The sequence below is a fragment of the Microbacterium sp. genome (assembly GCF_044340635.1).
GTDB lineage: Bacteria > Actinomycetota > Actinomycetes > Actinomycetales > Microbacteriaceae > Microbacterium.
Window position 1 is genome coordinate 1 of record NZ_JBIITF010000018.1, and the last position, 53,999, is coordinate 53,999.

General features: G+C 68.5%; 60 protein-coding genes and 1 pseudogene. 26 read left to right on the forward strand and 35 right to left on the reverse strand.

Annotation, left to right across the window (positions count from 1 at the left end; genetic code table 11):
* From ACIQ0W_RS13690 to ACIQ0W_RS13710, 5 genes are all read left to right on the forward strand, one after another.
* Positions 1 to 188 (forward strand): amino acid--tRNA ligase-related protein (locus tag ACIQ0W_RS13690; RefSeq protein WP_396643270.1); only part of this gene is annotated, 188 nt, incomplete at its 5' end.
* A gap of 153 nt (positions 189 to 341) precedes the next feature.
* Entirely contained in the window at positions 342 to 1,490 is a 1,149-nt protein-coding gene (locus tag ACIQ0W_RS13695; RefSeq protein WP_396643271.1) for an ABC transporter substrate-binding protein, read from the forward strand.
* On the forward strand, positions 1,487 to 2,434 hold the full coding sequence (locus ACIQ0W_RS13700; RefSeq protein WP_396643272.1) for an ABC transporter permease: 948 nt from the start codon (positions 1,487 to 1,489) through the stop codon (positions 2,432 to 2,434). Before ACIQ0W_RS13695 ends, ACIQ0W_RS13700 begins: the two co-directional genes overlap by 4 nt.
* Positions 2,431 to 3,243 (forward strand): ABC transporter permease, encoded by an 813-nt coding sequence (locus ACIQ0W_RS13705; RefSeq protein ID WP_396643273.1) that lies wholly within the window; start codon positions 2,431 to 2,433, stop codon positions 3,241 to 3,243. The genes ACIQ0W_RS13700 and ACIQ0W_RS13705 overlap by 4 nt, the downstream gene beginning before the upstream one ends.
* Complete coding sequence (locus ACIQ0W_RS13710; protein WP_396643274.1) at positions 3,240 to 4,346, forward strand: ABC transporter ATP-binding protein; 1,107 nt, start codon at positions 3,240 to 3,242, stop codon at positions 4,344 to 4,346. Before ACIQ0W_RS13705 ends, ACIQ0W_RS13710 begins: the two co-directional genes overlap by 4 nt.
* A 3-nt stretch (positions 4,347 to 4,349) precedes the next feature.
* Here the strand turns inward: ACIQ0W_RS13710 and ACIQ0W_RS13715 are convergent, their stop codons facing one another.
* The 5 genes from ACIQ0W_RS13715 to ACIQ0W_RS13735 form a co-directional block, all read right to left on the reverse strand.
* A complete protein-coding gene (locus ACIQ0W_RS13715) occupies positions 4,350 to 4,658 on the reverse strand; it encodes a glutaredoxin family protein (protein WP_396643275.1) in 309 nt (102 codons plus the stop codon).
* A gap of 90 nt (positions 4,659 to 4,748) precedes the next feature.
* On the reverse strand, positions 4,749 to 5,042 hold the full coding sequence (locus ACIQ0W_RS13720; protein WP_396643276.1) for a rhodanese-like domain-containing protein: 294 nt from the start codon (positions 5,040 to 5,042) through the stop codon (positions 4,749 to 4,751).
* Between the two features lie 112 nt (positions 5,043 to 5,154).
* Positions 5,155 to 5,253: a 30S ribosomal protein bS22 gene (locus ACIQ0W_RS13725; protein WP_003792170.1), complete on the reverse strand. Its 99-nt coding sequence runs from the start codon at positions 5,251 to 5,253 to the stop codon at positions 5,155 to 5,157.
* A 99-nt stretch (positions 5,254 to 5,352) separates the two neighbouring features.
* Entirely contained in the window at positions 5,353 to 5,562 is a 210-nt protein-coding gene (locus tag ACIQ0W_RS13730) for a helix-turn-helix domain-containing protein (RefSeq protein ID WP_396643277.1), read from the reverse strand.
* Positions 5,563 to 5,685: 123 nt separating this feature from the next.
* Positions 5,686 to 6,096 (reverse strand): ArsR/SmtB family transcription factor, encoded by a 411-nt coding sequence (locus ACIQ0W_RS13735; RefSeq protein WP_396643278.1) that lies wholly within the window; start codon positions 6,094 to 6,096, stop codon positions 5,686 to 5,688.
* Between the two features lie 172 nt (positions 6,097 to 6,268).
* Here ACIQ0W_RS13735 and ACIQ0W_RS13740 point away from each other — a divergent pair, with 172 nt between their 5' ends.
* On the forward strand, positions 6,269 to 7,663 hold the full coding sequence (locus ACIQ0W_RS13740) for a TrkH family potassium uptake protein (protein ID WP_396643279.1): 1,395 nt from the start codon (positions 6,269 to 6,271) through the stop codon (positions 7,661 to 7,663).
* A complete protein-coding gene (locus ACIQ0W_RS13745; protein WP_396643280.1) occupies positions 7,656 to 8,327 on the forward strand; it encodes a potassium channel family protein in 672 nt (223 codons plus the stop codon). Before ACIQ0W_RS13740 ends, ACIQ0W_RS13745 begins: the two co-directional genes overlap by 8 nt.
* A gap of 16 nt (positions 8,328 to 8,343) precedes the next feature.
* Here the strand turns inward: ACIQ0W_RS13745 and proC are convergent, their stop codons facing one another.
* The gene (gene proC / locus ACIQ0W_RS13750; RefSeq protein ID WP_396643281.1) at positions 8,344 to 9,201 is read right to left on the reverse strand and encodes a pyrroline-5-carboxylate reductase; all 858 of its coding nucleotides are present in this window, start codon (positions 9,199 to 9,201) and stop codon (positions 8,344 to 8,346) included.
* Between the two features lie 91 nt (positions 9,202 to 9,292).
* Between proC and ACIQ0W_RS13755 the strand changes: the two genes are divergently transcribed.
* Together ACIQ0W_RS13755 and ACIQ0W_RS13760 are read left to right on the forward strand one after the other, a co-directional pair.
* Positions 9,293 to 10,405, forward strand: coding sequence for an alpha/beta hydrolase (locus ACIQ0W_RS13755; RefSeq protein WP_396643282.1), 1,113 nt, complete (start codon positions 9,293 to 9,295; stop codon positions 10,403 to 10,405).
* A 6-nt stretch (positions 10,406 to 10,411) separates the two neighbouring features.
* Positions 10,412 to 11,392: a cation diffusion facilitator family transporter gene (locus tag ACIQ0W_RS13760; RefSeq protein ID WP_396643283.1), complete on the forward strand. Its 981-nt coding sequence runs from the start codon at positions 10,412 to 10,414 to the stop codon at positions 11,390 to 11,392.
* Here ACIQ0W_RS13760 and ACIQ0W_RS13765 read toward each other — a convergent pair.
* Positions 11,296 to 11,775 (reverse strand): nucleoside deaminase, encoded by a 480-nt coding sequence (locus ACIQ0W_RS13765; RefSeq protein WP_396643284.1) that lies wholly within the window; start codon positions 11,773 to 11,775, stop codon positions 11,296 to 11,298. The genes ACIQ0W_RS13760 and ACIQ0W_RS13765 overlap by 97 nt on opposite strands.
* A gap of 32 nt (positions 11,776 to 11,807) precedes the next feature.
* On the opposite strand from ACIQ0W_RS13765, the gene upp reads away from it, so the two are divergent.
* On the forward strand, positions 11,808 to 12,440 hold the full coding sequence (upp, locus tag ACIQ0W_RS13770) for a uracil phosphoribosyltransferase (protein ID WP_396643285.1): 633 nt from the start codon (positions 11,808 to 11,810) through the stop codon (positions 12,438 to 12,440).
* A gap of 13 nt (positions 12,441 to 12,453) precedes the next feature.
* Here the strand turns inward: upp and ACIQ0W_RS13775 are convergent, their stop codons facing one another.
* Complete coding sequence (locus tag ACIQ0W_RS13775; RefSeq protein ID WP_036297406.1) at positions 12,454 to 12,828, reverse strand: hypothetical protein; 375 nt, start codon at positions 12,826 to 12,828, stop codon at positions 12,454 to 12,456.
* Positions 12,829 to 12,921: 93 nt separating this feature from the next.
* Here ACIQ0W_RS13775 and ACIQ0W_RS13780 point away from each other — a divergent pair, with 93 nt between their 5' ends.
* The gene (locus ACIQ0W_RS13780; protein WP_396643286.1) at positions 12,922 to 13,482 is read left to right on the forward strand and encodes a gluconokinase; all 561 of its coding nucleotides are present in this window, start codon (positions 12,922 to 12,924) and stop codon (positions 13,480 to 13,482) included.
* Here ACIQ0W_RS13780 and ACIQ0W_RS13785 read toward each other — a convergent pair.
* Both ACIQ0W_RS13785 and ACIQ0W_RS13790 read right to left on the reverse strand, forming a co-directional pair.
* Positions 13,418 to 16,945: a TM0106 family RecB-like putative nuclease gene (locus tag ACIQ0W_RS13785; RefSeq protein WP_396643287.1), complete on the reverse strand. Its 3,528-nt coding sequence runs from the start codon at positions 16,943 to 16,945 to the stop codon at positions 13,418 to 13,420. The genes ACIQ0W_RS13780 and ACIQ0W_RS13785 overlap by 65 nt on opposite strands.
* A gap of 54 nt (positions 16,946 to 16,999) precedes the next feature.
* The gene (locus tag ACIQ0W_RS13790; protein ID WP_396643289.1) at positions 17,000 to 18,475 is read right to left on the reverse strand and encodes an MFS transporter; all 1,476 of its coding nucleotides are present in this window, start codon (positions 18,473 to 18,475) and stop codon (positions 17,000 to 17,002) included.
* 31 nt (positions 18,476 to 18,506) lie between these two features.
* Between ACIQ0W_RS13790 and ACIQ0W_RS13795 the strand changes: the two genes are divergently transcribed.
* Positions 18,507 to 20,597: an NAD(+) synthase gene (locus ACIQ0W_RS13795; protein WP_396643291.1), complete on the forward strand. Its 2,091-nt coding sequence runs from the start codon at positions 18,507 to 18,509 to the stop codon at positions 20,595 to 20,597.
* A 7-nt stretch (positions 20,598 to 20,604) separates the two neighbouring features.
* Here the strand turns inward: ACIQ0W_RS13795 and ACIQ0W_RS13800 are convergent, their stop codons facing one another.
* From ACIQ0W_RS13800 to ACIQ0W_RS13810, 3 genes are all read right to left on the reverse strand, one after another.
* Complete coding sequence (locus ACIQ0W_RS13800; protein WP_396643292.1) at positions 20,605 to 21,198, reverse strand: hypothetical protein; 594 nt, start codon at positions 21,196 to 21,198, stop codon at positions 20,605 to 20,607.
* Positions 21,199 to 21,319: 121 nt separating this feature from the next.
* Positions 21,320 to 21,736, reverse strand: coding sequence for a hypothetical protein (locus ACIQ0W_RS13805; RefSeq protein ID WP_396643294.1), 417 nt, complete (start codon positions 21,734 to 21,736; stop codon positions 21,320 to 21,322).
* Between the two features lie 102 nt (positions 21,737 to 21,838).
* Complete coding sequence (locus tag ACIQ0W_RS13810; protein ID WP_396643295.1) at positions 21,839 to 22,972, reverse strand: hypothetical protein; 1,134 nt, start codon at positions 22,970 to 22,972, stop codon at positions 21,839 to 21,841.
* An 89-nt stretch (positions 22,973 to 23,061) separates the two neighbouring features.
* Here ACIQ0W_RS13810 and ACIQ0W_RS13815 point away from each other — a divergent pair, with 89 nt between their 5' ends.
* Positions 23,062 to 24,588 carry a sensor histidine kinase gene (locus ACIQ0W_RS13815; RefSeq protein ID WP_396643296.1) on the forward strand — a complete coding sequence of 509 codons (1,527 nt, stop codon included), beginning with the start codon at positions 23,062 to 23,064 and terminating at the stop codon, positions 24,586 to 24,588.
* Positions 24,588 to 25,244, forward strand: a complete 657-nt coding sequence (locus tag ACIQ0W_RS13820; RefSeq protein ID WP_396643297.1) for a response regulator transcription factor — start codon at positions 24,588 to 24,590, stop codon at positions 25,242 to 25,244. The genes ACIQ0W_RS13815 and ACIQ0W_RS13820 overlap by 1 nt, the downstream gene beginning before the upstream one ends.
* 24 nt (positions 25,245 to 25,268) lie before the next feature.
* Here ACIQ0W_RS13820 and ACIQ0W_RS13825 read toward each other — a convergent pair whose 3' ends face one another.
* Both ACIQ0W_RS13825 and add read right to left on the reverse strand, forming a co-directional pair.
* On the reverse strand, positions 25,269 to 25,892 hold the full coding sequence (locus ACIQ0W_RS13825; RefSeq protein WP_396643298.1) for a nucleoside deaminase: 624 nt from the start codon (positions 25,890 to 25,892) through the stop codon (positions 25,269 to 25,271).
* A gap of 3 nt (positions 25,893 to 25,895) precedes the next feature.
* Positions 25,896 to 26,954, reverse strand: a complete 1,059-nt coding sequence (gene add, locus ACIQ0W_RS13830; RefSeq protein WP_396643299.1) for an adenosine deaminase — start codon at positions 26,952 to 26,954, stop codon at positions 25,896 to 25,898.
* A gap of 90 nt (positions 26,955 to 27,044) precedes the next feature.
* On the opposite strand from add, the gene ACIQ0W_RS13835 reads away from it, so the two are divergent.
* Positions 27,045 to 27,602: a nucleosidase gene (locus ACIQ0W_RS13835; protein ID WP_396643300.1), complete on the forward strand. Its 558-nt coding sequence runs from the start codon at positions 27,045 to 27,047 to the stop codon at positions 27,600 to 27,602.
* Between the two features lie 20 nt (positions 27,603 to 27,622).
* Here ACIQ0W_RS13835 and ACIQ0W_RS13840 read toward each other — a convergent pair whose 3' ends face one another.
* A complete protein-coding gene (locus tag ACIQ0W_RS13840; RefSeq protein ID WP_036299335.1) occupies positions 27,623 to 27,805 on the reverse strand; it encodes a hypothetical protein in 183 nt (60 codons plus the stop codon).
* Positions 27,806 to 27,869: 64 nt separating this feature from the next.
* On the opposite strand from ACIQ0W_RS13840, the gene ACIQ0W_RS13845 reads away from it, so the two are divergent.
* Positions 27,870 to 28,823 carry an aldo/keto reductase gene (locus tag ACIQ0W_RS13845; RefSeq protein ID WP_396643301.1) on the forward strand — a complete coding sequence of 318 codons (954 nt, stop codon included), beginning with the start codon at positions 27,870 to 27,872 and terminating at the stop codon, positions 28,821 to 28,823.
* Position 28,824: 1 nt separating this feature from the next.
* On the opposite strand, the gene ACIQ0W_RS13850 is transcribed toward ACIQ0W_RS13845, so the two are convergent.
* The 8 genes and pseudogenes from ACIQ0W_RS13850 to ACIQ0W_RS13885 form a co-directional block, all read right to left on the reverse strand.
* Entirely contained in the window at positions 28,825 to 31,827 is a 3,003-nt protein-coding gene (locus ACIQ0W_RS13850) for an AAA family ATPase (RefSeq protein WP_396643339.1), read from the reverse strand.
* A 2-nt stretch (positions 31,828 to 31,829) separates the two neighbouring features.
* Positions 31,830 to 33,032, reverse strand: a complete 1,203-nt coding sequence (locus tag ACIQ0W_RS13855) for an exonuclease SbcCD subunit D (protein ID WP_396643302.1) — start codon at positions 33,030 to 33,032, stop codon at positions 31,830 to 31,832.
* 61 nt (positions 33,033 to 33,093) lie between these two features.
* A complete protein-coding gene (locus tag ACIQ0W_RS13860; protein WP_396643303.1) occupies positions 33,094 to 33,387 on the reverse strand; it encodes a hypothetical protein in 294 nt (97 codons plus the stop codon).
* The gene (locus ACIQ0W_RS13865; RefSeq protein ID WP_396643304.1) at positions 33,384 to 33,605 is read right to left on the reverse strand and encodes a hypothetical protein; all 222 of its coding nucleotides are present in this window, start codon (positions 33,603 to 33,605) and stop codon (positions 33,384 to 33,386) included. The genes ACIQ0W_RS13860 and ACIQ0W_RS13865 overlap by 4 nt, the downstream gene beginning before the upstream one ends.
* A gap of 92 nt (positions 33,606 to 33,697) precedes the next feature.
* Positions 33,698 to 34,105 carry a DUF1622 domain-containing protein gene (locus ACIQ0W_RS13870; protein ID WP_396643340.1) on the reverse strand — a complete coding sequence of 136 codons (408 nt, stop codon included), beginning with the start codon at positions 34,103 to 34,105 and terminating at the stop codon, positions 33,698 to 33,700.
* Between the two features lie 42 nt (positions 34,106 to 34,147).
* Positions 34,148 to 34,447: a GNAT family N-acetyltransferase gene (locus tag ACIQ0W_RS13875; RefSeq protein WP_396643305.1), complete on the reverse strand. Its 300-nt coding sequence runs from the start codon at positions 34,445 to 34,447 to the stop codon at positions 34,148 to 34,150.
* A 63-nt stretch (positions 34,448 to 34,510) separates the two neighbouring features.
* Entirely contained in the window at positions 34,511 to 35,950 is a 1,440-nt protein-coding gene (locus ACIQ0W_RS13880) for a GH1 family beta-glucosidase (RefSeq protein WP_396643306.1), read from the reverse strand.
* Positions 35,947 to 36,483, reverse strand: a pseudogene (locus tag ACIQ0W_RS13885) (TIM-barrel domain-containing protein); the annotation flags it as partial. The pseudogene ACIQ0W_RS13885 and the gene ACIQ0W_RS13880, both read right to left, overlap by 4 nt.
* A gap of 153 nt (positions 36,484 to 36,636) precedes the next feature.
* Between ACIQ0W_RS13885 and ACIQ0W_RS13890 the strand changes: the two are divergent.
* The 4 genes from ACIQ0W_RS13890 (at position 36,637) to ACIQ0W_RS13905 (ending at position 39,973) form a co-directional block, all read left to right on the forward strand.
* The gene (locus tag ACIQ0W_RS13890) at positions 36,637 to 37,617 is read left to right on the forward strand and encodes an acetylxylan esterase (protein ID WP_396643307.1); all 981 of its coding nucleotides are present in this window, start codon (positions 36,637 to 36,639) and stop codon (positions 37,615 to 37,617) included.
* Between the two features lie 355 nt (positions 37,618 to 37,972).
* Positions 37,973 to 38,689 (forward strand): winged helix-turn-helix domain-containing protein, encoded by a 717-nt coding sequence (locus ACIQ0W_RS13895; RefSeq protein ID WP_396643308.1) that lies wholly within the window; start codon positions 37,973 to 37,975, stop codon positions 38,687 to 38,689.
* A 79-nt stretch (positions 38,690 to 38,768) separates the two neighbouring features.
* Positions 38,769 to 39,728 (forward strand): DNA-3-methyladenine glycosylase family protein, encoded by a 960-nt coding sequence (locus tag ACIQ0W_RS13900; RefSeq protein ID WP_396643341.1) that lies wholly within the window; start codon positions 38,769 to 38,771, stop codon positions 39,726 to 39,728.
* 26 nt (positions 39,729 to 39,754) lie between these two features.
* Positions 39,755 to 39,973, forward strand: a complete 219-nt coding sequence (locus ACIQ0W_RS13905; RefSeq protein WP_396643309.1) for a hypothetical protein — start codon at positions 39,755 to 39,757, stop codon at positions 39,971 to 39,973.
* 25 nt (positions 39,974 to 39,998) lie between these two features.
* Here the strand turns inward: ACIQ0W_RS13905 and ACIQ0W_RS13910 are convergent, their stop codons facing one another.
* A complete protein-coding gene (locus ACIQ0W_RS13910; protein WP_396643310.1) occupies positions 39,999 to 41,258 on the reverse strand; it encodes an FAD-binding protein in 1,260 nt (419 codons plus the stop codon).
* 96 nt (positions 41,259 to 41,354) lie between these two features.
* On the opposite strand from ACIQ0W_RS13910, the gene ACIQ0W_RS13915 reads away from it, so the two are divergent.
* On the forward strand, positions 41,355 to 41,762 hold the full coding sequence (locus tag ACIQ0W_RS13915) for a VOC family protein (RefSeq protein WP_396643312.1): 408 nt from the start codon (positions 41,355 to 41,357) through the stop codon (positions 41,760 to 41,762).
* A gap of 10 nt (positions 41,763 to 41,772) precedes the next feature.
* On the opposite strand, the gene ACIQ0W_RS13920 is transcribed toward ACIQ0W_RS13915, so the two are convergent.
* The gene (locus ACIQ0W_RS13920; protein ID WP_396643313.1) at positions 41,773 to 42,606 is read right to left on the reverse strand and encodes an aldo/keto reductase; all 834 of its coding nucleotides are present in this window, start codon (positions 42,604 to 42,606) and stop codon (positions 41,773 to 41,775) included.
* Between the two features lie 221 nt (positions 42,607 to 42,827).
* On the opposite strand from ACIQ0W_RS13920, the gene ACIQ0W_RS13925 reads away from it, so the two are divergent.
* Genes ACIQ0W_RS13925 through ACIQ0W_RS13935 form a run of 3 tightly spaced genes read left to right on the forward strand, consistent with a single transcriptional unit; the run spans position 42,828 to position 45,231 of the window.
* A complete protein-coding gene (locus ACIQ0W_RS13925) occupies positions 42,828 to 43,253 on the forward strand; it encodes a YciI family protein (RefSeq protein WP_396643314.1) in 426 nt (141 codons plus the stop codon).
* A gap of 29 nt (positions 43,254 to 43,282) precedes the next feature.
* Positions 43,283 to 44,542 (forward strand): RNA polymerase sigma factor, encoded by a 1,260-nt coding sequence (locus tag ACIQ0W_RS13930; RefSeq protein ID WP_396643315.1) that lies wholly within the window; start codon positions 43,283 to 43,285, stop codon positions 44,540 to 44,542.
* A gap of 53 nt (positions 44,543 to 44,595) precedes the next feature.
* Positions 44,596 to 45,231 carry an NADPH-dependent F420 reductase gene (locus tag ACIQ0W_RS13935; protein WP_396643316.1) on the forward strand — a complete coding sequence of 212 codons (636 nt, stop codon included), beginning with the start codon at positions 44,596 to 44,598 and terminating at the stop codon, positions 45,229 to 45,231.
* A 137-nt stretch (positions 45,232 to 45,368) separates the two neighbouring features.
* Here the strand turns inward: ACIQ0W_RS13935 and ACIQ0W_RS13940 are convergent, their stop codons facing one another.
* A complete protein-coding gene (locus tag ACIQ0W_RS13940; protein WP_396643317.1) occupies positions 45,369 to 45,986 on the reverse strand; it encodes a cyclodeaminase/cyclohydrolase family protein in 618 nt (205 codons plus the stop codon).
* Between the two features lie 106 nt (positions 45,987 to 46,092).
* Between ACIQ0W_RS13940 and ACIQ0W_RS13945 the strand changes: the two genes are divergently transcribed.
* On the forward strand, positions 46,093 to 46,644 hold the full coding sequence (locus ACIQ0W_RS13945) for a pyridoxamine 5'-phosphate oxidase family protein (RefSeq protein ID WP_396643318.1): 552 nt from the start codon (positions 46,093 to 46,095) through the stop codon (positions 46,642 to 46,644).
* 4 nt (positions 46,645 to 46,648) lie between these two features.
* Here ACIQ0W_RS13945 and ACIQ0W_RS13950 read toward each other — a convergent pair whose 3' ends face one another.
* From ACIQ0W_RS13950 to lgt, 7 genes are all read right to left on the reverse strand, one after another.
* Entirely contained in the window at positions 46,649 to 47,461 is an 813-nt protein-coding gene (locus tag ACIQ0W_RS13950) for a hypothetical protein (RefSeq protein WP_396643319.1), read from the reverse strand.
* Between the two features lie 33 nt (positions 47,462 to 47,494).
* Positions 47,495 to 48,205 (reverse strand): spermidine synthase, encoded by a 711-nt coding sequence (locus ACIQ0W_RS13955; RefSeq protein ID WP_396643320.1) that lies wholly within the window; start codon positions 48,203 to 48,205, stop codon positions 47,495 to 47,497.
* Between the two features lie 41 nt (positions 48,206 to 48,246).
* The gene (locus tag ACIQ0W_RS13960; protein WP_396643321.1) at positions 48,247 to 49,011 is read right to left on the reverse strand and encodes an ABC transporter permease; all 765 of its coding nucleotides are present in this window, start codon (positions 49,009 to 49,011) and stop codon (positions 48,247 to 48,249) included.
* Complete coding sequence (locus tag ACIQ0W_RS13965) at positions 49,008 to 49,802, reverse strand: ABC transporter ATP-binding protein (RefSeq protein ID WP_396643322.1); 795 nt, start codon at positions 49,800 to 49,802, stop codon at positions 49,008 to 49,010. The genes ACIQ0W_RS13960 and ACIQ0W_RS13965 overlap by 4 nt, the downstream gene beginning before the upstream one ends.
* Before the next feature lie 2 nt (positions 49,803 to 49,804).
* The gene (locus ACIQ0W_RS13970) at positions 49,805 to 50,164 is read right to left on the reverse strand and encodes a DUF1048 domain-containing protein (protein WP_396643323.1); all 360 of its coding nucleotides are present in this window, start codon (positions 50,162 to 50,164) and stop codon (positions 49,805 to 49,807) included.
* Position 50,165: 1 nt separating this feature from the next.
* Entirely contained in the window at positions 50,166 to 50,510 is a 345-nt protein-coding gene (locus ACIQ0W_RS13975) for a PadR family transcriptional regulator (protein WP_396643324.1), read from the reverse strand.
* Between the two features lie 97 nt (positions 50,511 to 50,607).
* Positions 50,608 to 51,510 carry a prolipoprotein diacylglyceryl transferase gene (gene lgt, locus ACIQ0W_RS13980; RefSeq protein WP_396643325.1) on the reverse strand — a complete coding sequence of 301 codons (903 nt, stop codon included), beginning with the start codon at positions 51,508 to 51,510 and terminating at the stop codon, positions 50,608 to 50,610.
* 116 nt (positions 51,511 to 51,626) lie between these two features.
* On the opposite strand from lgt, the gene ACIQ0W_RS13985 reads away from it, so the two are divergent.
* Positions 51,627 to 51,926 (forward strand): metal-sensitive transcriptional regulator, encoded by a 300-nt coding sequence (locus ACIQ0W_RS13985; RefSeq protein WP_396643326.1) that lies wholly within the window; start codon positions 51,627 to 51,629, stop codon positions 51,924 to 51,926.
* Between the two features lie 202 nt (positions 51,927 to 52,128).
* Here the strand turns inward: ACIQ0W_RS13985 and ACIQ0W_RS13990 are convergent, their stop codons facing one another.
* Complete coding sequence (locus ACIQ0W_RS13990; RefSeq protein ID WP_396643327.1) at positions 52,129 to 53,814, reverse strand: FAD-dependent oxidoreductase; 1,686 nt, start codon at positions 53,812 to 53,814, stop codon at positions 52,129 to 52,131.
* Positions 53,815 to 53,999 lie beyond the last annotated feature (185 nt).

The window sequence follows — 53,999 nt, forward strand, 5'->3', positions numbered from 1 at the left end:
AGCAGGCCAAGGAGAAGGGTCTCGACCCCGAGCACCTCGACTTCTACCTCGACTTCTTCCGCTTCGGCGCCCCGCCGCACGGCGGGTTCGGCATGGGCCTCGCGCGCGTGCTCATGCTGCTGCTCGGCGAGTCGTCGATCCGCGAGGTCACCTACCTCTTCCGCGGCCCGACGCGCCTCGCGCCGTAACCGACAGCGCTCGGCGCCGACCGGCCACATAATCCTCACCCGCCGTTCACCCGGGACCGCTCCCGTCGTAACCGGCTGTCCCTAGCGTTCCTCCGTCACCCCGATTCGGCGCCCTACCCGAGCGCCCGGGAACACCGAGAGGAACACACACGCATGTCATCAATCTCCCCGCGGCGCCTCCGCCGCGTGCTGATCGCAGGAACCGCTGCCCTGAGCGCCGCCCTGCTGCTGTCGTCCTGCGCCGGTGGCGCGGCCGAGGGCACGACCGACGGAGAAACCGGCGTCGACGCGGCCACGGCGACCAGTCTGTCCGACTTCGGCTCGATGGAAGAGCTCGAGGCGGCCGCCATCGCCGAGGGCCAGCTCAACGTCATCGCCCTCCCCCGCGACTGGGCGAACTACGGCGAGATCCTCGACCTGTTCGCCGAGAAGTACCCCGAGATCACGATCAACGAGCAGTCGCCGGATGTCTCGAGCGCCGAAGAGATCACGGCTGCCGAGACGAACAAGGGCCTCGACACCGCCCCCGACGTCTTCGACATCGGCCTGACCGTCGCGTTGCAGAACACCGACGTGTTCGCCCCGTACATGGTCGAGACGTGGGACGACATCCCCGACGCGCTCAAGGAGTCGACGGGCCTGTTCGTCGGCGACTACGGCGGGTACATGTCGGTCGGCTACGACTCCTCCAAGTTCGACGCTCCCGAAGAGATCGGCGACCTGCTGGGTGCCGACTACAAGGGCTCGGTCGCCATCAACGGCGACCCGACGCAAGCGGGCGCGGCCTTCGCCGCCGTGGGCCTCGCGACGGTGCAGAACGACGGCACGCTGGATGACTTCCAGCCGGGCATCGATTTCTTCTCCGAGCTGAACGCCGCGGGCAACATGCTCAAGCTCGACGTCACGACCGCGACGATCGCGAACGGCGAGACCCCGGTCGTGTTCGACTGGGACTACCTGAACGCCTCGCACGTGGCCGACAACCCCGCCTGGGAGGTCGTGATCTTCCCCGGAACGGGATACGCCGGGTACTACAACCAGGCGATCAACAAGGATGCCCCGAACCCGGCGGCCGCGCGCCTCTGGCAGGAGTTCCTCTACAGCGACGAGGTCCAGAACCTGTGGCTGAAGGGTGGCGCACGCCCCGTCCGGATGGAGGCCATGATCCAGGCCGGAACGATCGACCAGGAACTCGCCGATGCGCTGCCCGAGGCACCCGCCGACACGGTCGTTCCGACCGAAGAGCAGAGCACCAACGCGGGCACGCTGCTCGGCGAGAAGTGGGCTGCGGCGGTCCAGTGACCTCCCTCGAAGCGATCGCGAGCCCCGCGGGGCTTCCGGACGCCGAGCTGTCGAAGAACGCCGCCGGGTCGGAGCCTCACGCTCCGGCCCGGCGGCGGGTCGTCGGCAGCTGGGCCTGGCTCGGCCTCACGCCGTTCGCCGTCTACGTCCTGATCTTCCTCGCCCTGCCGACCGTGCTCGCGATCGGCTCGGGCCTCTTCGACTCGGACGGCGCCTTCACGTTCGACAACCTGGCCGCCCTCGGCGACCCCGTCATCCTGCAGACGTTCTGGAACTCGACCTGGCTGTCGCTGCTCACGGCCGTGGTCGGCGCCGTGCTCGGAGCACTCGTCTGCTACGCGATGCTCGGCCTCCACGAAACCAGCGGCGTCCGGACGACGGTGGATGCTGCATCCGGCGTCCTCGCCCAGTTCGGCGGCGTCATGCTCGCCTTCGCCTTCATCGCGACGATCGGCACGCAGGGCGTCATCACCCAGTTCGTGCTGAACGCGACCGGTGTCAATCTGGCGGACGGCGGATGGCTGTATGCCCTGCCCGGTCTGATCCTCCCCTACGTGTACTTCCAGGTGCCGCTCATGGTCATCACGTTCATGCCCGCCCTCTCGGCCCTGAAGCCGCAATGGGCCGAGGCGAACCTCACCCTCGGCGGTACGCGCCTGAGCTTCTGGACGACGATCGGCATCCCTGTCCTCGCCCCCTCGTTCCTCGCGAGCCTGCTGCTGCTGTTCGCCAACGCATTCTCGTCGTATGCGACGGCCGCGGCCCTCGCCAGCCAGGGTTCGCAGATCGTACCCCTCGGCATCCGTACCGCTCTCACCAGCGAGACCGTGCTGGGTCGCGAGAACCTCGCCGGAGCGTTGGCGCTCGGAATGATCGTGATCGTGGGAATCGTCATGTGGCTCTACTCGCTGGTGCAGGGTCGCGCGGCACGGTGGCAGTCATGAGCGGCACGATGAGCGGGATCGCCCCCTCACGCGTGACGCGCTGGGTCATCGGTGTCGTCGTCGGCATCGCCTTCGCCCTGCCGCTCGTCTCGACCTTCCTCTACACGCTGCGCGACAACTCGACCGGCGGGCTGTCGCTGACCAACTGGACAGCGCTCTTCGACCCCGAGAACGCGCGACTCTACGCGCCGATCTGGACGGGACTCGGCAACTCGCTGATTCTCGCGGTCGTCACGGTCCTCATCGTCCTGCTCCTTCTCGCCCCGACGATGATCCTCGTCTCCCTGCGCTTTCCGAAGCTGCGACCGGCATTCGAGTTCGGTGTGCTGCTGCCGATCTCGATCCCCGCGATCGTGCTCGTCGTCGGCCTGACCCCGATCTACCTGCAGATCGGACGAACCCTCGGCACGGGCGCCTGGACCCTCGCATTCGCCTACGGGATCACCGTGCTCCCGTTCGCGTATCGCTCGATCCAGGCCTCGATCGACGCCGTCGACATGAAGACCCTCGCCGAGGCGGCCCGCTCGCTCGGTGCCTCGTGGCCGACGGTCGTGCTGCGCGTGCTCGCGCCGAACCTTCGCCAGGGGTTGCTCGCCGCATCCCTCATCTCGGTCGCCGTCGTGCTGGGCGAATTCACCATCGCCTCGCTGCTGAACCGACAGGTGCTGCAGACCGCGCTCGTCGTCGTGAACCGCATCGATGCCTACGCGGCCTCGATCTTCACGCTCCTCGCGCTGCTGTTCGCCTTCCTCCTCCTGCTCCTCATCGGCCGCGCGGGTAAAGCCCGCACGGGAAGGACCTCATCGTGACCGACAACACCGCCCCGCGCCCCCTACCGCGCACATCCGACAACCAACTGCTCGCCGACGCCGGCGAGGGGACCCGCGTCGAATTCCGCGGGGTCGTGAAGGACTACGGCACCACCCGCGTGCTGCACGGCGTCGACCTCGACATCAAGCCCGGCGAGTTCGTTTCGCTTCTGGGCCCATCCGGCTGCGGCAAGACGACGGCCCTGCGCGTTCTGGCGGGACTCGAGAACGCGACCGAAGGCTCGGTTCTGCTCGGGGATCGGGACGTCTCGCGTGTGCCGACCAACAAGCGCGACATCGGCATGGTGTTCCAGGCCTACTCGCTCTTCCCGCACCTGCGGATCCGCGAGAACGTCGCGTTCGGGCTGCGCCGCCGCGGGGTCGCTCGTGTCCCCGCCGAGGCGCGCGCGATGGACGCACTCGATCTGGTCGGCCTCGGTCACCTCGGCGAGCGCTACACGCACCAGCTCTCCGGTGGTCAGCAGCAGCGCGTGGCACTCGCCCGCGCCCTCGTCACCGAACCCCGCGTTCTCCTGCTCGACGAGCCCCTGTCGGCGCTCGACGCGAAGGTGCGCGTGCAGTTGCGCGACGAGATCCGTCGCATCCAGCTGCGCCTCGGCACCACGACGGTTTTCGTCACGCACGATCAGGAAGAGGCCCTGGCCGTCTCCGACCGGATCGCCGTCATGAACGCCGGCCGGATCGAGCAGGTCGGTACCCCCGAAGACCTCTATCTGCGCCCCGCCACGCCCTATGTGGCGGCTTTCGTCGGGCTCTCGAGTACCGTTCGCGGAACCGTCAGCGGTACCGAGGTCGAACTGTGGGGCCAGCGTCTCCCCGTGCAGGGATCCGTCGTGGACGGAGCCGTCGACGTTTTCCTGCGGCCCGAGAACGTGCGACTCGCGGTCTCGGGCGATGCGGGCGCGTACGGCAACGTGCAGGAGAGTACCTTCCTCGGCAGTTTCCGTCGCACCCTCGTGCGGACGTCCGACGGCGAACTCGTCCGTGTTCAGCACTCGGCAGCCGACCGTCTCTCGTACGACGACGCGGTGCGCCTGACGGTCGCACCCGAGCCTGTCGTGGTGCGGCCGGTGGCCGACTGATCGCTAGAGGGTTACTTCCTCGGCATCCGCACGGGCGCCGGCGACTCTCTTGTCGTCGGCGTCCAGCAGAGCTTCGCGCAGGCGATCGGGCGCGACTCGCCAATGCGCGTGCAGCTCTCCGTCGATGAGGACCACGGGGATCTTCTCCCACCACTTCGCATAGAGATCGGGATCGTCCGCGATGGATGACTCGACCACCTCGATGCGGGATGCGACACGCTCGGGTAGATCGGCGAGAACGCGTTCGACGACCCCTTCTGCGACATCGCAGAGGTGGCAGTCGGGTTTGCCGATCACGGTGATTGTGGGCACGAAATCATCCTAAGCACGGATTCTCACGCCACGGCGCCGCTGTGGATAGCTTCGGATCAGCTTTTGATCAGGTCTCGCTCAACGCGATGATCACTTCTCGGTCGGGTATCCCGCCGCGATCCACTCGCCGGTGCCACCCTCGACGTTCGTCGCCTCGTACCCACGGGCCTCGAGCGCCTCGACGACGCGCGCCGAACGCCCGCCGGCCTGGCAGATGACGTCGAAGGGTTCTGCGGGCAGCTGGTCGAGCAGGTCGCCGAGCTTCGACATGGGAAGGTTCACGGCACCGGGAACGTGCCCCGCGGCGAATTCGTCTTCCTCGCGCACGTCGACCAGCGGGACATCGCCCCGCTCGTGCAGCTGCTGAACGGTTATCGACTTCATGAACGGGGCCCCTCGCCTCGAGATGGACGGATGACTGCTGCCGAGCACAAACACGAAGCGCCCGTCCAGGGGACAGGCGCTCGGCGTGTGGGGACCGAAGTCCCCGAGCCGCTTACTTCTTGTTGCGGCGCTGGTGGCGAGTCTTACGAAGCAGCTTGCGGTGCTTCTTCTTCGCCATGCGCTTGCGGCGCTTCTTGATGACAGAACCCACGGAAGGACCTCACTATGTCAGGGGTGGGCGCCGTCCGCGATGCGTGCGGAGGGCCCGGGAACAGGCCCTGCGAGCAGAGCCTTCGGAATAGCCTACCAGTCAGCCGGCGTCGGCGATGGGCCGGCCGGACTCGAGTGGACGGCTGAGGGCCTCGGTCACGGCCTGCTCGGGAACCCGATACGACCGGCCGAAGCGAACGGCGGGAAGCTCACCCGCGTGAACGAGACGGTAAACCGTCATCTTCGAGACGCGCATGATCTCGGCAACCTCGGCAACGGTCAAGAACCGCATGTCCGGCAATTCGGCCATGTGACCGCCCCACTCTCTCCCCAAACGCGAACGCTCAGCACACTCTAGGGGTGCGAGAGGCGCGTGTAAACCCGTGTGACTCGTGGGACGAGTGGGAACCGTGGTGCGTGCGCCCCGCGCGTCTCAGGGGCGGCGGCGGAACGCAGACGCCACGGCGTGCTTGGCGGACGCGGCAGCGCGCCCCACGAACTCGGCCGCCTGCGCGGCGGGCTCGGGCAGCGCGCTCGACCCGATCCGGACGATCGTCTCGCCGTCCGCCTCGTCGATGAAGAAGGGAACGAGCCAATCATCGACCGTCTCGAGGGGGGTGCTCTGCAGGCTGTAGTAGCGGTGCTGCCCCTCCTCGCGCACTGTCACGAGGTCCGCTTCGCGCAGCACCTTCAGATGCTTGGACACGGTCGGCTGACTCACACCGAGTTCGTTCACGATCTGCGAGACGCTCGTGCCGCCCTCCCCCGAAGAAGAACGAGAGAGCAGGATCTGCAGGATCTCCCGCCGTGTGCCGTCCGCGATCACGTCGAAGATGTCCGCCATCCCCATAGGTTAGCCGCGCGAGGGCCCGAGTACCATGATGGAGGTTCTGCACGAAGGGGGCGGCTGCATGGCGAGGATGCGGCCATTGTCGAGCAAACAGTCGAGCAAACAGTCGGGTAAACTGTCGAGCCGGCAGTCGAGCGGCTCGGCCACGAGACCCTCGGGCCGACAGGTGCTCGCCTCGATCGGGCAGTTGCTGCGCGATTTCACGACCTCGTCGCCCGCACGTTTCGCGATCCTCGTCTTCGCATCTCTGATCCTGATCTTCACGGCGCTCTTGTCACTTCCCGCCGCGTCTGCGAGCGGTCGACAGGCGCCTCTCGTCGACGCCCTGTTCACCGCCGTTTCGACGATCTGTGTGACCGGGCTGACGGTCGTGGATATCGCCACCTACTGGTCTCCGATCGGAAAGGCGATCATCTTCCTCGGGGTCAACATCGGCGGAATGGGCGTGCTCACGCTCGCCTCACTCCTCGGCCTCATCATCTCCAAGCGCCTCGGGCTCCGCGCCAAGCTGATCGCGGCGAGCGACACCAACCCGATGCGGGCGCACGGCGGTCCCGTGAACGAGGGCCAGACCGTCCGTCTCGGCGAGGTCGGGCAGCTGTTGATCACCGTCGCGATCTCGACGCTCGTCATCGAAGCCGTGATCGCCGCGCTGCTCTACCCCGCGCTGCTGCTCGCGAACGTCGCTCCCCTCGACGCCCTGTGGGAGGCGCCGTTCTATGCCGCAATGGCGTTCACGAACACGGGTTTCACCCCCAACCCAGGCGGGCTGACACCGTTCGCCGACGACTACCTCGTCCTGACCGTGCTGATGATGGGCGTCTTCCTCGGCAGCATCGGCTTCCCCGTCATCTATGCCCTCTCCAAGCACTTCTGGCATGTCAAGAAGTGGTCGCTGCACGTCAAACTCACGCTCATCACGACGATGCTGCTCTTCGTGGCGGGCGCGGTCGTCTTCCTGGGACTCGAGTACAACAACCCGGGCACCTTCGGCTCGATGGAAGCGGGCGACACCGTCTTCCAGGCCTTCTTCCTCTCGGCCATGACCCGATCGGGTGGGTTCTCGGTGGTCGACATCGGCGAGCTCAACGGCTCGTCTCTCGTGGTGGGCTCGATGCTCATGTTCGTCGGCGGCGGCTCCGCGTCCACCGCCGGTGGCATCAAGGTCACGACGCTCGCCGTGCTCGCCCTGGCCGTCTGGTCCGAGGCCAAGGGGCGCGTCTCGGTCGAGGCGTTCGGCCGACGCATCCCGAGCGACGTGCAGAGGGTCGCGCTGTCGGTCGTCGCGTGGGGGGCCACGATCGTGGCGCTCTCGACGATCACGATCGCGCAGATCACGAAGGCCCCGATCGCCGAGGTGCTGTTCGACGTGATCTCAGGTTTCGCGACCGTGGGCCTGTCGACGGGGTTGACGGAGAACCTCCCCGATCCTGCCGCCTACGTCATGGCCCTCACCATCTTCATGGGCCGCATTGGTACAGTGACTCTCGCCGCGGCCGTGGCCGCGACATCCCGCTCGCAGTTGTACTCGCTCCCCGTGGAAAGGCCCATCGTTGGTTGAGCAGATCCGCGGCGACGCGCCCGTCCTGGTGATCGGCCTCGGCCGGTTCGGAGCCGCCTGCGCGGGCGAGCTCGACCGCCTCGACCGTGAGGTGCTCGCGATCGACGCGAGCCTCGACCTCGTGCAGAAGTGGTCCGAGCGGGTCACCCATACGGTGCAGGCGGACGCCCGCAACATCGATGCGCTCACGCAGATCGGGGCGGCGGACTTCCAGGTCGCGGTCGTCGCGGTCGGATCGAGCATCGAGGCATCCGTGCTGATCACGGCGAACCTCGTCGACCTGAAGGTCCCGCAGATCTGGGCGAAGGCGGTCTCGCAGTCGCACGGCAAGATCCTCGCGCGCGTCGGCGCGAACCACGTCATCTACCCCGAGCGCGAGGCGGGCGAGCGTGTCGCGCACCTGGTGAGCGGACGGATGCTCGACTTCATCCGCTTCGACGACGACTTCGTGCTCGCCAAGATGTACCCACCCCGATTCATCCGCGGGGTGGGCCTGAACCAGTCGGGTGTGCGGACGAAATACAACGTGACGGTCGTGGGCGTGAAGAGCCCCGGCAAGCCGTTCCGCTACGCGGAGGCCAACACGGTCGTGACGAACCACGACCTGATCATCGTCTCGGGCACCAACAGCGACATCGAGCGCTTCGCGTCGCTCGACCGCTGAGCCGGGTTCTTTCGCCTCAGGCGCCCTCGGCCAGTTCGCGAGAGCGCGCGAGAGCCGCGCCGGTCGCTCGCGTGAAGACGGCACCGAGCTCGGCATCCTGCAGCACCGCGATCGCCCGCTCGGTCGTTCCGCCCGGGCTCGTCACCCGTCGCCGCAGCTCGGCCGGGTTCTCACCGGTCGCCGCCAGGAGCGCACCGGCGCCCACGAACGTCTGCTCGGCGAGCAGACGCGCCTCGCTCTCGCCGAAGCCGCGGGCGATGGCCGCGCGTGTGAATTCTTCGATGAGCAGGAATACATAGGCAGGACCCGACCCCGAGATCGTGCCGAGGGCGTCGATCTGGTCCTCGGGCACCTCGACGACGACACCCACCGTTTTGAACAGTCGCCGCACGGCGTCGACCTGGTCGGGCGTGACGGACGGGCCGGACGCGATACCGGTCACGGCCTGGCGAACCACGGCCGGGGTGTTGGGCATCGAGCGGATCACGGCGACGTTCTCGCCGAGCACCTCGGCGAAGGTCGCGAGCGTGACACCCGCAGCCAGGCTCACGACAACCGCACCCGCACGCAACGCCGGAGCGATCTGCGCGAGCAGCGCGGGCACCATCGCAGGCTTCACCCCGACCAGAACGATCTCGGCGTTCTGCACTGCACGCAGGTTTCCATCGGCGTCGTCCGCGAGGGCGATCGACGTCACGCCCTCCAGCTTCGCGAGAGCCCCGGCCTTCTCGCGCGACCTGTTCGTCACCGTGACGCCGCCCTCGATGAACGTACCGGAGGCGAGCAGTCCGGAGAGGATCGCACCGCCCATCGAACCGGCCCCGAGAATGGCGACGGACGGAAGCGAACGGGCGGATTCTTCGTGGTCGACCATCAGGTCATCCTACGAGGGGCGGACTAGGATCGGCGAGGTAGCGGCGCCCTTCGTCAGGGCTCTGCGTAAGGGCTCCGAGAAGAGGGACATCATGCCGATCCTGGACGGAATCACCGCACGTCAGATCGAGACCCCGAGACTCACGGTGAACGTTCTCGAGCGCGTGGGCGACGACGCGACCACCGTCGCCGAGCGCACCCTGGTTTTCGTACACGGACAGGTGTCGTCGAGCCTGATGTGGCAGGAGCTGATGCAGGACCTGCCGTCCGATCTGCGGATCATCGCGGTCGACCTGCGCGGATTCGGTGCGACCGAGAACGCCCCGGTCGACGCCACCCGCGGCGTGCGCGACTTCAGCGACGACCTGCACGCAACCCTCGAGCTCCTCGAGGCGACACCGGCGCACCTCGTCGGCTGGGCCCTCGGCGCCGCGGTCGTCATGCAGTACGCGCTCGATCATCCGGTGCTGAGCCTGACGCTCGAATCCCCCGTATCGCCCTTCGGCTTCGGGGGAACGCGGCGCGACGGCACCCGCTTGACGGAAGATGACGCCGGAGCGGGCGCGGGGGTTGCGAACCCCGATTTCGTCGAGCGATTGATCGCGGGCGACATGTCGACCGATGCCCCCACCTCGCCCCGGAGCGTTTTCCGCGCCGCATATGTCGCCCCGGGCTACACGACCGAGTACGAGGACACGTGGGTCGAGTCGATGCTCTCGACATCGACCGCAACGGGCAATTACCCCGGCGACACCGTCGCGTCCGAGAACTGGCCCGGCTTCGCTCCCGGAGCGATCGGTGTCATGAATGCCCTGGCACCGCGCTACTTCGACGTTTCGACCATCGTCGATCTGGATCGCAAGCCGCCGATCCTCTGGATCCACGGGGAGGACGACGCGGTCGTCTCCGACACCTCGTTCTTCGACGCGGGCTACCTGGGTGAGGCCGGCATCATCCCGGAGTGGCCGGGCGCCGAGGTCGCGCCGGCCCAGCCCATGGTTTCGCAGACGCGCGACGTCCTCTCCCGCTACGCCGACAACGGTGGCAGCGTCACCGAGATCGCCCTCGAGGGCGTAGGGCACACCCCCCACCTCGAACGCCCCGCCGAAGTGCGCCGCGCCCTGCTGCGCGTGATCGGCTACGTGGATCAACCGGCCAACCCCGCCCCGCCCACCGAGGCCATCATCCTGAAGTCCGCGGACTGAGCGGCGATGAGTGCATCCGGCGGAGGAAAGGCGATCATCGCCGCATTCCTCGCAAACCTGGGCATCGCCTTCGCGAAGTTCATCGCGTGGTTCTTCTCCGGCTCGGCGTCCATGCTCGCCGAGGGTATCCACTCCCTCGCGGACTCGGGCAATCAGATCCTGCTGTTGCTCGGCGGCCGGAAGGCGCGCAAGAAGGCCGACCAGGAGCATCCGTTCGGCTACGGGCGCGAGCGATACGTCTACGCGTTCGTCGTGTCGATCATCCTGTTCTCCGTCGGTGGCCTTTTCTCGATCTATGAGGGCGTCGAGAAGCTGACCCACCCACACGAGGTCACGAACGTCTGGATCCCGCTCGTGGTCCTGGTCGTCGCGATCGGGCTCGAGTCGTTCTCACTCCGCACCGCGGTTCGCGAGAGCAACCTGGTGCGCGCCAAGGGTGAGTCCTGGATCAGCTTCATCCGTCACGCGAAAGCGCCCGAGTTGCCCGTCGTGTTGCTCGAGGACGTCGCCGCGCTCATCGGCCTCGTGTTCGCGCTGCTGGGCGTGGGTCTGACCGCCATCACGGGCGACCCGCTGTTCGACGCACTCGGCACCCTGATGATCGGCACGCTGCTGATCGTCGTGGCCATCACCCTCGGGATCGAAACCAAGAGCCTGCTGGTCGGCGAAGGTGCTAACGAAGGCGACCACACCGCGATCGTGCGGGCTCTGGAGTCCGGCGAAGCGGCTGTCTCGGTGATCCACGTGAAGACCCTCTACCTCGGTCCCGACGAGTTGATGGTCGCCGCGAAACTCGCCTTTCCCGCCGATCAGTCGCTCGGTGAGGTCGCCGCGACGATCGACGCGATCGAAGCACGGGTGCGGGCCGCGGTTCCCGCCGCCCGCGTCGTCTACCTCGAGCCGGACATCCTGCGGGTTTCGAAGAACGCGCCGAGCAGCGCAGCGGATTCTTCGGCAGCCACTCCCCCGACGACCTCAGCACGGTAGGGCAACCGCCGATCGCGGACGACGTCATAGACCGAGCCCGCGGCGCCCGCCTTGTCGTCCCACGACCCGAACACGACGCGCGAGATCCGGGCCTGCAACAGCGCCCCCGCGCACATCAGACAGGGTTCGAGCGTCACGACGAGCGTGTGTCCCTCGAGGTTCCACGACCCCAGAACCTCGGCCGCACGACGAAGAGCCAGCACCTCGGCGTGTGCGGTGGGGTCACTCATCAACTCGCGTTCGTTGCGGCCCCCGGCGATGATGGCGCCCTCGGCATCCGTCACCACCGCTCCCACGGGGACATCGCCCGCGGCGCCCGCCTCGGCCGCGAGCGCGAGCGCGCGGGCCATCGCCGAGCGATCAGCGGTGGAGTGAGCGGTCACGCCCCGAGCATACGACTCGGTAGCCTGTGCTTATGCGTGTGCATGTCGCCGATCATCCCCTCATCACCCACAAGCTGACGGTGCTGCGTGACAAGCGCACCCCCTCGCCGGTGTTCCGCCAACTCACCTCCGAGCTGGTGACGCTGCTCGCCTACGAGGCGACGCGCGCCGTCCGGGTCGAAGAGGTCGAGATCCAGACCCCGGTCACGACGACCACGGGTGTGCGGATCGGTGACCCGCGTCCGCTCGTCGTTCCGATCCTGCGGGCCGGTCTCGGGATGCTCGAGGGCATGGTCACGTTGCTGCCGACGGCGGAGGTCGGCTTTCTGGGTATGGTCCGCAACGAAGAAACGCTCGAGCCCTCGACCTACGCCGAGCGCCTGCCCGACGATCTCAGCGACCGCCAGTGCTTCGTGCTCGACCCGATGCTCGCGACCGGCGGGTCGCTCGGCGCCGCCATCGAGTTCCTGTTCAATCGCGGCGCCCAGGACGTCACCGCTATCTGCCTGCTGGGCGCCCCGGAGGGCGTCGCGGCGATCGAGCGTCAAGTCGCCGGACGCGATGTGACCCTCGTACTGGGTGCGCTCGATGAGCGACTCAACGAAAAGGGCTACATCGTTCCGGGACTCGGCGACGCGGGCGATCGGCTCTACGGAACGGTCTGAACGCTCTTGCCTGCTACTCCGTGACGGTGACGGTGAACTCGACCGGCTGAATGCCGCCCTGTTCGTTCGTGAGCGTGACCTCGGTCTCGCCGACCGCCTCGCCGATGAGCCCCGGGTTGAAGGTCGCGCCATCGCGCTCGCCACCCTTCGAGAAGCTCACGATCGACGAGTCCGCGATCTCGGCCGAGTAGCTGTCTTCCGCCAGGTCGCCTGTGGTGATATCGAGGCCCTGGCCGACGCGGAGTTCGACGCTCGCGCCCTGCAGCTCCTCGGCGGACATGATGACGGGGGCGATGACTTCACTGTCATCCCCCGAGGACGAGCAGCCCGCGAGGGCGAACGAGGCGAACACAGCGGCGGCAGCAAGGGCCAGGATTCGGGTCTTCATGCGATCAGTGTGGCGGATCCGCGCACTTCGGTGCAGGATCATCGCGTTTCGGCGTGGCGGGCACCTCTCACAGGCCCGCGATAACGTGGATGGATGAGCGCCCCGACAGAGCCGCCGCCCGAGCAGTCCGCACCCGCGCGGATCGTCGTCATGGGTGTCTCGGCGGTGGGTAAGTCGACGGTGGGCTCGGCCCTCGCCGAACGCCTGGGCATCCCGTTCCTCGACGCGGACGACCTGCACGACGCGGCCGCGGTCGCTTCCATGGCGGACGGCGTCCCCTTGACCGACGCCCTGCGGATACCGTGGCTCGGGCGCGTCGGCAACGCCCTCGCCGAGCAGTCCTCGGGCGCGGTCATCGCCTGTTCCGCTCTCGCGCGGCGATACCGCGACGCCATCCGAACGACCGCGCCGGGAGCGGTGTTCGTGCACCTCGACGCCCCCGCCGATGTTCTCGCCATCCGTGCCGGGGCACGGCAGGGCCACTTCATGCCCGCCTCCCTGCTCGCCTCTCAGCTCGCGACGCTCGAACCGCTCGAGGCGGACGAGGAGGGTTTCGCCGTCGATGCGAGCCTGCCCGTCGACGATCTGGTCACGGCCGCCGTGGTCGGGCTGATGAAGCGCCTGGATCTTCCACCAGCCGCGCGAAGCCACTGAGCCGAGCCACACCCTCCGGGGTGTGCGGCAGATCGTCGAGCAAGCCGGGCGAATAGACGAGGAACGCTGCGACCTCGGCGCGCGAGATCGCGACATTCAGACGGTTCGCGAGCAACAAGAACTCGAGCCCACGGGGCGCGTCCCGTCCCGATGACGCGGCGAGCGAAACGATCGACACCGCGGCCTCCTGCCCCTGGAACTTGTCCACCGTTCCGACGCGGACGGGCGGCAGCTGCGCCGCCGCGAGGGCGGCCAGCACTGTCGCCGCCTGTGCGTTGTAGGGCGTGACGATGATGATGTCGTCCGCCGTGAGCGGCCGCGGGGCGGCGAACCGGGGTTCACTGCCGTCTCGTGCAAGATCGGTGAACGACGCGCCGATCAGCCCGCGTACGAGGTCGACGACGGCAGCCGCCTCTTCGACCGACGCCGTCGCGTTGCCGTGATGCTCGATGGGAACACGGTGCAGGCCCGGGTCGACGCCGTCGAGGGACCGGAGCGCTGCGGAGGGGTGCGAGGCCAGCCGGCCGGCATACGACAGGTTCGACACGGGCAGGGCGACGAGCGGATGCATCCGCCGACTCTCGGGCAGGAAGTACCCGAAGGCATCGGGCAGCACCGCGGAACCATCCATGATCCATCCGAGCGCCGACGTGTCGACGGGTTCGGGATGCGTGCCCTGGCTGACCTGCGGCAGCTGCTGCGGGTCACCGAGCAGCAACAGGCGTTGCGCCGCAACCGAGACCGCGATGGTGGAGGCGAGGGAGAACTGCCCGGCCTCATCGATCACGAGCAGGTCGAGCGAGCCGCGGGGGAAGCGTCCCTCGTGGCTGAAGTCCCACGCCGTGCCGCCCACGACGAAACCCGCCTGGGCGTGCTCGTCCGCGAACGCCGCGACGCCGTTCTTGGGCAGCGGGGTGAACCGCACCGGATCGGAATCACCCTTCGGCGCCTTGCCGACCCGCGCGGCGGGTACACCCGCGTCGATGACTCGATCGAGCATGTGCTCGACGACGGCGTGCGACTGCGCGACGACTCCGACCTTCCACGCGTGTTCGCGCACAAGACGCTCGATCACGTGCGAGCCGACGTACGTCTTCCCGGTGCCCGGAGGCCCCTGTATGGCGAGGTAGCTGCGATCGAGCTCACGCAGCGTCGCGACGATCGCGGGAACGGGATCCGCCGGATCGGCGGGAACCGGGTGCCCCGCGTTCAGGCGCGGTGGACGTCGGCGCAACAGGTCGGTCGCCGGATCGGCGGGGAAATTGGGGCTCGCGGCGATCACGCCGTCGGCCCACCCGTCGATCGCGACCTGCTGCGACAGGGCACGCGGCGGCGCGCCCGGGGTGATCGCGATGGGCAGTTCACCCCAGGTGAACCCGCCCCGGGCGCGTTCCTCGATGATCGCGCCGTCTTCCAGCTCTTCCAGCACGCGGCCGCGGTGATCGGCGTGCAGCCACCGCGGCGAGGCCTCGAAGACGAAGGGCGCCGGCAGCTCGTAGAGCAGGAACGGCTCGCTCCCGGGCGAAAGGCGCGTGCCGGGGGCGAGTTCACCGCGCAGGCGCAGGATGCGTCGATCCACCCGGTGCCCCTCGGCACGGTGCCAGTCCTCCACGACCTCACAGCGCGACGCATCCAGGACCGCGACATCGCGACTCTGCTCCCACACCGACACGGGCTCGCGCAGGCGAAGGAAGTGCGTCGCCCAGAAGCTCTTCGCCTCGCGCGGGTAGTAGTCGATCGCCGCCGATCCGAGGCGGAGAGCCGCGGCATCCTCGCCATCGGCCGACTCGGCGAGCGCGGTGAGCGCGACGGCGCGCGGCGAGGGTTCATAGCCGGCGGCATCGGGCTCGGGATCGGAGGTTGCGACGATCCCGAGTTCGTCCGCACGCTCACGCAACCAGTTGCGCAGGCGACGCGTCGAGACGCAGTCGTAGCGGTTGTAGTCGGCGATGTCGTCCAGGATCGCTCGGGCACCCTCGTCGTCGCCCGCGTCCTGCAGCATCCGCGCCTCGACGTAGCGGACGATCGACTCGTCGCCCCGCTGCACGTCGCTCTGCCGCGTCTCGGCTCCCATGTAGAGCGGCTCGAGCTTCTTGATCGAGTACGACCGCGACCCGACCCGCAGGGCGCGACGCACGATCGGGTAGAGGTCGACGAAGACCCCGTCGCGAAGCAGGCGATCGACCTGCGCCTCGCCCGCGCCATGGCGGGCTGCCATGGCCAGCAGATGCGTGGGCTCATAGGGGGCGTAGTGGTAGATGTGCATGTGGGGATGGGCCGCGCGATGCACATCGACGAAGTCGAGGAAGCGCCGGAGTGCGATGCGTTCTTCCGCGAACGAGTGCGCCCAGAGGCGCGAGAACGTCTCACTCTCGTCGACCCAGCCGAACAGGTAGTCGATGCCCCACTCCGTGCCCGTGCCCGTCCCCGCCCCCTCGGTGTAGAGCGGGTCGCCCTCGAAGTCGAAGAACAGGTCGCCCGGGTCGGCCGGGGGCAGCGCCGCGAGTCCCGCTCGATCGACAACGCGATACACCGGCGCGGGTACGGCGGCATCGGGCGCGTCGGCCACGGCTATCTCGGAGGCACGCTGCAACTGAGCCTGAGTCCGCAGGAGGGCGAAGACGTCCGCATTCATGTTCGGGGGCGCCGTCTGTGCGACCGAGAGGTCGTCTAGCGTGCGGATTCCCGCCTCCCGCAGTTTCGTGCGCTGCAGCGGCCGCATGCCCGCAACGAGCAGCAGGTCGCGGGATGCTTCGACCTCGACCTGACAGGTCGCGCAGCGACCGCATGCGAAGTACCGATCGTCGCCCCACTCCGTCGGCCCCATCGCCGCGCCGAGCTCGATGCGACGACTCTCGATCAGTTCGATCAGGCGTGCGTAGCGCAGATGGTAGACGGGCAGGATGTCGTCGACGAGGTGCGAACTCGTCGTGCCGTCGCCGAGCAAGAGCTCGACCCGATCCGAACGCTCGACGCGCAGGTCGTCGAGGCGCTGGACGTATGCCGCGAGCTGCATGAGCGCGGTGACCCGCGCCCTGCGGGCGAGCTTGGTGTCTTGAACGAGCCAGCGTCCGCTCTCGTCGCGAACCAGGAAGTCGGCGAAACCCACGAAGTCACGGGTCGCGAATGCCGCCTGATAGATGATCCGCACGGATGGGTCGGCGAGCGCCGCGTTCGTGAGTCGGACGGATTCGGCCAGCGCCGGAGCATCGCCCGACGAGACCTGCTCGATGGTGGCCACGCCATCCGTATCGTCCGCCAGATATTCATCCAGCACCCGTTGCTCGTGCCGATCGCCCAAACGCGCCGCGCGCTCCAACGTGAGGTCCTCGGGCTCGGCAACCTGCGCGATGCGACCCAGGCGCGCATCGATCGCCCGCACCCAGGCGAACTCGCATTCCGACGCGGCTTTGAGATCGCTCGCGCTCGTGACCAGCCGGCCTTCGTTCTCGATATAACGCACGGGACCCTCTCCGTCTGCGACCCTACCCGCGGGCTCGGACAGCGGCCCGGCGAGCTACTTCGACTTGGCTCGTGCCGTCAGGTCCACGAGCGAGATCACGAAGGCGAGCGCGAGCCCGACACCGACCGTGACCATCCCGATCGCGTACGCGTCGTGGTACACGACGATGGTCGGTGCGGTGTCGGTCTCGCTGTAGACCGTCGCGTAGAAGAAGGCGAGGGCGATCGCGGTGCCGATCGATGTTCCGATGCGCTGTCCGAGCTGCCCGACGGACCCGGCGAGCCCCCCGCGCTTGGGCGGGATATTGGCGAGGGCGAGCGTCTGGTTGGGCGAGACGACGAGTCCGCCGCCCGCACCGGCAACGACCATGATGCCCGCCATGACCCAGATGATCGCGCCCGAGGGGACGTAGAGCGCGGTGAATACGAGGCCCGCTGTGCTCACGAGCATGATCGCGAGACCCCACACGACGAGAGGGCGGCCGATGCGGTTGACCCAGAGCCCACCGAACCACGACGTCAGCGCGCTCGCGAGCGCGAACCCGATCGTCACCATGCCGGCAAAGACCGGCTCGAGCCCGACCCCGGTCTGCAGAAAGAGCGTCGTGAGCAGGAACAGCGCCGGAAGCGCGGCGAAGTAGGCCGTCGCCAGGACCGTTCCGTTGCGGTACGACGAGACCCCGAACAGACCCAGGGGAACGAGCGGTTGGTGGCCCCGAGCCTCGTACGCGCGCTCCCAGACGATGAACGCCCCGATGAACAGGACGGATGGCACGAGCAGCCACCACCGGTTCGGGTCATCGCTCGGCGAACCCGTCGTGAACAGGAACGGCCACAGCAACGAGATGACCGCGAGACCGAACAGCAGGATGCCGATCGGATCGAGGGAGAGCTTGCGCCGGGACTTCGTCCGCGTCGCGGGCAACAGCCAGATCGCCGCCGCGATCGCGATGAGCGCGAGGGGAACGTTCATCCAGAAGATGCCGCGCCATCCGTCGGTCGGTCCACCGATCGCAATCGCCAAGCCGCCGAGCGTGGGGCCGAAGGCCGTCGCGATGCCGATGCTCGCCCCGAACAGACCGAAGGCCTTACCGCGCTCCGCGCCACGGAACAGCTGTTGGATCAAGCCCAAGACCTGGGGCATCTGGATACCGGCCGCGACGCCCTGGATGAGACGCGCGACAAGCAGGAAGGTCACGTCCTGCGCGAGGGCGCAGGCGAGGCTCGTCACGGTGAAGAGCGACAGCCCGACGATGAAGAGGACCCGGCGGGAGCGCTGATCCCCGAGACGGCCCATGGGGACGAGAGCCAGACCGAACGCCAGCACATAGCCCGAGACGACGAGCTGCAGCTCGGTCGATCCGGCACTGAACGCGTTCTCGATCGAGGGCAGGGCCACATTGACCTTGCTCAGATCGAGGATCGTGAGGGCGGCGACGCCGACGCAGACCCAGTAGGCACGCCAGCGATGGCGGTCGGTGAGTTGTATCTCCTGCGTGCGCGGAGGCTCTTCCGGAGGTGCCGTACTCATCCCGACAACTCTAAGGTGCCAAACTGGGGTGATGACCGACGGCCTTCCGTTCCGCAACGCCTATCGCCACGGTTTTGCACGAGTGGCAGCGTGCACGATCCCTGTGCGCATCGCTGACCCCGCCACGAACGCCCTGGCCGTTCTCGGGACGGCACGTGAATGCCACGACGATGCCGTCGCGGTCGCCGTCTTCCCCGAGCTCTGCCTGACCGGCTACGCGATCGAAGACCTCGTGCTGCAGGATGCCCTGCTGGATGCGACCGAGGCCGCTATCGCGCGCCTGGTCGACGCATCCCGCGATCTGATGAGCGTGCTCGTCGTGGGCGCGCCCCTGCGGCACCGCAACCGTGTCTACAACTGCGCTGTCGTCATCCACGCCGGCGAGTTGCTCGGCGTCGTACCGAAGTCGTACCTGCCGACCTACCGCGAGTTCTACGAGCGCCGGTGGTACGCCGCGGGTGACGAGCTCGGCAGTAGTGCGGACGGCAGCGAGGCGCGCTGGATCTCGGTCGGCGGCGTGGAGGCGCCCTTCGGGCCGCACCTGCTCTTCGCCGCGGAGGATGTGCCCGGCCTCGTGCTGCACGCCGAGGTATGCGAGGACGTGTGGGTTCCGATCCCGCCCTCGTCGGAAGCCGCGCTCGCGGGGGCGACCGTCCTTCTCAACCTCTCGGGCAGCCCCATCACGATCGGCCGGGCCGACGAGCGCGCCATCCTGTGCCGCGCCCAGTCGTTCCGCTGCCTGTCGGCCTACGTCTACGCCGCGGCGGGCCAGGGCGAGTCGACCAACGACCTGTCCTGGGACGGACAGACCATGATCTACGAGCTCGGCGGTCTGCTCGCCGAGACCGAACGATTCCCGGATGGTCCGCGCCGGTCGGTCGCGGATGTCGACCTCGACCGGATCCGCCAGGACCGAGCCCGACAGGGCACGTTCGACGACAACCGCCGGACGCACGCGGCACGCACGGGCTCGTTCGTCACCGTGCCCTTCACTCTCGGCGTCCCCGCGCGCGAGACGGGCCTGCGGCGTCCGATCGACCGCTTCCCGTTCGTGCCCGACGACGCCGCGCGCCTGGCCCAGGACTGCTACGAAGCCTTCAACATCCAGGTCACCGGACTCGTCCAGCGCCTGACCGCGATCGGCGGCCCGAAGCCGGTCATCGGCGTCAGCGGTGGCATCGATTCGACGCACGCGCTGCTCGTGGTGGCACGCGCGATGGATCGGATGGGTCGTCCCCGCTCCGACATCCTGGCGTACACGATGCCCGGCTTCGCAACGAGCGACCACACGAAGTCGAACGCGATCGCCCTCGCCGAGGCCGTCGGCGCCTCGATCGAGACCATCGACATCCGCGACGCGGCCAACGAGATGCTCGAGAATATCGGGCATCCCTTCGGCGACGGCGAACCGGTCTACGACGTGACGTTCGAGAACGTCCAGGCGGGCCTGCGCACCGACTACCTCTTCCGCCTCGCCAACCAGAACGGCGGGATCGTCATCGGCACGTCCGACCTGTCGGAGCTCGCTCTGGGGTGGGCGACGTACGGCGTTGGCGACCAGATGAGCCACTACGCGGTCAACACCGGAGTTCCGAAGACGCTCATCCAGCACATCATCCGCTGGGTCATCGCCGCGGGCGAGGGCGTCGACGCCGCCGAGGCGGCCGTCCTGCAGTCGGTGCTCGACACCGAGATCAGCCCCGAGCTCGTGCCGGCGGACGCGGACGGCACCACGCAGTCCACCGAATCGCTCGTCGGGCCCTACGCGCTGCACGACTTCACCCTCTTCCACGTGTTGCGGTACGGCTTCCGGCCGTCCAAGATCGCGTTCCTCGCGCACGAGGCGTGGGCGGACCCGGAAGCCGCGGGCTGGCCCCCGGGATTCCCCGACGATGCGAGGGTCTCGTACGACCTGCCGACGATCGTGCGGTGGCTCGAGGTGTTCCTGAAGCGCTATTTCGCTTTCGCGCAGTTCAAGCGCTCCGCCCTGCCCAACGGGCCGAAGGTCTCGGCGGCGGGCTCACTCTCACCCCGCGGCGACTGGCGGGCGCCCTCGGACGGCAACGCCCAGGCATGGCTGGACGAGCTGCACCACGCCCTGCCCGAACTCGGCTCGAACTGACCCGTCCTCAGGCCGCAGAATCCGCGTCGGGTGTCCGGTCGCGCAGGCCCACGCGGTCGGGGATCTCGAACGCCAGGCCGGGCAACCACGTGACGGGCTCGGGCCAGGGGCGCGAGGTCGGCAGCGCCGTGAGCAACCGCCGGAGCGCGGTGTCACCCGGTGTCGCCGGGGATGCCGCGGGTAGGACCCGACGCGGGGCACGGAATCCGAGGGCGCCGCACCACCAGTGCCGCCAGGTGCCGTCAGCGGCGTCCGGGTCGAGCACGATGTAGTAGTCGGGCATCAGCGCGGTCCCGCCCGCGAAGTGGGCGAGCGCCGTCTCGACCTCGACCTCGAGCGTGCCGAGCGTTGCGCGTTCTTCGTAGAGCTCCACCCACGCGGCGGCGACGTGTTCGAGGGGGTCGGCGTCGTGCACGATCCAGGGGGTGCTGCATGCCGAGATGCGGCGAGCGGCCGTCGCCGGGTCCGAATCGCGGAGAGTCAGGGTCTCGACTCCCGGGATGCCCTCGAGAGTGGCGAGCGCGCCGGCCGATTCGGTACCGACGATTGCGACGACCGTTCCGGTGGCTCCCGAGAAAGGGGAGGTGTCTGAGTGCGCCATGACTCAGCCTACGTCCGCTCGTGTTGCGGGCGGATGTCCCGCACCGGCCGATCACGTAAAGCGACGCGGGTACCGGGCTGGGGACCCGGTACCCGCGTCGGCGGACTCCGTCGGGTTCGCGTCAGTTGGATCCTGCGGATGCAACCGATGCGACGGAGGCCGCGGATGCCGCGCTGGGGATGCTCGCGGGCGAGTCGTAGACCGGCGCCGGTGCGGGCTGCGCCGGGGCCGGAGCAGGTGCGGGGGCGGGCGGCGGGGTGATCGGGGAGGCGACGCTGGCGGGCGTCGGGACCGAGGGCGGCGTCACGACGGAGGCGACCGAGACGACCGAGACCGAGGTGTCGGTCACGTTCATCTGCACACCCGAGCGGTCGAGCACGCCGGACTCACGGCCGGTGATCGCGCCACCGGGAAGAACGGTGCCGTCGGTGGAGCGCAGGTCCATGCTCGCGGCGGTGGCCGCAGCCCCTCCGGCGAGGATGCCGAGCCCCACAACGCCGATTGCGCCGAATGTGATCCACTTCTTCTTGGTGTCCATGTTTCTCTCCTTCGTCTGTGACCCGGGGGGACGGGCTCTGTTCGATATCTCCAGATTGGCAAGCCCCGCTAAGGGCCCTCGAAGCCGGACATGAGGGCGGTCTTAGGTATTCTTCGATTCGCTTACGAGATCGTGAGCATGGCCCAGCAGCCGCTGGCTGCGCAGCGATTCGCCACCCTCGGCGGCGGCGAGCGCGTGACCGAGCAGGTGTACGGCCGCCCGCCCGCGGACGCCGGGCCGGTCGCCCCACCGCACGAGAGCACCGTCGGCGAGCGCCCACGCACGCGGGGCATCGCCGCCGGCCTCCGTCAGGATTGCGCTCGCGATGGCGTGGCTGAGGAACGCGGCGCTGTCGTCGGCGGCGAACCCGCGGCCGGCAGTGTCGACGTCGATGATGCCGGCGAGGCTCACCTCCGACCCCCCGCCCGAGAGGAAGAGCTGACCGAGGTGGAGATCACCGTGGATCGACCGGGGCTCACCCAGGCCGACATCGAGCGCGGCAGCCGTCTGCTCCGAGACCAGACGCACCGCATCGGGCCGAGCCGCGACGGCCTCGAGCTTGGCGGCGTACCAGGGCAGACGATCCTCCAAGCCCGTACGCGCCGTACGCCGAAGCGGCACCTGAGCAAACCGACTCTGCACCTCTTCGGCCACATCGAGCAGCGCTTCGGGATGCCACCCGACCTCCGTCGCCGGGGCCCCCTCGGCCGACGCGAGGGCGATCAGACCCTCGGGCGACCAGGCGAGGATCTCCGGGACGGGAATGCCGGATGCCGCGAGCAACGTGTGGGACTCGACGATCTGCTCCACCCGCGACGGGCGGACAACCTTCAGCCACACCACTCCCTCACGCGTGGGAACGGTGAGCACGGCCCGACGGCCGGGACGATAGGCGACCATCGCGGTCGCATCCGTCGCCTCGTACCCGATGCGAGAGAGCAGGACCCCCGCGGCGCCGCCGTAGGCCGTCGGCGCCAGGGCAGGAAGATGGGGATCGGCCGGATGCATCCAGATGCGCGCGACTCCCGGCAGCGCCATGCCGGTCTCGACAGCGACGTCCAGGCCCGAGGTGTCGATGAAGTAGTCGCCCTCGAGCGGCGCACCCGCCACGGCGAACGCGGCAACCGAGCCCGGCCCGAGCGGCTCCCGGCGGATGAAGCTCACGCGGTCGGGCGCGATGTCGAGCGCGTCGCACAGAAGCGCCGTCTCGGCGGCGGCGGGATCGCATCGAGTCATCCATCCATCCCAGCACGCGCGTCTAAGGTGCTTCGTGAGACGTTCCTTAGGCGGTCCAGCCGCCTCGCGTCCGCCGACATACTGAGAACATGAACGAGGCGGACCCAGCAGAAAAAGGCCGGAAGCGAACCACCTTTTCTGTCCGCACACGCATCATCGCGGTCATCACGATCGTCGCCGCGCTCGGCCTGATCTCGGTGGGCGCGGCCGTGTACATGGTCGAACGTGCGCGCATCATCGCGCAGATCGATGATCGGCTCGCCGCGAACCTCGACTCGGCCCGCTACCTCATCTCGCAGGGGAATCCGGAGACGGGCACCTGGGCCTCTTCGACCGAAGCGCTCACCACGGTCGTGCAGCGGATGAGTCCGGACGACAACACCGGCGCCCTGGGAGTGATCGAGGGCCAACCGGCTCTCGCGCCCGGTGTGGCGCTTGACGTGGACCTGAGTGCCGCCCCCGGGTTCGTCGCCGAAGTCACCGAGCAAAGCGCCGACGGCCAGCCCGTGATCGGGACGTATGTGGCCGGCGACCGCGTCTGGCGCTATCTCGCGGCCCCCATCACGGTGCCGGATTCCCCGGCGCCCGAGACCGCTCTCTTCACGATGGCGTACGACGTCGAGGCCGAACTCGCCGAGATCAACGTCGCGGCGCAGGTCTACCTCATCGCCGGCGCGATCGCCCTCGTCGTCATCGCCGGAGTCGCGTGGCTGGTCGCAACACGGCTCCTGCGTCCGCTGCGCCAGATGCGCGAGACGGCAGACCGCGTGTCGGCCAACTCACTCTCGGAGCGTCTGCCGATCCAGGGCCGGGACGATGTCTCCGAACTCGCCGCCACGATGAACGCCATGCTCGATCGTCTGGACGACGCGGTGGACTCGCAGCGCCGCCTGCTGCACGATGTCGGGCACGAACTGAAGACCCCCATCACGATCGTCCGCGGGTACGTCGAAGTCATGGACCCCAGCGACCCGACCGATGTGCGCGAAACCCAGGCTCTCGCGGTGGACGAGCTCGACCGGATGGGCCAACTCGTTCAGGACCTCGCCCGCTCGGCCTCGTTGCACGGCGCGTCGCCGATCGCGCCGCGCCCGGTCGATGTCGCCGACCTGACACACCAGGTGGTGCGCAAAGCAGAGGGCATCGAGGGCGCGTCGGTGAGCGCGGGCACGCACGTCGACATCGTCGCGGCGCTCGACTCCGACCGGATCACACAGGCCCTGCTGCAACTGGCGCAGAACGCCGTCACACACGGTGACGGCACCGTGGTGATCGGCAGCGCGCTCGCCGGACCCCACCTCGAATTCACCGTTCGCGACCACGGCCCGGGGGTTCCGCTCGGTGAGCGCGACAGAGTCTTCGAGCGCTTCTACCGCGGAGAAGAGGGGCGGGATGCCTCCTCCGGAAGCGGTCTCGGACTGAACATCGTGCAGGTCATCGCCCGCGCCCACGGAGGCTCGGCGCGGGTCGAAGACGCCGAGGGCGGCGGCGCGCTGTTCGTGGTCTCGGTACCCCTCCGGCGTCCGGTGGAACAGAGTCCGGCCCCCTCGGGCGTGCCTCCGCGACCTCCGGTACCGCCCCTGCCGTTCCCCGTCGAAACCGAGAAGACCACCTGATGCCTTCGATCCTGATCGCCGACGATGAAGCACGAATCTCGGGATTCATCGACAAGGGACTACGCGCGGCCGGATTCGCCACGAGCGTCGCCAAGACCGGGCCCTCGGCGCTGAGCCTGGCCCTCACCGGCGAGTTCGATCTGCTCGTGCTGGACGTCAACCTGCCCGGAATGGACGGCTTCGAGGTCCTCGAACAATTGCGCGGATCGGGATCCCGCCTGCCCGTCATCATGCTCACCGCGCGCGTCGAGCTGCACGACACGATCGCGGGTCTCGAGGGCGGTGCCGACGACTACCTCGGCAAACCGTTCCGCTTCGACGAGCTTCTCGCGCGCATCAGACTGCGAATGCGGACGGATGAGCCGGCCGTGGTATTGGAGATGGCGCACAAGGGTCTCACCCTCGACATCCGGACCCGGCGTGCACTCGTCGACGGACGCGCGGTCGAACTGTCCGCGCGCGAGTTCGCCCTGGCTGAGGAGCTGATCCGGAACGCCGGACAGGTCCTCAGCCGTGAGCAACTGCTCAGCCGGGTTTGGGGGTACGACTTCGACCCGGGTTCGAACGTCGCCGACGTCTACGTCGGATACCTCCGCCAGAAGCTCGGCTCCCACCGCATCGAGACCGTGCGGGGAGCCGGCTATCGCCTCATCTAGCCGCAGGCCTCATCCAGCGGCAGGTCACTCGGCGGCGTCATCCCCCGAGCGGGCGTTGTAGACCACGACACCGCCGCTGTCGACCGCCGCGCGATAGGCGCGGAAGACCGCGAGCGCCTCGTCGCGCAGCACATCTTGCACGACCTCGATGCCGCGGGCCTCGAACTGCTCGGCCCAGTCGGCGACCATCGGTCCCTCGTCGAAAGTGCTGATCTCCTCCAGCTCGGGGCCCGATCCCGCGACGACCAGCGTGCGCACCCCCGACCACATCGTGGCCCCGTAGCACTGCACGCAGGGACGCCAGTTCACGACCAGCTCATGGGGAGAGAGCCCCTCGGCGCCGAGATCCCAGGACCCGACCCGGGCCTGCGCCGTGCCGAGTGCCGTCACCTCGGCGTGCGCGGACGAGATCCCGCTGCCGAGCACGACGTTCACCCCGACCGACACGATGCGGCCGGTGTCGGACTCGGCCACGAGTGCGGCGAATGGTCCGCCGTTGCCCTCTCGCCAGTTGCGATCGGCGAGACGGTGCACGAGCGCCATCCGCTCGGCCCGGTCGGGAATGATGTCGGGAACGCCGTGCAGTTCCTCCCCGATCCAGTCGGGCAGGTTCACCGAGTATCCGGTCGCGAAATAAGCCATGTCCATGCGTCAGTCCTCCGGGAGCAGCGCGTCGCGCTGAAATAGGGCGTCGAGGGCCGTGAACTCGGCCGTGAATTGTGCGCGCAAACGCGCCTTCTGATCATCGTCGCAGAACGCGGCATCGATGCCGTTGAATGCAATGCGACGCGCGGTCGCCGCGTCGACGCCGAGCGCCGGCAGGGCTTCGCGGAACTCGCGCCCGATGTCGGTGCGGAAGAACATGGCATCGTCCGTGGAGACGTTGACGGCGAGTCCGGCCTCGATCATCCGGGCGATGCGGTGGTCGGGCGTGAGCTGCCAGTCCGAGCAGATCGTCGTCGACACGGGGGTCGCGCAGAACGGCAGCCGCCGATCGCGAGCCTCCGCGACGAGGTCGGGATCATCGAGCACACGGTATCCATGGTCGATGCGGTCGACACCGAGATCATGCATCGCAAAACGCACGGAGTGCGCCTCGGACCGGTCCGTCTCGCCGACGTGCGCGGTGAGGCGCAGGCCCGCGCTCCGGGCGAGGGCAAACGCCTCGGCGAACCGCTCGGGAGCCTCGAGCCCCTCGGGCGTCAGATCATCCATCCCCAGCCCGACGACACTCGGTCGCGGGTTCTCGGCCATGAGCTCCACGAGACGGATGGCTTCGGCACCGCTCTCCGCACGATTGACCGCGACGACGATGCGGAATCCGACTCCGTACCGCGTCTCTGCCGCCGAGAGTCCCGAGATGAGGGGGTCGACGACATCCGCGTAGGACATCCCGCGCGCGATGAAGTACTGCGGGTTGACGTAGTACTCGCGATAGCGCAGACCCGCCTCGATACCGACGCGGACACCCTCGAGTGCGACCGCCTCGATGTCTTCCGGGTCGCGCAGCACGTCATGAGCGAGCTCGAAACCCACCAGGAACTCGCGCAGATCGGCGTACGCGAACAGGCGTGCCGGATCGCTCGTGGGCAACTCCACGCCGTGCTTGCCGGCGAGCGCGACGAACAGCTCGGCGGTCATGGTGGACGTGAAGTGACAGTGCAGCTCGGTCTTCGGCAACAGCTGCAGATAGTCGGCGTAGCTCAGCACGGGGCTCCTCGGGGCGCCGGTCGGGCGACGGCACCCGCTCAGCTTGCCCGATGCGTGTTTCGCGGCCGTAACGGGCCAGAATGGGTGACCGTGAGACTTCTCGTCGCGGCGCTGGACGCCGAACTCGTGGCTTTCCCCGCTCAGATCGACGGTTTCGACCGTCTCGTCACCGGACCCGGCAAGCTGAAGGCGGCCGTCGCCCTCACACGAGCCCTGTCGGCTCGCGAATACACCGAGGTCGTGGTGGTCGGCACGGCCGGTGCCCTGGACCCCGACCTCGAGGCGGCCGTGCACGAGATCGGCACCGTGCTGCAGCACGATGTGAGCGACCTGGACGGCATCGTCGGGCAGCACGTCTCACTCCCCGCCCGCATCGACCTGCCGAACGACGGCCACGCGATCGCCACCGGCGACATCTTCGTCGACGACGCGGATGCCGTCGTCCGGATCCGCGATCTCGACGCGGTGCTGGTCGATATGGAGGCCTACGCCTACGCGTATGTCGCCGGCGAGTTCGGTGTGCCGCTGCGCATCATCAAGGCGGTTTCGGACCGCGCGCAGGATGGCGCGACGCAGTTGTGGGACGAGGTCGTCGCGACGTGCAGCGCGGCTCTCTGGGAGAGCTTCCGCGCCGACTACGGACTGTAAAAGATGAGTAGTCCGACGGGTCAGTCGTCCGACGATCGTGCGAACACCATCCGCAGGATGACGAACACGATGAGTGCGACGACCGCGACCGCGAGCAGCTTGAAGACGAACGCGAGGACCGAGAACAGGACGTTCACGAGCACCCACGCAATGATGATGGCGACGATGACGCCGATGACTGTCCACAGGGTGCCGGTCTTCATTCCCCCAGCCTAGGCTGATCGACGGCGCCCGTGGGACCGCCCCCACCTCTGAGCAAGGAGCAGCATGACACGTATCGGCCGCAGCGATCTCGATGTCTTCCCCGTCTGCCTGGGCGCCAACGTCTTCGGGTGGACAGCGGATCGCAACGAATCCTTCCGCATCCTCGACGCGTTCCACGGCGGCGGCGGCGACTTCGTCGACACCGCCGACTCGTACAGCGCGTGGGTTCCGGGGAATTCGGGTGGTGACAGCGAGCGCATCATCGGTGAATGGCTCGCCGCCAGGCGCCCGGAGAACGTCGTCATCGCCACGAAGGTGAGCCAGCACCCGGACTTCCGCGGCCTCGCGCCGAAGAACATCCGCGCGGCCGCCGAGGCGTCGCTGCAGCGCCTCGGGGTGGACACGATCGACCTGTATTACGCGCACTACGACGACGAAACGGTGCCCCTCGAAGAGACCGTGGCCGCGTTCGGTGACCTCGTGACAGACGGACTCGTCCGCCACACCGCCGTCTCGAACTACTCCGCCGACCGCATCCGCCAGTGGGTCGGTTACGCGAGCGCGGCGGGAAGCGCACTGCCCGTTGCGGTGCAGCCGCACTACAACCTCGTGCACCGCAACGCGGTCGAAGAGACGATCGTGCCGGTCGCCGAGGAGTTCGACCTCGGACTCGTGCCGTATTACGCCCTGGCGAGCGGCTTCCTGAGCGGCAAGTACCGCTCGGCGGATGTCCCGGATGCGCCGGGCACCTCTCCGCGTGCGAAGGGTGCCGCGAAGTACGCCACACCGCAGGGCCTGGCGATCGTCGATGCACTCGAGTCGATCGGCTCCGCGCATGGTGCATCGATCGCCACGACCGCGCTGGCATGGTTGCGCGCCCAACCGGCGGTCTCCGCTCCGATCGCGAGCGCGTCACGCGTGGACCAGGTGGCCGATCTGCTCGCCGCCGGCACCCTGGAGCTGTCCGCGGCTGAGCTCGAGGAGCTCGACCGCGTCTCGACCTGGTCGCCCGCCTGAATCAGACGGGCAGGGTGGCGTGGGCCGCGACCTCGCTTGAGCCGTCTTGCGCGACGGCGACGAGCAGCTGAGCGGGGATCTGATCCTTCATCGCCTCGACATGGCTGATGACGCCTACGGTCCGGCCGCCCTGTCGCAGTTCGTCGAGGGTTCGCATGGCCGTGTCGAGGGTTTCGGCGTCGAGTGAGCCGAAGCCCTCGTCGATGAACAGCGTGTCGAGTTCGATTCCGCCGGTGCGTCCCGTCACGACCTCGGCGAGGCCGAGCGCGAGCGCGAGGGAGGCGAGGAACGTCTCTCCGCCGGAGAGCGAGTGCGGGGGGCGCGGACGCCCCGTGTAGGCGTCCAGCACGTCGAGGCCCAGGCCGGAGGCGGCCCCGCGCGCGGCGAGGGAGTCCGTGTGCAGCAGGCGGTAGCGACCATCCGACATGTCGTGAAGACGCAGGTTCGCGGCCTGCACGATCTCTTCGAGTTCGGCCGCCAGCACGAAGGTCTCGAGCTTCATCCTGTGGGTGTTGGGCGCCTTGCCCGCCACCGTGTGGGCGAGGCGTTCGATCGTCTCGTGTTCGGCGAGAGCCGCGGCGATGCCCGACTGCGCGACCTCCGCCTGCTGAGTGAGAGTGTCGAGTCGATCACGGGTCTGGTCGGCGGCGAGGGTCTGCTGCACGGCGGCGGTCCAGGCATCCCGGCTGTCTCGCCGCGCCCTTTCGGCAGCCTCGGTGTCGATCGGTTCGTCGGGCAGCATCTGCAGTTCGAGGTCGAGAAGCACGGCCTTCGCCGCGCCGAGTGCGGTCTCGTGTTCGCGGATCGTCTCGTCGAGCACAGATCGCGCGGCGGCATCGCGCAGGGCCGCGACCGCGGCGTCCGTCGTCTCGAAGCCCGACTCGGCGAGGTCCGCTTCGGCTCGTGCGTGCGCCGACACTTCCACCTGTGTGCAGCGCTCGACCGCAGCGATGGTGTCACGCAGCCGCTCGGCTGTGTGGGCCATGCGCTCGGCATCGGCGATTCTCTCGGCGACGGTGGTGAAGTCACCGCGCGCTTCCGCCAGGGCCTGGTCATCCGCCTCGATGCTCGCCTCCATGACGGCAAGCGACTGGGCAAGGATGTCGATCCGCGGCGTTGCGGCGTTGAGCGCGGCCTCGAGGCCGGCGAGGGTCTTCGCGCCTTCCTCTCGTTCGTTCCGCAGCGTCGTCGATTCGCGTTCGGCATCCGCGATCGTCGCGAGTGCCTGCGCGGCCTCGGCGCGGTCGTCGGTGAGCTGCGCGGCCGACCGCTCACCCGCGCGCCCGCGCGCGCCCGCCGCGGCCTGGCGGACGCTCGCGAGCGCCTCGGATGCGTCACGCTGCTGCGACACGGCGAGCGCAACCCGGGCCTCGGCCGCGTCGATGTCGTCGGCACTCACCGGATCGTCGCCGCGCGGCGCGGGTGCGGGGTGCTCCGTCCCACCGCAGACCGCGCAGGGCTCACCGGGAACGAGCGTCTCGGCGAGTTCGCCCGCGTGCCCGCGAAGTCGCCGCTCACGCAGATCGACCAGGGCCGCGGATTCGTCGGCGAGGGCCCGATCGGCTCCCAGCGCCAACATCTCTGCCGCGGTGATCTCGTCCGTCAGGCGATCGGCTTCCCTGGCCGCGGCGATACGTGCATCCAGGTCGGTGACGAGGGTCTCGGCGGCGGTACGGCCGCCCAGGGTCGGCGCGAGCTCCATCAAGCGCGCATCGATTTCGTCGCGGCGCGCGATTGCGACGTCGCGTTCCGCGCGGCTCGCTTCCACCTCGGCGGTCAGCGCGGCGAGGTCGGCCTGGCCCCGCGTGTACTCCGCGCGACGCTCGGCGATGCTCTGTTCGCGCTCGAGCAAGAGCTGCCATGCACCGACGGCGTGCTTGAGCTCGTCGATGCGAGCGGCGAGTTCCGACGTGGGCGGTGCGGCGTCAGCACCCAGCTCAACCCAGGCCGCGAGGGCACCCCGGCGCGCCTCTTCCGCGCGTGCCACGTCGGTGCGAGCGACGTCGAGGGCACGGATGCCGTCACGCGCCCGCTCTGCCCGGGTAGCGGCGTCGCGCTCGGTGCGGACTCCCGCGATCCGCGAAGCATCCGACTCGAGCGCAGCAACACTCTCGCGCGCGCGGTCACGACGTTGCTGCAACTCGCGTCGGGCGAGCAGGTCTGCGAGTGCGGCCTCGGCGGCATCCCGCGACACGAGGGCCGCACCTTCAGCGATGTCGGCGGTATCAGCCCGATACTTGGCGCGCTTCGCCGCCTGCCGAACACGTTCGATCCGCGACGCGGTGTCGGTTCGGGCCTCGCTACCCGCGGCGACGTCCGCGACATCGCCGCCGAGCCCCTGGTCCGCGATCAGCCGCTCCGCGTCGTCGAGGCGGTGCGCCAGCGTGTCACCATCGCGGGCGACACGCGCTTCGGACTCCTTACGGCGCTGCTCGAGCGCGTGCTCGTACTCCTCGAAGCGGCGCGTACCGAAGAGTGTCCGCAGAAGAGCCTGTCTCTCGCCGTGCGTCGCGAGCAGGAACCGCGCGAAGCGGTTCTGCGCGAGCAGGATCACCTGAAGGAACTGCTCCTGCGTGAGCGGAAGGATTTCGTGAAGCGCCTCGCCGACATCGCGGGGGCGTGCCGCGCGGCCCTCCCACCCGTCCTTCGCCCAGACGAACAATCGCGCCTGAGGCGGGGCGGTCGTCGTTCCCGTTCCGTTGCGCTTGGCCCGGTCGTACTCGGGCGACCGCTCCACCCGCCAGCGCTCGCCGCCGGCGCTGAATTCCAGCGCGACGAGGGTCGGGTCGTCGGGCGCGCTGTGGTCGCTGCGCAGGCGCTTCTCACCCATGTCGTAGCGCGGGACCGACCCATACAGTGCGAAACAGATCGCGTCGAGGATGCTGGATTTGCCCGCACCCGTCCGGCCCGAGATGACGAAGATGCCGTCCTCGGCAAAGGCGTCGAAATCGACGGCCTGGGGGCGGCGGAACGGCCCGAAACCCTCGATCTCGAGCCGATGCATCCTCACGCGAGCACGCCGCCTCTCGAACGTTCGTCATCTTTCGTACGGTCGGCGGCGGTCCGCTGGTCTGCGCCCTCCACGATCACGTCTGCCAAGATCTCGGCCTCGGCCTCATCGGCGGCCTGGCCCTGCCGCACGTGCGCGAGGAACGCCGAGATCAACTCACGGTCGTCCCGCGCTTCGCGCACCCGCGCCGAGTACGAGCGCTCGGTTGCCTCCGCCACGGACGCCGGGACGTGCTGCACGGTCGCGCAGTGCGGGAAACGAGCGAGCAGCCGCCGCATCGGGTCGCGCTGCGGCGTCGAGTCGGTGTACTGCGCGCACACCCAGGCGTCGGCCGCGGCATCGAAGCGAGCGTCGGTCAGCAGGTCGTCGAGCGCTCCGGTGATCGTGACGAGGCGTCGTGGCACCGCGAGCGGCACCCATTCGACCGCCGCCAGACCCGCTGCATCCAGGTCGATCAGCCACGAACCGCGCGGCTTGTGCTGCTCGCCGAAGGAGTAGTGCAGGGGGGCGCCGGCGTACCGCACCCGGGCGGAGAGCTCGTTGCGCCCGTGGATGTGGCCGAGGGCGACGTAGTCGGGGCCGTCGAAGGTCGTGAGCGGGACGACGTCGAGCGTGCCCTGACGAATCTCACGCTCGACCCCGGGCGTGGCCTCGACGTTTGCGGCGAAGCAGTGCGCGATCGCGATCGAGCGACCCCCGCGCTCGCCCCGATCGTTGTTCACGAGGCGCATCGCCTGCCCCATCGTCTGCTCCTGTGTCCGAAGCGCCACATCCGGCCAGACATGGCGGACGAGCGAGGGCTCGAGAAACGGGATGCCGTAGACATGCACGGGCCCGTGCTCGTCGTGCACGGTGACGGGAACACCCACGCGATCGGGACGGGTGAGGATGTGGATGCCCGCGCTCGCGGCGAACGGCGCCTGGAAGCCGAGCCGCGCAGCGCTGTCGTGGTTGCCGCTCGTGACGACCACCTCTGCCCCCGCGGCGCGGATCGCGGCGAGGGTGTCGGTCAGCAGCGGATAGCAGCCGGCTGCGGGGGTCGCGGAGTCGAAGACATCACCGGCGACCACCACGAGATCGACGCCGCGCTCGGCGACCTGCGACACGAGTTCTGCCAGCACGACCGCGAGCGCGGCGAGTGTCGAGTGCCCATGGAAGGAGCGCCCGATGTGCCAGTCGGAGGTGTGCAGGATGCGCATGCTCCCACGGTATGCGGGTGCGCCGACATCGGCCCGGTCCCGGGCCGCGGTTCGCCCAGAGTCAGGCCTCCGCGAGCTTGGCGATCTCGTCGTCCGACATCTCGATGCCCGCCTGATCGAGGCGCTGCTTCAGAATTTCGAACATGCGGTCCTGCCCGACGACGGCCTGATCGGCGCGCGTCTGGACGACGATGCCGTCGATCTTCTCCGCGGTTGACGTGTCGTTCATGTCCATCGCGGGCTCGGTCTGCACGACGTCGCCCGTCCGGACGATCGGCGAATCGTGGGCCGCATCCCGTTCGGCCGTGGCTTTCTCGGTGGGCGTGTTGTCGTGCGCGGATTCTCCCGAGGTCATGAGTCGCTCCTGTCATCGCCGTCGTTTTCGACGGATTCGTCCGTCACATCGTCACTCAGATCCGGATCGGCCACCTGGCCGGGCTCGGATCCCTCGATCGGCGCATCGGGCGCGACCGGCGCGTCGGCAGCGCGATTCGCGGTGTCGCCGCTCTGCCACCCACCCGTCGGATCGGCGTCGATGACGCCCTCTGGTAGTTCGTCGCGTGACGAGCTCATCGGATCTCCTCTTGCTCGAATCGGGTGGCCATGACAACCATCGCCCCGATCCCCCCGCGAGCCAAGGGGCTTGACGCACTTCGGGGGCGGGACTAGCGGCGTCCGGCGCTCGCCCGTCGATCCCGTTGCACCTCACCGGCAACGACCCCGGCACCGCTCGTGAGCAGCGCCCGCCGCCACGGCAGGACGCCCTCGATCTCGATCTGGATCGAGATCGAGAGGATGGTTCGGATGAGAACGATCACGCCGAGGATCACGGCGTCCTCGAGCGAGGGCTTCGACGTGATGGTGCGCAGCAGGTCGGCGGCGACGAGCACTTCGAGGCCGAGCAGAATCGCTCCACCGAAGGTCGTGCGGAGCGTCGTGAAAGCCGCGCTGCCACCGTCACCGCGAGCGAGCGCACGGATGCCGAGCACGATCGCGATGACCGCGCCGATGATCATCGCGAGGGCGCCGACCGCCTCGAAAACGACGGCGACGCCGACGAAGACCTGCTCCATGTCCACCCGGCCAGCATAGGGGTGGGTGGGATGCCGGAAACTCTACGCGCGGCTGCGCTCGGCGAGGATTCCCGCGCGCTCGGGGTGCGCCTCGAACCACTCCGCCACATACCAGCACACGGGCAGCACCCTCCGATCGCCGGCCTGCTCGAGTTCTGCAACGGCGCGGTCGACGACCTCGCCGGCGTAGCCGTGGCCGCGGAAGGTGGGGACCGTGTACGCGCGGGTCAGCGCGACGGTGCGTCCGTCATCGCGATAGTCGAGGGCGCTCACGAGGTTCGACCCGTCGTGCAACGTGTACCGCGAAGCATCCGGTTCGTGGGTGAAAGTCAGCGAAGTCACCGGCACAGCGTACGCCCGCCCCGAGCGGTCGAGGCTGGGCGCACGCTGAATGCCGCAATTCGGTCAAGCGGGAAGAACGCCCGTGCGCGCGAGCTCGCGATACCAGAGCCCACTGTCCTTGACGGTGCGCTCGAGTGAGTCGAAGTCGACGCGGACGATCCCGAACCGCTTGGCGTAGCCGTAGCCCCACTCGAAATTGTCCATCAGCGACCACACGAAGTAACCACGCAGGTCCACCCCCGCCTGCATCGCGCGGTGCGCCGCGGTGAAGTGACGGCGCAGGTAGTCCAGGCGCTCCGGGTCGGGCACCGAGCCGTCCCCGGCGACGGTGTCATCGAAGGCGGCCCCATTCTCGGTCACCATGAGTGCCTGTTCGGGGAACTGCTCGCGCAGCGAGAGCAGCAGCTCCTCGAGTCCCTCGGGGGCGATGTTCCAGCCCATGGCCGTGTAGGGCCCGGGTTGTTCGACGAACTCGACGATGTCGTTGCTGCCGGGCCAGGCTGTACCACCCTCGGCGCTCTTGTGCCCGTCGTTCTGCTGTTTGGGCGAGACACCGTCCCACAGCCGAACCGTCGCCGTGGAGTAGTAGTTGACGCCGAGCACGTCGATCGGCTGGCGGATCTGCTCGAGATCGCCGTCCTGGACGAACGACCAATCGGTGACCGATGCCGTGTCCTCCAGCAGATCAGAGGGGTATTCCCCCCGCAGCATGGGTCCCGTGAACGCCCGGTTCGCGAGCGCGTCGACGCGCCGCATCGCCTCGTCTGCTCCGTCACCCTGTCCGCGCAGCACGTGGAAGTTGAGCGTCACCGAGTACTCGGGATCGCCCGTCGAGGTCGCCCGGAGCGCCTGGATGGCCCGTCCGTGAGCCAGGTTCAGGTGGTGGACGGCTGCGAGAGCCGCGGCCGGCTCGTGGCGTCCCGGGGCATGGCCGCCCTGGCCGTAGCCGAGGTACGCCGAGCACCAGGGCTCGTTGAGCGTCGTCCAGGTGTGCACGCGGTCCCCGAGGGCCGTGCCCATGATCTCGGCGTACCGCTCGAACGCGTCCGCGGTCGCGCGCGCCGGCCACCCGCCGGCATCCTCGAGCGGTTGCGGGAGATCCCAGTGGTACAGCGTCGCGACGGGACGGATGCCCCGCTCGAGCAGTCCGTCGACCAGGCGCGAGTAGAAATCGATCCCCGCCTGGTTGGGCTCGCCCGTCCCCGTGGGCTGGATACGTGGCCAGGCGATCGAGAACCGGTACGCGCCGAGCCCCAGGTCCTGCATCAGATCGAGGTCGGACTCCACACGGTGGTAGTGGTCGCACGCGACGTCACCGGTGTCGCCGTTCCAGACCTTGCCGGGGGTCTTGCTGAATGTGTCCCAGATCGAGGGGCCGCGGCCGTCCTCGTCGAAGGCGCCCTCCACCTGATACGAAGCGGTCGCCGACCCGAACGTGAAACCGTCCGGGAAGACGAGCCCCGAGTCCCGGAAGTCGGCGTTGCCCTGCTGTTGCGCGCTCATTCGGTCACCTCCGCACGGTCGACCGAGAATTTCTCTGCACGCCCGTCGGGCGTGGTCACCGTGACATCGACGGTACCGGTCCCACCGGGGAAGACCCGCAGAGTGAGCCCGTCGAGGTAGTCGTAGTCCGGCCCGCCCTCGAGCGTCTCGCCCGTGAGCAGGTGCGTCCAGGTCCCCGAGGGCAGGTAGAAGTCCACCTCGCCCGACTCGGTGAAGACCGGGGCGACGAGGATGTCGCTGCCGAGCATGTACTGACGGTCGAGGTACCCGGCACCCGGGTCATCCGGGAACTCCAGCACCATCGGCCGCATGATCGGTGCGCCCGTACGAGTCGCCTCGCTGCCGAGCTGGAACAAGTACGGCATCAGGCGCATCTTCAGCCGGGTGAAGGTCCGGGTCACATCGACGGCTTCTTCGTCGAACATCCACGGCACACGATAGGACTGCGAACCGTGGAAGCGACTGTGGCTGCCGAGCAGACCGAACGCGGTCCAGCGCTTGAAGACCGCTGCATCCGGCGTGCCCTCGAACCCAAATGCTTCGCGGAAGCGCTTCGGCAGGAAATCCATATCGCCCCTCGAGCAAAAGCAAGAGCATTTGGCGTTCGATACAACTTATTGGCCCGAGCGAGCGTCGCCGCTCCCCTATGGTGGGGACACCTCTTCTTCCGACCGACCGAGGACCCGATGGCGCTCACGTTCACCGACCTGCCCCTGGACGAGCTGCGGGCCTACTCGCCGGTTCTTGCCGAGCCCCCAGGGCTCGACGCCTTCTGGGCCGACACGCTCGACCAGGCACGGGCCGCAGCATCCGTGCCCGTCATCACCCCGGCACGCACCCCGATCTCCGAGATCGTCATAGAAGACCTGACGTTCTCGGGTTTCGCCGGAGACCCCATCCGCGCGTGGATCTCACGCCCGCGATCGAACGAGCCCCGCCCGGCCGTGATCGAGTACCTCGGCTACGGCGGTGGGCGGGGCCTGCCGGGTGAGCACCTGAAGTGGGCGGCCTGCGGCTATGTCCACGTCCTCATGGACACCCGCGGTCAGGGCGGCAACTGGGGATCGGGCGGCGCCACCCCCGATCCGCACGGCTCCGGACCAGCGGCCCAGGGGGTCATGACCCGAGGCATTCACGACCCGTCGCAGTATTACTACCGACGCATGTTCACCGACGCGGTGCGCCTCGTCGAGACCGTCGCGGAGCTCCACGGCGTCGACCGCGACCGCCTCGCCGTGACCGGCGGCAGCCAGGGCGGGGGCACCGCTATCGCCGCGGCTGCTCTCTCACCCCTGGTCGCCGCCGTCATGCCCGACGTACCGTTCCTCTGCGACTTCCCCCGCTCGATCACCCGCACGCCCCATGACCCGTTCACCGAAATCACCCGCTACCTGTCGGTGAACCGCGACGCCGCCGGTACGGCCCTGCACACGCTCTCCCACTTCGACGGCGCGATCCTCGCGCGGCGGATCACCGCGCCGGCACTGTTCTCGGTGGCACTCATGGACGAGATCGTCCTTCCGGCGAGCGTCTTCGCCGCCTACAACGCGGTGTCATCGTCAGACAAGAACATCGAGGTCTACGAGTACAACGGCCATGAGGGCGGCGGTCACCACCAGTGGCTGCGACAGGTCTCCTGGCTGTCGGAGCGCTTCGGCGCCGACTGAGCAGAATGTGAAACCGGCGATCGAGAATGCTCGGAAGCCCGCGCAGTTTGACACATCCCGGCGATCTCGGAGATAATCGGCGGCATGAGTGACAACGCACGCCCTGTGTCCGCCTGGGAGGCGAACCGGAGTGCCGGCATGATGAGCGCCGGCCGCGTTGCCCCGTGTTGTCGAATGTGTCGCTGATCTCGTGACCCAGCCGGGCCATCACGCCGCCGCCGATGCGGCCGCGACGGCCCCGGGTGCCGCCCCGGCAGAAGCCGGTCGTTTCGGACACCCCTCACCCGGCCACCGGCCGACACATCGCCGTATCTCGGAGAACCCGCAGGGTTCCCTCCCGGAAGAAGACCTCATCATGTCGAACACCGCCCTTCTCGAAGCTCCGCTCTCCCGCCCCGCCCACCTCAGGCCGGTCGCATCCCTCCCCACCCCGACCACCCCCGCCGCGCCTCCGTCCCGCGCGGCCGCTCCACGAAGTGCACCGCGCGGCTTCGCCCTCTACGTCGGTCTCGATGAGCAGAAGGCCGCCGCGGCGGGCGTCAGCCTCGGCACCCTCGTCGAGGCCCTCCGCCGGACCCTCGCCGACCTCGCCCCCGACGCCGAGACCTACGCCACGGTCGCGCTCGCGCCGACCGATGCGGGGGGACGTGACGTCGATCTGGTGCGTCTGGCCCTGCACGAGCCGTCCGCGGTCGCGCGCAGCCGCCACGACTCGGACGAAACCGAGGCAGCAACCGTCGGTGTCGTGGTCGACATCTCGCGCAAGAAGGTACTGCTCGACGGCGAATCCGCGGCGTTCACCTACAAGGAGTTCGAGCTGCTGCAGTACCTCGTGCTCCGCGAGGGCCGGACGATCGAGCGCACCGAGCTGGTGTCGTCGCTCTGGTCGGCTACCGACGACGACGCCCCCGGCGAGCGCACGATCGATGTGCACGTCCGGCGGCTGCGTGCCAAGCTCGGCCGCTACGAAGACATCGTGCGCACGGTGCGCGGCGTCGGCTACCGGTTCGACCGGCACGCGGATGTCTCGATCCGCTACGGACACGGCACGCCCTCGCCCGACCGCTTCTGAGCCGCTCCACCCCGGCGCCGGTGTCCGACGGGCGCCGTATGGTGGAGCGATGACGACGGGGGCCACGACAACGGCGGCCATGGCGATGGGCATGCCGGTGAGCGCAACCGGACGCGTCTCGGATCGGCCGATCGAGACCATCTACCGCCCCTCGCACCCGCTCAATATGACCCAAGTCGTGATGTTCCAACGCCGCGGGGGCGGCGATCCGACGATCCTGCAGGACGGCCCGGTGATCTGGCGTGCGAGCCGCACCCCCGAGGGCACGGCTACGGTCGCCCTGCGGCAGGATGCCTCGGGCGCTGTCCGGGCTGCCGCCTGGGGGAACGGGGCAAACTGGGCGCTCGCCCAGGTTCCCGACCTGTGCGGCGCTTCCGACGACCCCGACGCCTTCGACCACCACGGCCATCCTCTCCTGCGGGACACCCACCGACGCAGCATCGGACTCCGGCTCGGGCGCACGGACCTCGTCTTCGACGCGCTGGCCGGCGCGATCATCGAGCAGAAGGTCACCGGGATGCAGGCGTTCGCCGCCTGGCGCCGTCTCGTGCGCTGGCACGGCGAGCCGGCCCCCGGGCCCACGCCGGTGCGCCTGCACGCCCCGCCGACGATCGAAGGATGGCGGAACGTCCCCTCCTGGTCGTGGCATCGGGCGGGTCTCGAGCCGCCGCAGGCGCGCACCATCGTCGGCGCGGCTCGTGTCGGCCGCTCGCTCGTGGCCGCCGCAGAGCGCGCCCGCGCAGGCCCGGATCGCGACCGCGTGCTCACGAGCTTGCGCGGCGTGGGCCTGTGGACGGCGGCCGAGACACGCATCCGGGCGTTCGGGGATCCGGACGCCGTGAGCGTCGGCGATTATCACCTGGCCCATGAGGTCGGCTACGCGCTCACGGGACACCGCGTGGACGATGACGGCATGCTCGAACTGCTCGAACCGTGGGCGGGACAGCGTCAGCGGGCCATCCGGCTGATCCGCATGAGCGGGGTCCGCGAAGAGCGCCGAGGACCTCGCCTCCACCCCGAAGACCACCGGGCGCGCTGACCGGCACCTCCCCCTAGGCTGGGGACATGTCAGGACAGAAGCGTTGGCCGCGCGGCCGTGTGCAGTGGCTGCTCGGGACCATCGGCCTGCTCATCGCGGGCGCTCTCGTGGGCTTCGGCCTCTCGAACGTCTGGCTGGGCCTCGTCATCGGCGTCGCCGTGTCCCTCGGCTGGCTCATCGCGTACGAGTCGTGGCGCGGGCGCAATGCCGGCGTGAACGACGAGAACCACGGCATCCAGCTCTGACTCACGCCTCCGGGCCCCGCACCCCTCAGGAACCGAGGACGCGCCGCAGGTACTCGTTCGAGAACCGTCCCTCGGGGTCTTCTGCCGCGACGAGCGCACGGAAGTCCCCGCCGCGCGGATAACGGTCGACGGATGCGCCGCCGCCCGTGGCCGAAAGCTTTCCCCAATGGGGGCGCGCGTCGAAGGGTGCGAGCGCCGTCTCGATGGTCGGCAGCAGCGCCGCGACGCCGTCCGGATCGTTCCGCCACGTGAAGTGCAGAGCGATCGTGTCGCGGCCGTAGGCTCCGCTGAGCCACAGATCGTCCGCGGCGATGCTCCGAACCTCGGAGACGAGAAGCACCGGCGAGACGCTCACGGCCAGAGTTCGCAGCACGGCGAGCGCCGCCGGGGCATCCTCTCGCGCCACGAAGTATTCCGATTGCAACTCGTCGCCCGCGTTGCTCGGCGGCGCGTCCCGGCGAAAATGAGGCAGCCGATCGAGCCAGCGCCCCGGTTCACCCAGCTGCGGGGTCACGGAGTCGGTGGGACCGGATGCGATGGGGCCGATCTGGCGGGTCGCTCGCTCGGCCGTGACCCCGGCGGGAAGCGCCGGCTCGGCGCTGGTCGCGCCGACCACCGACTTGAGCCAGACCTGGTCGACCACGTCCGTCCCCCAGTCGGCGATGAACAGGCTCACGCTGTAACCCGACCCCATCACGGCGTCGAACCGGGCGAGCACCTCGTCCCACGGCGCGTTCACGAAGATGTCCTGCCGCACGTCGAAGGAAGGCACGAGGTCCAGGCGCACGCGCGTGGTGATGCCGAGCGCGCCCAGACCTACGACTGATCCTTCGAGGCGCGGATCCTCGCGCTCGAGGATCTCGATGCGTCCGTCGGCGCGGACGATCTCCAGGCCGATGACGGATGCGCCGAGCACCCGGTTGCCGTCGCCCGATCCGTGCGTGCCCGTCGCAATGGCACCGCCGATCGAGATGTGCGGCAGCGACCCCATGTTGCGCAGCGCCAGACCCTGACGCTCGATCGCCGCGGCGATCTCCGCGTAGCGGGCCGCGGCGGGTACCCACGCGGAGTGGGAGTCCGCGTCGATCTCCCACCGAACCTCGAGGCCCGAGAGGTCGACCAGAACCCCGTCGGTGTCGGCGATGTCGTTGAAGGAGTGCCGCGAGCCGAGAGCTCGCACGCGCGGGTTGTCGGTCACGATCCGACGGAGCTGATCGAGGTCCGTCGGTGACTCGACGGCACGCGCGCGAAAGCGGATGTTTCCCGACCAGTTCTGCTGAGACATCCCTCCATTCTCGGGGGTCTTGCGGATGTCGGAGGCAGGGAAGACACTGAGCGAGCCGCAGAAGCGCGGAAATCGCGTCACGACAGGAGCACCGTTATGACCCGCCTCAACCCGTACATCTCGTTCCGGGACCAGGCACGCCCCGCCCTCGAGTTCTACCACTCGGTGTTCGGCGGCGAACTGGCCCTCGACACCTTCGCCGCGTTCGACATGGGCCAGGACCCCAGCGAAAACGACCTGATCATGCACGGTCAGCTCGAAACGCCCGCAGGATTCGTCCTCATGGCGGCCGACACACCGAGCTCCATGCCGTACACGCCTGCGGCGGGCGTCTCGGTCTCGATCAGCGGCGACGACGAGGCCGAGCTGGAGCGCTACTGGGACGCGCTGGCGGAGGGCGGAACCGTCGGCATGCCGTTCGAGACTCCGCCGTGGGGTGGCCGCTTCGGCATGCTCACCGACCGATTCGGGATCGACTGGATGGTCGCGCTCAACGCGAGCTGAACCAGCCCCGCTAGAACTCCTCGTGCGTCTCGGGGTCTCCATCCCAGAGCCGACCGCGTTCGAGCGCCGAGATCGCGGCGACATCCTCGGCGTCGAGCGAGAAGCCGAACACGTCGGCGTTCTCGCGCTGACGGTCGGGGTCAGCCGACTTCGGGATCGGGGTGCTCGCGAGCTCGACGTGCCACCGCAGCACGACCTGCGAAGGCGTGACGCGGTGCACCTCTGCCAGCTCTTGCACGATCGACTCGTTCAGCAGTTCGCTGCGCTTGGCGAGCGGGCTCCAACTTTCGGTCCGAATGCCGTGAGCCGCGTGATAGGCCCGAAGCTCCGCTTGCGGAAAGTACGGGTGCAGCTCGACCTGATTGACCGCCGGCACGACACCCGTCTCGTCGGCGAGACGATCGAGCATCCCGATCGTGAAGTTCGAGACGCCGATCGAACGCAGCAGACCCTCGTCGCGGAGGTGGATCATGGCCTTCCACGAGTCGACGTATTTGTTGACGCGGGGGTTCGGCCAATGGATCAGGTAGACATCGATACGGTCGAGGCCGAGCGCGGCCAGCGAGGCCTGGGCGCTCGCGATGGTCTCGTGGTAGCCGTGGTCGCGGCCGGGGAGCTTGCTCGTCACGATCAGCTCATCGCGGTCGACGTTGCTGCGGCGGATGCCGTCGCCGACCTCGGATTCATTCCCGTAGTTGAGGGCGGTGTCGAGCAGTCGATACCCGGAATTGATTGCCGCAGCGACCGACTCGATGCCTTCTTCGGCACGCAGCCCATACGTGCCGAGTCCGAGCGCGGCGAAGCGGTGACCATCGTTGAGGGTTACTTCGGGGATGGAGAGCATCCTCACATCCTGGCCCACATTCGGAACGGCGAGCGACCCCTTGACGCGCGGGCCTCATTCGGTCACAGTCCGCCGCTGACGCGTGCCCGGTGGCAGACCGACCTCGGGAATCCTCCGGGACGATGTCGATTCCGCTCGTCGCCGTTCGACGCGATAGTAGGAGGACGCACGAGCGCCCACCCGGTGGCCGGAGATCGGCCGATGACACAGAGGAGCAGACGATGCCGAAATTCATGCTGATCATGCGATCGAACGAGGCCGCCGCGAAGGACTACGAGTCCATGGACTTCGAGGCCGTGATCAACGCGATGGGCGCGTACAACGAGTCGATGATGAAGGCGGGGGTGCTGCTCGCGGGCGAGGGCCTCTCCGACGCGAAGGAGGGCTTCGTGGTCGACTTCGCGGGCGAGACCCCGATCGTCACCGATGGCCCGTATGGCGAAACGCATGAGCTGTTCAACGGGTTCTGGATCATCCAGGCATCCTCGAAGGAAGAGGCCGCCGAGTGGGCGAAGCGCTGCCCGCTCGGACCCGGCAGCAAGCTCGAGGTGCGCCGTGTGACGGACGAGTCGGACTTCGCGGACTACGCCGACAACGAGTACGTGCAGAAGGAAGAGCAGTGGCGCGAGGAGCTCGGCACGAAGTGAACAAGACCGAGTGAACAAGACCACGTGACATGACCCAGCGAGACATTCGTCGCCACGTCGACGCCGTGTGGCGCATCGAGGGCGCCCGGGTCGTCGCCGCACTGGCGAAGGCCACGGGCGACCTCGGTCTGGCGGAGGACCTGGCACAGGAGGCGGTGGTCGAGGCGCTCGAGCAGTGGCCCGACCGTGGCGTGCCGAGCAATCCCGGAGCCTGGCTGACCACGGTCGCGAAGCGCCGGGCGATCGACGGCTGGCGGCGGCGCGAGCGACGGGACGACCGCTACGCCGCCCTCGCTCACGACCTGGCCGAAGAAACAGAGAGGTCGGACCACGCCGAGACCTGGCAGCCGATCGACGACGACGTGTTGCGCTTGATCTTCGTCGCCTGTCACCCGGTTCTCTCGCGCGAGTCGCAGGTCGCGCTGACGCTCCGAGTCGTCGGCGGGCTGACCTCGGAAGAGATCGCTCGGATGCTGCTCGTGCCCGTTGCGACCGTCCAGGCCCGCATCACCCGCGCCAAGAAGACGCTCGCCGCCGCGGCCGTCCCGTTCGAGGTGCCCGACCCTGCCGCGTGGTCAGAGCGTCTGACCGGGGTGCTGAGCGTGATCTACCTCGTCTTCACGGAGGGGTATGCGGCCACGTCGGGGGACCGCTGGGTGCGCGAAGATCTGGCGAACGAGGCGCTCCGGCTGGGGCGCGTGCTCGCCGGCCTCGTTCCCCGCGAACCCGAGACCCAGGGGCTTCTTGCTCTCATGGAGCTGCAGGCATCCCGCTTCGCCGCCCGCACCGCGGCGGACGGATCGCCCATCCTGCTGGCAGACCAGGACCGTACGAGGTGGGACCGCGCGCAGATCGCGCGGGGTCGTGCGGCGCTCCGGCGAGCGGACGCCTCGGGCCGCGCCGGCGGCCGCGGGCGCGGCCCGTATGGCCTGCAGGCGGCGATCGCCGAATGCCACGCCGCCGCCCCGAGCGTCGCCGAGACCGACTGGGAGCGCATCGTGATCCTGTACGAGGCGTTAGGGCGGATCGCGCCGAGTCCGATCGTCGAACTCAACCGCGCGGTCGCGGTTTCGATGTGCACAGGCCCGGCAAGCGCCCTGCGGATCGTCGACGGATTGGCCTCGGACGGCGCCCTGCGCGGATCCCATCTCTTGCCGAGCGTTCGCGGCGAACTGCTCGCCCGGCTCGGCCGCATGTCGGAGGCGCGCTCCGAGTTGTTCACTGCCGCCGGGCTGACGGCGAACGCGCGCGAACGAGCCGTTCTCGAGGCGAAGGCCGCTGCGCTGTGATCTCGAGGACCACCCGGGGAATTCACGAGCGGTTCCTGAGCGTTCACACCCACATGACACGCGTAGGAATCATCGGAGCAGGAAACATCGGATCGGCACTCGCACAGGGGCTGATCGACCGCGGCTACGAGGTCGTGATCAGCAACTCGCGCGGGCCCGAGACCCTCACCGATCTCGTCGCCACACTCGGCACCGGCGCCAGCGCCGGAACGCCGGAGCAGGCCGCTGAGGCGGGCGAGTGGGTCATCGTGACGGTCCCGCTGAAGGCGCTCGACACCATTCCGGTGGTGCCGCTCGCGGGCAAGCTCGTGCTCGACACGAACAACTACTACTGGGAGCGCGACGGGCGAATCCCCGAGCTCGACGAGAAGCGCACGACGACCTCGCAGATGCTGCAGCGTCACCTGCCCGAGTCGAAGGTCGCCAAGGCGTTCAATCACATCGGCGCCGCGGAGATCCTGACGGACGGGACCCCCACGGGCACGCCCAGCCGCCGTGCTCTCGCCACGGCCAGCGACTCGGACGAGGCGGCCCAGTTCGTGACCGACCTCTACGACGCCTTCGGATACGACACGGTCAACATCGGACCCCTCGCGGACAGCTGGCGCGTCGAGCGGGACACTCCGGCATACGGCGTCCGTCAGAATGCGGACGAGCTTCGGGACAACCTGGCGGCCGCGGAGCGCTGAGCCGCCGCGGTCGATCTCGGTTCACAATTCAGTCTGTGCGTGAGTGCCACGGCCAAAGATGCCCGTCGTTGCGGCCCTGGCACTCCAAGCCGGACCGCACAGACTGAATTGCGAACGCGGCTGAACGCCTAACCGACCTATTCCTGCTCGACGGAGCGCGCGAGGCGCGCGACGTCGGCTCGCGCCGCGGTGCCGGCTTCGATCGCGTCACCGAAGTCGACCGGCAGCTCGGTCTCACCATCGGGCAGATGTCGCCCGGCGAGGGTCAGGCACGCGCGGAGATTCGTCAGTGCGCCGCCGAGACCCGCGCCGATCGCCTCAGCCGCGACAGCGACATCGGCGATCAGGTGCGGGTTGCCGCGGTCGGCGAGCACGCGCAGATCGGCGGCGAGCGCAGTGCCGATCCCGACCAGAGTCGCGGATGACTCGGCGCCCGCCGTGCCCGTCGCCACGATGCGCTCGTCCCGCTCCGGGGAGGACTCGGCCGCGAGCGCAGCGCCTAGGGCGGCCGAGCGGACTCCATCATCCTCCGCCGCCTGCAACGCTTGGACCCGGAGTTCGATCGAGCGCTGGCCGCTCTGCTGCGCAGGTTCGTCGTCGGGCGTGTATGCCGCGACCATGTGCAGCAGAGCGGCTCCGATCGCCATCATCACGCCCGAGGCCGCCCCACCGCCGGGCTCGCCGCCGCGCTGCGAGAGGCGATCCAACCAGGCATCGAGTGAGAGAGACACGGGCACACGCGATTCGTCGGTCATGGGCCATGACCCTAGCCGCGCTCGACTTCTTCGTTCGAGGGGTTGACCCCTAGCGGTGCGCGGGTCAACGGAGTTGAATCGAAGTGATCGAACGGAGGCACGTGCGATGACTCGATCGAACGGTGGGCCCGGGGCGTCGGGAGCGCACGCCTTCGAGCGGTTGAGTGCCGAGGAGTGCTGGAGTCTGCTCGACGCTCCGACAATCGGGCGTCTGGCCGTCACGGGCGCGGATGGAATGCCGGATGTCTTCCCCCTTAACGTCCTCGCCCACGACGGCGCGCTGTACGCCCGCTCGGCCGAGGGGTCCAAGCTGAGCGTCATCGCCGAGCGCCCCGAGGCCGCGGTCGAAATCGACGGGGAGGACGACGAATACCGCTGGAGTGTTGTCGCTCGCGGTACCGCTGCACGCCTGGAGACGGACGTTGATGCGGCGACGGATGCCGAGATCGAGGCATCCGGTGTCCTGCGGCTCGCGTCGGTGAACTCGGGCGGCAAGCCCTACGTGATTCGTCTGCGCCCGGTCACGATCAGTGGCCGCCGAATCAGGATTCGCGGTGCGGGTTCGTCGGATACGACGCCCAGGACCGGGCCCATCATCAACTCGAAGCGGGCACAGCCGCCGCGGCCGATTCCGCACCACCCTCCCCCGAAGGCGTAGGTGGTCAGTCCTGGTCGCTGAGCACGACGACTTCGTCGCCCTCGAGAACGAACTGCAGGCCGGTGCCCTCGGGAAAAGCCTCGAGGAGTTCCTCGGGCAGCTCCTGGTTGCTGGTACCCACGACCAGTTCGACGGTTGCGGGGAATCCCCCGGCGGCACACCCGTTGAAGATCGCCCCGTTGAAGCCGTCGGAATCACTGTCTATCTTCGCGGACTCGACAACCAGCAGACATGACTGATCGAACCCGTAGGCGAACATCCCGTTCTCCATCCGGAAGAACGACAGCCCGTGAAAAGCCTGAAACGCCACTCCCCCATCGGGCAGGCCCGACTCCAGCTCACCGGCTTCCGTATAGTTCGCGAAGATGCCCGGCCACTCGGCGAACGCGTCGATTCCCAGCACGGCGACCTCACGCGGATCCGCCTGGACGCGCCGCGACACGAACCCCGTGACGGTCGCCGTGACCAGGATCGCCACGGCCAGCGACGCGAGCCAGGTGATGGCGATGCGCTTCTTCGACCACGTCCCGGCTCGCGCGACCGGCGACTCTGACGCGATGGAGTCAGCCGCGACCTCGTCATGCGCGACCCCGTCGGGGGTCGGCTCCGCTGAGAGGAGCGGCGCGACCTCAACGACAGGCTCGGTCCGCGGGGGCAGTGGCGGCTTCGGCGGCAGCTGCTCGATCTCGGGTCCGCGGGCGAGGCGTTCGAGGTCCTGGAGACGGGCCAGGGCGGACGGATCGTGATGGATGTCGGGATCCGGGCCGTACGCCCGGGTCCGCAGCATCCGGAGTTCGTCGATCAGCTGGTCGTCCATCCCGACCCATTCTGCCGTGCCGCGTCCGACACGTCAGATCGACCGGCGCCGCGCGACGTACACCGTGTTCGACGACGTACCGCCGGTCAGCCGGTTGTCGAATGTCACCTCGTGGGCTCGGGCCTCGTCGAACACCGAGGCGAGCACCGTCTGGAAGTCGGCATCGGGCGGATCGTCCGACCACAGCGCGAAGACCCCCCGATCGGCCAGGCGATCGGCGAGATGCCTGAGCCCCGTCTCTGTGTACAGGTCGGCATGGGTGGGGTCCAGGGTGTGCCGGGGCGAGTGGTCGACGTCGAGCAGGATGGCGTCGTACAGTACCTCGTCCCGTTCGGCGGGACGACGCATGACCGCGAAGAAGTCACCGTGCACGAGTGCCGTGCGCGGGTCATCCACGAGCGTGGCCGATACGGGCAGCAGGTGTCGCTCGTGCCATCCGATGACCGCCGGGAGGGCGTCGATCACATCGAGGTGGACGACGCGAGCGTCCGCGAGCGCCGTCACGGCGGTGTACCCGAGGCCGAGTCCCCCGACCAGCACCGTAAGAGAGTCGCCGACGGTCGCCGCGAGGCCGAGCCGAGCCAACTCTTCCTCGGCGACGGTGAACAGACTCGACATGAGGTATTCATCGCCGAGCTTGACCTCGTAGATGAGTTCGCCGGTCTCGCTGTCGGTGCGGCGCCGGAGGGTCAGCTCTCCCATCCGCGTCTCTTGCCAGTCGAGCTCTTCGAATCGCACGATCATCGCCGTCCGCCTTCCGGTGACGTCACACCCTACGCTGCCGCTCAGCGGACCTTGCGCCGATAGATCACGATCGCGAAGCCGTAGGCGACCACGAGGATGCCCGCGAGCCAGGCCAGGGCGATCCAGATCTCGCCGCCGACGGGCTGGCCGGCGAACAACGAGCGGATCGTGTTGACGATCGATGTGACCGGCTGGTTCTCGGCGAACCACGCCACCGGGCCCGGCATCGAGTCGGTCGGCACGAACGCCGAGCTAATGAAGGGCAGGAAGATCAGCGGGTAGCTGAAGCCGCTCGCACCGTCGACGGTCTTGGCCGAGAGCCCCGCGATGACGGCGATCCACGTCAGCGCCAGCGTGAACAGGATCAGGATGCCCGTTACTGCGAGCCACGCTCCGACCGACGCCCCCGTCCGGAATCCGAGCAACAGCGCGACGCCGATGACGAGCGCGATGGAGACGAGGTTCGCGACGAGAGACGTCAGGACGTGGGCCCACAGGACGCTCGAGCGAGCGATCGGCATCGACTGGAAGCGTTCGAAGATGCCACCCTGCATGTCGAGGAACAGTCGGTACGCGGTGTACGCGACTCCGGACGCGATCGTGATCAGCAGGATGCCGGGGAGGATGTAGTTGACGTAAGACTCCCCCGACCCGGTGTTGATCGCACCGCCGAGCACGAAGACGAACAGCAGCATCAGGGCGATGGGTGTGACGGCTGTCGTGATGATGGTGTCGGGGCTGCGCAGAATGTGTCGCAGCGACCGACCGGTGAGAACGCGCGTATCGGCGACGACGTGGGTGCTCATGACGGATCTCCTTCGGATGCGTCGGTTCGTTCGGGATCTTCCGGCGCTCCGACCAGCGCGAGGAAGACATCCTCCAGAGACGGTTGCTTTTCGACGTACTCGACCTTTGCCGGGGGCAGGAGCTTCTTCAGCTCGGCGAGGGTGCCGCTCTGGATGATCGTGCCCCGATGAAGGATCGCGATGCGGTCGGCGAGCTGCTCGGCCTCGTCGAGGTACTGCGTTGTCAGCAGCACGGTCGTGCCGCCCCGGGCGAGCTCGGTGATCGCGCGCCACACCTCGATGCGGGCCTGCGGGTCGAGGCCTGTCGTGGGTTCGTCGAGAAAGATGACCGGCGGATCACCGATCAGGCTCATCGCGAGGTCCAGCCGACGGCGCATGCCACCCGAGTACGTCCCGGCGCGACGACCGCCGGCCTCGACGAGCGAAAACTGCGCGAGCAGGCGGTCAGCGATCGTGCCTGGATCCTTCAGGTGCCGCAGACGCGCCACCAGGATGAGATTCTCGCGGCCGGTGAGTACCTCATCGACCGCCGCGAACTGGCCGGTCAGGCTGATGGACTGGCGCACGTCGGCGGCAGCCGTGGACACATCGAACCCGGCGACGGATACCGTGCCTGCGTCCGCCTTCAGCAGTGTCGACAGGATCCGCACGAGCGTCGTCTTGCCCGCGCCGTTCGAGCCGAGCAGAGCGAAGATGCTGCCCGCCTCGACATCGACATCGACGCCGCGCAGCACCGAGACATCCGCGAAGGACTTCTTGATTCCTCGCACCGTGATGGCCGCGGCGGACATGCTCAGCGACCCTCTTCCTCGACGGCGTGATCGATCGTCTTCTCGAGGCGCGCACGCTCCTTGCGAATCCAACTGCCTCCGCCGTAGTTCTGCATGAATGTCTCGGCGAACTCGACCGGATCGGTGCCGACCAGGTCACGCACAGACGTCCCGTCCGCAACGCCCTGCTCGAAGAACTCGGCGAGATCGACCAGCATGGCGATCAGGCTCTTGCCGTCATCGCTCGGGCCCAGATACATCAGGTAGCGCTCGAGACCCGTTGCGGCCTCGCGGTAAGGCTCGGGCAGTGCCTTCACCCGCGCCTTGTATTCGCGGTAGTGCTTCTTGTCGGCGAGGTCGCCGGTCAATTTCTCGATCCACATGTCAGTTCCCTTCGGTCTCGGTCGATGCGGTGCGGAGCTGTTCGAGACGCGTGGTGAGAAAGCTCCACGTTCCCCAGAACTCGTCGAGCTGTTCCCGGCCCTGCGCGTTGAGTCGATAGACCTTGCGGGGCGGGCCTTTCTCTGAGAGCACCTTTTCCACATCGACGAGTCCGCGCTGCTCGATGCGGATCAGGAGCGCGTAGACCGTGCCCTCGGCGATGTCGGTGAATCCTTCGTCACGCAGCCGCGCCGTGATCTCGTACCCGTACGCAGCCTGCGTGGCGAGGATCGCGAGCACGATCCCCTCGAGGACGCCCTTGAGCATCTCGGTCGCCTGTTTGCCCATCCGATATCGCCTCATTACTCATTGTCACTAGGTACCGGTACATAGTAACACTGAGTACTACGGATGCGTCAAGCATCCGTTTGCGAGAAAGGCGGGCTCAGGCCTTGTCGACGCCAGTCCCCGCGGCGGCGGGTTCGTCGTTCGCCACCGCAGGGCCGACGCCGTCGCGGAAGATGCTCGCCTCCGGCTCACGGTGGCGGATCCACTGCACCACGAACAGCGCCACACCGAGGGCGATCGCCACGAAGGATGCCCACACGTTCGCGGGGATGCCGAGGAATCCGTCGCTCGTCGGGTCGATGCGGATCGCCTCGAGCCAGCTGCGGCCCAGGCCGTACCAGATGAGGTACACGGCGAACGCCTTGCCCCAGCGCAGCGCGATGCGACGCTCGAGCAGCAGGATGATCGCGACGCCGACGAGGTTCCAGATCATCTCGTAGAGGAACAGCGGGTGGAACAGCGTTCCCTCGGCGAGTCCCTCGGGGAACTTCGGGTTCGACGATTCGATCTCGAGCCCCCACGGCAGGGTGGTCGGCAGGCCGAACAACTCATGGTTGAACCAGTTGCCGAGGCGCCCGATCGCCTGCGCCACCAGCATCGCAGGGGCGAGCGCGTCGGCGAACGACCACAGGCGAATGCCGGAGATGCGACATCCGATCCACGCACCCACCGCCCCGCCCAACAACGAGCCGTACAGGGCGTTGCCGCCATCCCAGATCGCGAAAATCGCCCAGATGTTCGCACCCGGGTAGAAGTAATCGCCGACGTGCGTGAACACGTGATAAAAACGCGCCCCGACGATGCCGAGAGGTATGGCCCAGATGACGATGTCGAGGACCGTTCCCGGGGCCGCGCCCCGGGTGCCGAGTCGACGCTGGGTGAACAGAACCGCGGCGATCATGCCCGCGATGATGCACAACGCGTAGGTGTGGATCGTCAGCGGGCCGAGGGAGAACTGGGCGAAGACCGGGTCGGGGCTCGGGATGCTGATCGGATGCACAAGGCGCAACTCTAGTCTCGATTCCTGTCAGAAATACCCAGCGGGGTATCCGTTATCCGTGGAATAATGGCGTGAACCCCGCTACGCCGTCGGCGTGCGGCACCAGGAGGCTCCCCGTGAACGAACCCGCGACATCCGAATCAGCGGCCGACCGTGAGGCCGAGCTGATCGCGCAGCAGCGCAAGATCGTCAACCGCCTGCGCCGGGCGCAGGGGCAGCTCAGTGCCGTCGTGAACGCGGTCGAATCCGGCGTGGACTGCCGGGACATCGTGATCCAACTGGCTGCCGTATCGAAGGCCCTCGATCGCGCCGGCTATGCGATCGTCGCGTCGGCGATGCGCACCTGCATCGCCGACCCTCAGGACGAGTCGATGACGCCGGACGAACTCGAGAAGCTCTTCCTCACCCTGGCCTGAGCCGACTCGGCGACGACCTCAGCGGCCGAAGAGCCGCGCGAAGAACCCGGAGGACGGCTCCATCGCATGGCCCTCGCAGCGCTGCGAGCGGGGTACCGAGCGCATCACCTGGTCGACGTGCTGGCCACACCCGGCCCACGTCGCCTTGCCGCACTTCTTGCACGTCACCTGGTAACACATGGCTGATCTCCTGTTGTGTGAGTCATCGAACGGCCTCCTCGACCACGAGGACATCGCCGGCGCGAGCGCCGAGTGAGGCCTTCAGGGTGAGGATGCCCCCCGAGAGCGATGCGGAGTCCAGCCCCGCCTGGGTCAGGACGCGGTGAGCGATCGCCGACCGCACGCCCGAGGCGCACATGACGCGCACCGGTCGCCCTGCTGCGTGCTCGCGCACCTCGTCGATGCGCTCGCGCAACTCGGTGTGCAGAACGTGGAGCGCCCCCGGTACATGACCCGTGATCCATTCGTCCTGGCGGCGCACGTCGAGGACGAGAGCGGTGCGCAGCACCTCGTCGAGGTCGTCGGCGTACCAGAGCGACAGGGTTCCGTTCAGAACGTTCTCGCCCACCATGCCGGTGAGGTTGACGGCATCCTTCGCCTGCCCGTAGGGGGGCGAGTAGGCCAGGTCGAGATCGATGAGTTCATCCACGGTCATGCCCGCGCGGATGGCCGTGGCGAGCACGTCGATCCGCTTGTCGACTCCCTCGGCACCGACGGCCTGCGCGCCGAGGAGGCGCCCACTGTCGGGATCGATATGCACGACGAGGTGAATCTGGCTGGCGCCCGGGAAGTACCCGGCGTGCTGGTTCGCGTGCAGATGCAAGGTGGTGTGAGCGATGCCGTGCGCCCGGAGAGCGGCACGGTTCGCGCCCGTGAGGGCGGCGGTCAGAGATCCCACGCGAACGATCGCCGTACCGAGCGCGGGCGGGATGGCTCGCGCCGTCGCGGGCCGCAGGATGTCATCCGCCACCAGACGTCCAGCACGGTTGGCAGGTCCCGCGAGGGCCACAGGATGACGGGCGCCCGTGATCGGATCGACGCTGAGCGTCGCGTCTCCAACGGCCCAGACCCCGGGCACGCTCGTCCGGCCGTGGCCATCCACCAGGATCGCACCGCGCTCGCACGCGATGCCCGCGCGCTCGAAGGTCGCCGTATCCGGGCGAACCCCGACGGAGAGCACGATCATGTCGGCGGCCAGGCGGGAGCCATCCGACAGCACCACCGTGTCGTGGCCTGCGCCTTCCTCGATCGCGGTTGCGGCCGTGCCGACGTGCGCGTCGATTCCGATCGTTTGCAGCTCTTGCGAGACCAGCCAGGCCAGTTCGGGCTCGAAGGGACTGAGCGGATGCGCGGAGCTCTGCACGATCGACACCTCGAGCCCGCTTGCGGCCAGAGCCTCGGCAGCCTCGACACCGATGAACCCGGCACCGAGCACGACGGCGCGGCGAGCGCCTCCCGTGACGGTGTCGCGCAGCGCGAGGGCGTCGTCGACGGTGCGGAGCGTGCGGACCCGGGACGAGCTGATTCCGGGGATCTCGGGGATGACCGCGGCCGCCCCCGGAGCGAGCACGAGGGCGTCGTAGTCGATGACCTCGAGACCGTTCGCGGTCGATGCGGTCACGTTTTTCGCCGCCGTGTCGACGGCGATGACGTCGTGCCCGGGACGAACATCCAGCGCGAGGGCCGCACGAAGTGACTCCGGGGTCTGCACGAGGAGCTTCGCGGGATCTTCGATCTCGCCCCCGACGAAATAGGGCAGGCCACAGTTCGCGAACGATACGTGCGGGCCGCGCTCGAGCACGATGATCTCGGCCGACTCATCCAGCCGACGTGCGCGCGCGGCGGCGCTCATGCCGCCCGCAACGCCGCCGACGATCACGATCCTCATGGGACGATCTCCAGACCCGTCGCCAGGGAGCGCATGCCCCTACGCGGCGACATCATGCCCCGCGCAGAGCTGGTTCTCGGGGACGCCGCGAAGCGCCTCTTCCACATGCTGGCCGCATCCGGCCCACGTCGTCTTTCCGCACACATCGCACGCCACCGGACTGCACATGACTGATTCCTCTCGTC

Excerpts from the sequence above, each read along its gene's own strand:
- ACIQ0W_RS13695 (WP_396643271.1), top strand. The coding sequence starts at position 342 with ATGTCATCAATCTCCCCGCGGCGCCTCCGCCGCGTGCTGATCGCAGGA.
- ACIQ0W_RS13705 (WP_396643273.1), top strand. The coding sequence starts at position 2,431 with ATGAGCGGCACGATGAGCGGGATCGCCCCCTCACGCGTGACGCGCTGG.
- ACIQ0W_RS13720 (WP_396643276.1), bottom strand. The coding sequence starts at position 5,042 with ATGAAGTCGATAACCGTTCAGCAGCTGCACGAGCGGGGCGATGTCCCG.
- ACIQ0W_RS13730 (WP_396643277.1), bottom strand. The coding sequence starts at position 5,562 with ATGGCCGAATTGCCGGACATGCGGTTCTTGACCGTTGCCGAGGTTGCC.
- ACIQ0W_RS13735 (WP_396643278.1), bottom strand. The coding sequence starts at position 6,096 with ATGGCGGACATCTTCGACGTGATCGCGGACGGCACACGGCGGGAGATC.
- proC (WP_396643281.1), bottom strand. The coding sequence starts at position 9,201 with ATGGTCGACCACGAAGAATCCGCCCGTTCGCTTCCGTCCGTCGCCATT.
- ACIQ0W_RS13755 (WP_396643282.1), top strand. The coding sequence starts at position 9,293 with ATGCCGATCCTGGACGGAATCACCGCACGTCAGATCGAGACCCCGAGA.
- ACIQ0W_RS13760 (WP_396643283.1), top strand. The coding sequence starts at position 10,412 with ATGAGTGCATCCGGCGGAGGAAAGGCGATCATCGCCGCATTCCTCGCA.
- upp (WP_396643285.1), top strand. The coding sequence starts at position 11,808 with ATGCGTGTGCATGTCGCCGATCATCCCCTCATCACCCACAAGCTGACG.
- ACIQ0W_RS13775 (WP_036297406.1), bottom strand. The coding sequence starts at position 12,828 with ATGAAGACCCGAATCCTGGCCCTTGCTGCCGCCGCTGTGTTCGCCTCG.
- ACIQ0W_RS13780 (WP_396643286.1), top strand. The coding sequence starts at position 12,922 with ATGAGCGCCCCGACAGAGCCGCCGCCCGAGCAGTCCGCACCCGCGCGG.
- ACIQ0W_RS13790 (WP_396643289.1), bottom strand. The coding sequence starts at position 18,475 with ATGAGTACGGCACCTCCGGAAGAGCCTCCGCGCACGCAGGAGATACAA.
- ACIQ0W_RS13795 (WP_396643291.1), top strand. The coding sequence starts at position 18,507 with ATGACCGACGGCCTTCCGTTCCGCAACGCCTATCGCCACGGTTTTGCA.
- ACIQ0W_RS13800 (WP_396643292.1), bottom strand. The coding sequence starts at position 21,198 with ATGGCGCACTCAGACACCTCCCCTTTCTCGGGAGCCACCGGAACGGTC.
- ACIQ0W_RS13805 (WP_396643294.1), bottom strand. The coding sequence starts at position 21,736 with ATGGACACCAAGAAGAAGTGGATCACATTCGGCGCAATCGGCGTTGTG.
- ACIQ0W_RS13810 (WP_396643295.1), bottom strand. The coding sequence starts at position 22,972 with ATGACTCGATGCGATCCCGCCGCCGCCGAGACGGCGCTTCTGTGCGAC.
- ACIQ0W_RS13815 (WP_396643296.1), top strand. The coding sequence starts at position 23,062 with ATGAACGAGGCGGACCCAGCAGAAAAAGGCCGGAAGCGAACCACCTTT.
- ACIQ0W_RS13820 (WP_396643297.1), top strand. The coding sequence starts at position 24,588 with ATGCCTTCGATCCTGATCGCCGACGATGAAGCACGAATCTCGGGATTC.
- ACIQ0W_RS13825 (WP_396643298.1), bottom strand. The coding sequence starts at position 25,892 with ATGGACATGGCTTATTTCGCGACCGGATACTCGGTGAACCTGCCCGAC.
- ACIQ0W_RS13840 (WP_036299335.1), bottom strand. The coding sequence starts at position 27,805 with ATGAAGACCGGCACCCTGTGGACAGTCATCGGCGTCATCGTCGCCATC.
- ACIQ0W_RS13845 (WP_396643301.1), top strand. The coding sequence starts at position 27,870 with ATGACACGTATCGGCCGCAGCGATCTCGATGTCTTCCCCGTCTGCCTG.
- ACIQ0W_RS13850 (WP_396643339.1), bottom strand. The coding sequence starts at position 31,827 with ATGCATCGGCTCGAGATCGAGGGTTTCGGGCCGTTCCGCCGCCCCCAG.
- ACIQ0W_RS13855 (WP_396643302.1), bottom strand. The coding sequence starts at position 33,032 with ATGCGCATCCTGCACACCTCCGACTGGCACATCGGGCGCTCCTTCCAT.
- ACIQ0W_RS13860 (WP_396643303.1), bottom strand. The coding sequence starts at position 33,387 with ATGACCTCGGGAGAATCCGCGCACGACAACACGCCCACCGAGAAAGCC.
- ACIQ0W_RS13865 (WP_396643304.1), bottom strand. The coding sequence starts at position 33,605 with ATGAGCTCGTCACGCGACGAACTACCAGAGGGCGTCATCGACGCCGAT.
- ACIQ0W_RS13870 (WP_396643340.1), bottom strand. The coding sequence starts at position 34,105 with ATGGAGCAGGTCTTCGTCGGCGTCGCCGTCGTTTTCGAGGCGGTCGGC.
- ACIQ0W_RS13880 (WP_396643306.1), bottom strand. The coding sequence starts at position 35,950 with ATGAGCGCGCAACAGCAGGGCAACGCCGACTTCCGGGACTCGGGGCTC.
- ACIQ0W_RS13890 (WP_396643307.1), top strand. The coding sequence starts at position 36,637 with ATGGCGCTCACGTTCACCGACCTGCCCCTGGACGAGCTGCGGGCCTAC.
- ACIQ0W_RS13895 (WP_396643308.1), top strand. The coding sequence starts at position 37,973 with ATGTCGAACACCGCCCTTCTCGAAGCTCCGCTCTCCCGCCCCGCCCAC.
- ACIQ0W_RS13900 (WP_396643341.1), top strand. The coding sequence starts at position 38,769 with ATGGCGATGGGCATGCCGGTGAGCGCAACCGGACGCGTCTCGGATCGG.
- ACIQ0W_RS13905 (WP_396643309.1), top strand. The coding sequence starts at position 39,755 with ATGTCAGGACAGAAGCGTTGGCCGCGCGGCCGTGTGCAGTGGCTGCTC.
- ACIQ0W_RS13910 (WP_396643310.1), bottom strand. The coding sequence starts at position 41,258 with ATGTCTCAGCAGAACTGGTCGGGAAACATCCGCTTTCGCGCGCGTGCC.
- ACIQ0W_RS13915 (WP_396643312.1), top strand. The coding sequence starts at position 41,355 with ATGACCCGCCTCAACCCGTACATCTCGTTCCGGGACCAGGCACGCCCC.
- ACIQ0W_RS13920 (WP_396643313.1), bottom strand. The coding sequence starts at position 42,606 with ATGCTCTCCATCCCCGAAGTAACCCTCAACGATGGTCACCGCTTCGCC.
- ACIQ0W_RS13925 (WP_396643314.1), top strand. The coding sequence starts at position 42,828 with ATGCCGAAATTCATGCTGATCATGCGATCGAACGAGGCCGCCGCGAAG.
- ACIQ0W_RS13930 (WP_396643315.1), top strand. The coding sequence starts at position 43,283 with ATGACCCAGCGAGACATTCGTCGCCACGTCGACGCCGTGTGGCGCATC.
- ACIQ0W_RS13935 (WP_396643316.1), top strand. The coding sequence starts at position 44,596 with ATGACACGCGTAGGAATCATCGGAGCAGGAAACATCGGATCGGCACTC.
- ACIQ0W_RS13940 (WP_396643317.1), bottom strand. The coding sequence starts at position 45,986 with ATGACCGACGAATCGCGTGTGCCCGTGTCTCTCTCACTCGATGCCTGG.
- ACIQ0W_RS13945 (WP_396643318.1), top strand. The coding sequence starts at position 46,093 with ATGACTCGATCGAACGGTGGGCCCGGGGCGTCGGGAGCGCACGCCTTC.
- ACIQ0W_RS13950 (WP_396643319.1), bottom strand. The coding sequence starts at position 47,461 with ATGGACGACCAGCTGATCGACGAACTCCGGATGCTGCGGACCCGGGCG.
- ACIQ0W_RS13955 (WP_396643320.1), bottom strand. The coding sequence starts at position 48,205 with ATGATCGTGCGATTCGAAGAGCTCGACTGGCAAGAGACGCGGATGGGA.
- ACIQ0W_RS13960 (WP_396643321.1), bottom strand. The coding sequence starts at position 49,011 with ATGAGCACCCACGTCGTCGCCGATACGCGCGTTCTCACCGGTCGGTCG.
- ACIQ0W_RS13965 (WP_396643322.1), bottom strand. The coding sequence starts at position 49,802 with ATGTCCGCCGCGGCCATCACGGTGCGAGGAATCAAGAAGTCCTTCGCG.
- ACIQ0W_RS13970 (WP_396643323.1), bottom strand. The coding sequence starts at position 50,164 with ATGTGGATCGAGAAATTGACCGGCGACCTCGCCGACAAGAAGCACTAC.
- ACIQ0W_RS13975 (WP_396643324.1), bottom strand. The coding sequence starts at position 50,510 with ATGGGCAAACAGGCGACCGAGATGCTCAAGGGCGTCCTCGAGGGGATC.
- ACIQ0W_RS13990 (WP_396643327.1), bottom strand. The coding sequence starts at position 53,814 with ATGAGGATCGTGATCGTCGGCGGCGTTGCGGGCGGCATGAGCGCCGCC.